Genomic DNA, 54,861 nt, shown 5'->3' with positions numbered 1-54,861 from the left:
CCCGCCAAGGCGCACACGGCAGCCATGGGCCGCCGCGAAAGCAAGGTCTATGAAGACATCATCAACGGCGGCCGCACGGCTTTCCTGACGGCGCCGGAAGTGCAGGGCCTGCTCGAAGGTGGCGTGCCGATCGTCAAGGACGGCCACGTGATCGGCGCCGTTGGCGTGAGCGGCGTGAAGTCGAACGAAGACGCACAGATCGCCAAGGCTGGCATTGCGGCTCTCGGCCTCTGATTTTTCTTCCGCGCAAAGCAAAACGCCGACTTCGAGGTCGGCGTTTTTATTTGGGCTGCTTCAGCGTGAAAAAAAGCTTGGCTAGTCGGCGAACCGTTGGCTAGCAAAAAACGACCCTTCGGAGATGAATCTCCTTGAGTCGCCCCACGATGAAACTTGCGCGAAGGGGCGGGCTGGGTGACTTACTTGGTCAGGATCAGCTTGCCGAGTTTGGTGGCTTGAAGCCGGTAGAGGGAACCGTTGTGCATGATGCCCACAGTCTTGCTTCCTTTCAGAAGCTCCGTGCTCTCGAGCATCGGCACCGGACGCGTTGCCTGGATGGACGCATGGCCGCCACCCGATTGGTCGAGCGAAGGATGGTTCAGGACAGAGAAGGCATTCGGTGTGGCTGGCATCTGGAGTTCCCTTATCGAAGCGATGAGTGAATGATAATGATTCGCAACAAGAAGTCAATCATCACGATCAACTTTTTTTCCTTGTGCTTTTTCAGATCACTTCGCGTCGGGTTCCGTGACGAAGCCGATCTTGCGTACGCCGGCTTCGCGGGCTTCTGACATCGCCTTGGCCACGCGCTCGTAGCGAACGGCCTTGTCGCCGCGGATGTGCAGCTCGGGTTGCGGTTCCTTGGCCGCTTCGGCGGCGAGACGGCCTGGGAGTTCGCTGTCGTCGATCTTCTGCTCGTTCCAGTAGTAGGAACCATCAGCCGTGACGCTGAACAGGATGTTCTGCGGCTTGGGCTGCTCCGGCTCGCTCGAGGCGCGCGGGAGGTCGATGTTGACCGCGTGCTTCATCACCGGCACGGTGATGATGAAGATGATGAGCAGCACCAGCATGACGTCGACCAGCGGCGTCATGTTGATTTCGTTCATCACCTCATCGGGTTCGTCTTGTGTTCCGAAGGCCATGATGCTCAGCCCTTCTTGAGCGGAACCACGATGGCATCGCCGGCGCCGCTCTGGACGCGAGCGCCGGTCACGAAGTAGGCGTGCAGGTCGTGGGCGAAGGCGTTGAGCTTGGTCAGCACGAACTTGTTGCCGCGCACCAGGGCGTTGTAGCCCAGCACCGCGGGAATGGCGACGGCCAGGCCGAGCGCCGTCATGATCAGCGCTTCACCGATCGGGCCCGCCACCTTGTCGATGGTGGCCTGGCCGGCGGAGCCGATGCTCATGAGCGCGTGATAGATGCCCCAGACGGTACCGAACAGGCCGATGAACGGCGCGGTGGAACCGACCGAAGCCAGGATCGCGAGGCCGGTCTGCAGGCGGGCGGTGAAGGCGTCGATGCCGTTGCGCAGCGCGCGCGTGATCCAGTCACTCACGTCGAGCGCATCGTGCAGATGGGCCTTGGTGTTGCGGTGGTGGGCTGCAGCTTCGCGGCCTTCGAGGGCGAGCGCCCGGAACGGGTTGCTGTCGTCCTGACCCAGCTTGTTCAGTGCGGTGGCGAAGTCTTCGCTGTGCCAGAAGTCCTGCGAGTGCTTGGCGAGGCGCTTGTAGCGGATGACGTCGAGCGCCTTGACGATGATGACGATCCACGACGCGAGCGACATGCCGATCAGCAGCACCGCCACGGCCTTGGTGACGAAGTCGCCCTGATTCCAGACGTTCATCAAGCCAAATTGGGAATCCATTACTAATGCTCCAAAAAATTACTGGGAAAGAACAAACCTGATGGGGGCTCTCAACAGGTAGACGGTGGCCTCGTTGGCCCCTGGCTGCTTGATTGGCGTGACCTGCGACTGCATCACTGCATCTCGCGCCGCCTGGTCGAGCCGGTCGTATCCGCTCGACTTGAAGATTTCCGCGCGCTTTGGAATGCCGGAGCTGTTGAAGTACACGGACACGATGACCGTGCCGGTTTCGCCCAGGCGCCGGCTCATGGCCGGAAAAACAATGCGCGGCTCGCGGATGTACTGCGTTTGCCCTTCGCTGATCTCGATCAGCTTGGGAGCGGGAGGCGCGGCGGGCGGTGGAGCGGGCGGTTCCGGTGGCGCTGGCGGTGCAATAGGCGCTGGCGGCGGGGGCGGCTCGACGCTGCCCACGGGGGCATTGGGGGCGGGGACCGGCTTGGGCTCCCTGATCGCCTGGGGCCGCGGCGGAGGCGGGGTCTTGGCGGCCTTGGGTTGCGGTGTGGGCGGCGGGGGAGGCGGTGGCGGAGGAGCAGGCTTGGGCGGCTCCAGCAGCTGGCTGATGATCTCGACGGGAATCACCACTTCGGCGGCGCGCCGCAGCAGCCCGCTTTGAAGCGCCCAGAGTGCAGCTGCGTGAAACAGGATGACGCCACCGGCAATGACGACATTGCGCGAAAGGCCGAGGACGGAAGGAGGGGGGGCGAAGCGGTCAGACACGATCAACCATTCGAATGCGGGCACCACGGAAGGTGCCCCGATTGCAGCAAAACCGCTACGAAGACGCCAGTGGCGCTACTTGCGAAAGATCCACCAGACCGAACCCGCTACCAGGATCAGGCTGCCGCCGAGTGCCGAGACGAGTTCCATGCTTTGCTTTCCTTGATGGAGTTGGCAAGCTGGATCGCCCTCGGGCCCGATTCGCAATTCAAGGCGGCGACCGGGTGGGAGGCGCTGCACTGCGCGACGATATCGCGCGCACAGCTTTCACATTGACCACACTGGGTGGCTACGCCAAGTTCGAATTGCACTTCGTCGAAAGTCATGCCGGCCCGCACGTGACGTGCGATTTCTCGGTCGGAGACTCGGCGGCAGACACAAACGATCATGGCGGTGAAAGCGGCAGTTGGCTGGCTGTTGGATGTGGACGATTATAAATAAGAATCCATCGCATTCACAATAACTATGTGTTACCGATTCATGCAACACCCGGGCCGCTGAAGTCAGACTTCCGACCAGAGCCGCAAGAGGTTGTGGTAATGCCCGGTCAGGGCCACCGTTTCCTCGCATTCGCCCAGGCGGGCGCGCAGCCTCTGGATGTTCTGGTCCAGCTCGAAAAGCATGGAGCGTTGCTGATCGCTGCGCACCATGCTCTGGAGCCAGAAAAACGAGCAGATTCGCGCTCCCTGCGTCACGGGGTGTACGCGGTGAAGGCTGCTTGCGGGGTAAAGGATGAGATCACCGGCTGGCAGCTTCACCTCGTGCGAGCCGTAGGTGTCGATCACCTCCAGCTCGCCGCCCTCGTAGTCCTCCGGGTCGCATAGGAAAAGCGTGCACGACAGGTCGGTGCGCAGTTGCTGGCCGCTGCCGGGCAGGGCGCGCACCGCGCCATCGACATGAGCGCCATAGTGCTCGCCTCCCTCGTAGCGGTTGAACAGGGGCGGCACGAAGCGCGACGGAAGCGCGGCCGAGAAGAAAAGCGCATGCCGGGCCAGCGCCGCCAGCACGATCTTGCCCAGCTCCAGCCCGATCGGCGAATGCTCCGGCAACTGGCGGTTGCGCTTGACCTGCGCGCCCTGGGCGCCGACCGTCTCCCGGCCGTCGGTCCATTGCGTGGCGTCTAGCGCGGAACGCATCTCGCGTACCTGGTCGGGGCTCAGCACCTCGGGCACATGCAGCATCATTTTTCAGGAACTCCGCAATGAGAAAAGCCCCGGCGCGGGCCGGGGCTCGAGTGTCGCACTGCACCGGATGAGGCCGGAGCGTGGAGGAGGACCGTCAGAACGCGAAGTTCGCGGTGATCTTGGCCGAGCGCGGCGTGCCCGGCGTGTAGCGGTAGCCGCTCTTGTTGATGGCTGCCACGTAGTCCTTGTTGAACAGGTTGTACACGTTCAGCTGGATGTCGATGTTCTTGTTGATGCGATAGGACGCCATCGCATCGAACACCCAGTACGAGTCGACGTACGCTGGAGTGCCCACCGCGCCGTCGGTGCCGCGCTGCAGCTTGCCGTTGTAGCGGGCGCCGCCGCCGAGCGTCAGGCCGAACGGGAGCTGGTAGGTGGTCCAGAGCGTGAAGGCCTTCTTCGGCGTGTAGGCGAGGGCGGTCGAGCCGTCTGCCAGCACCGAGGGGCCGCTCAGCACGCGGGTGTTCATGGTGGTGAAGCCCGAGCTCACGCCCCAGTTGTCGGTCAGCGCGCCCGACACGCCGAGCTCGATGCCTTGCACGCGCTTCTTGCCGGTCTGGAAGTACTGCTGCGTGACCGAGTCCTGAACGACTTCGTTGCTCACGTCGGTGCGATACAGCGCCGCCGTCAGGGCCACGCGCTTGTTCATCACGTCCCACTTGGTGCCGACCTCGTAGGTCTTGGCCTTCTGCGGCAGGAAGTCGGTACGCGCTGCGCTGCTGCCGGTGCCGCCGGCGGCCAGCTGGAAGTTGGCGCCGCCCGGCGGCTGCGCGGCGGTGCCGTAGGCCGCGTAGACGCTGCTGTTCTCGGTCGGCTTGTAGACCAGGCCGATCTTGCCGGAGAGCAGGTTGTCCGACAGCTTCAGGTTGGTCGGCGTGATCGTCGAGGTCTGCGGGCCGTTGCCGGTGCGCGCTAGCGTCAGCGCGGTGGCGTTGTAGGTGGTCGAGTAGTGGTCGTAGCGCAGGCCGGCGGTCAGCTGCCATTGCTCGTTGAACTTCAGCGTGTCGAAGGCGTAGAGGCCGATGGTGTCGGTGCTGCCGTCCGAGCCAGTGCCGTTCGCGATGCGGTTGTAGCCGCTCACGTAGGGGTTCGGGTTGTAGAGGTTGGCGGCGGGCCACGAGCCGGCGGCGGCCAGCGTGGTGCCCACGCTCGCGAAGCCCGGCGCGTAGAAGTTGTTCGCGGTCTGCTTTTCGCGGATGAATTCGAGGCCGCCGTTGAACGAGTGGCCGATGCTGCCCGTGTTGAACTTGGCCGACACGCTCGTCTGGTTGGTGAAGATCGTGTTTTCCTGGTCCTTGTTGGTGGGCAGGTTGCGCGTGATCGTCCAGCTTGCCGGGATCGTCGGGATCACGGTGTTCAGGAAGCCGGCCGTCACGGCGGGCAGGGTGCCGGCGCCGTTCGTCGACGTCAGGCCGCCGCCCATGAACGACGTCAGCATGTAATCCTGCGAGGTCTTGCCGTAGCGGGTGGTGTTGCGGATGGTGATGTCGGGCGTCAGGTCGTGCTCGATGCGCGCGGTGAACATGTCGGCGGTCACGTTGTCGAAGTCCGAGCTGGTGCCGTAGAAGTTGCTCGAATCGGCGCGCGCGGCGGCGTTCAGGTAGGTGCGACGCGCCAGGCCGCGGGTGATTGCGGTGGCGTCCGGCGTGGTGTAGCCCGGCAGGCCGATGGTGGGCACGCCGCCATCTGGAATGTTGTTCTGCTTGACGTGCAGGTAGTCGAGGAAGATGCGCGTCGGGCTGTTCAGGCCGAGGGCGAGAGAGGGCGCGATCGCCCAGCGCTTGTTCTTGACGAAATCGCGGCCGGCCACGCCGCCGTCTTCGCTCACCGCATTCAGGCGGAAGGCCGCGCCGATGCCGTTGGCGCTGCTCAGCGACTTGTTCCAGTCGACGCTGCCACGTTTGAAGCTGGCGCTGCCGAAGCTCAGGGAGCCCAGGAAGCTGTCTTCGAGCTTGGGCTTCTTGGTGACGAGGTTGATGTAGCCGGTGGGCGAGGTGCGGCCCACGTCGGTACCCGAGGGACCCTTCACGACTTCGACCTGGTCGATGTTGAACACGTCGCGCGACACCGAGCCCAGGTCGCGGATGCCGTCGACGAAGATCGCGCTCGAGCTGTCGAAGCCGCGCATGAAGACGGCGTCGCCCGTGTTGGTGTTGCCGTTCTCCCCGAGGAAGAAGGTACCCACGCCGGGGGTGTTGCGCAGCGCTTCGGTGAGTGTGGTCGCGCCCTGGTCGCGAATGATCTGTTCCTTGATGACCTGGACGGTCTGGGGCGTGTTCATCAGCGGGGCCGTGAACTTGGGGTTCGACGAGTTGTCGGCCTTGTAGTCGGCGGCGGTGGTGGAGTCCTGCACGCGGACTTCAGGCAGTGCCCCGCGCGCCTGGGACTGGGCAAGAGCGCCTGGTGCCGCAATGGCCATCAGCGTGGCGGCGGCAGCGCCTGAGAAGTGTGGAACGGCGCGCGCAACGGTGTGCTTGCGGCTCTTGATGTAGGCCATGAAGGTTTTCTCCGAAAGGGGGGCGGACGGCAGGACTCGACTGGCGATGTCCTGACGGTCTGCGTTCCTTGGAGAAACGAGGGGACTGGCTGGGTGAGTCGATTCACGAAGCGTCGTAAATCGCTGCAAATGATATTGGTTCTCAATATCAAAATTGACCGGTGAGCCGAATTAATCCAAAAGTTGTGCTCGATTTGTTGCTGTCACGCAACTGACGCAATGGCCGCGCCTCAGTAGACATCGCGGCGATAACGCCCGCCGATCGTCAGCTCGTCGATCAGCGCATCGCCGGCAATCTGCCGCAATGCCGCGTCCACGCCCGATGCCATGCCCTGCAGGCTTCCGCAGACGTAGACGGCCGCGCCGCCGCGCAGCCATTGCAGCAGGGTGTCGGCCGACTGCAGCAACCTGTGCTGGACGTAGAAGCGCTCGGCCTGATCGCGCGAGAACACCATGTCGAGCCGTTGCAGCACGCCGCCGGCCTGCCATGCTTCGATTTCTTCTCGATAGAGGAAGTCGTGGGCGGCCTGGCGCTCGCCGAACACCAGCCAGTTGTCGTGCCTGCCCATGGCTGCACGAGCCCGCAGATGCGCACGCAGGCCCGCGATTCCGGTGCCGTTCCCGATGAGGATCAAGGGGCGGGCTTCGTTGCCGTCCAGCCGGAAGCCCCGATGTGGCCGCAGGCGCAGGGCTACCGTGTCGCCGATGCTGAGGGTGGAGGTGAGCAAGCCCGATGCCGCTCCGAGCGTGCCGTCCGGATGCTGTTCCTGCCGCACGAGCAACTGCAGTTCGCCGTCGGCGTATACGGAGGCGATGGAGTAGTCGCGCGGGCGCGCCGGATCGCTTGCAACGGCTACCTGTGCGAGGTCGCCCGAAGCCCAATTCGGCATCGCGCCGGCCTGCGGCACCAGGCCCAGATGGAAGACCGGTCCGCCAGCGCTACCCGGATTGAGGCGTGTGCGCTCGACGAGCCGCCATTGGGTGAAGCCATCGATTGCGGCATCGGCGATGCCGGGTTCCGGCATCTCGCCCCACTGCCCCTGCCATGCAGCCAGCGCGGCCGGGTCGCTGTTGTCGACCTCGATGCGATCGAACTCGCGCCTGGCGCCCGCTGCCTGCAGCCATTCGTCGAGCGTGCGGCCAAAGCCGCAGAAGTTGGCGTACTGCCGGTCGCCCAGTGCGAGCACGGCGTAGCTCAATGAAGGCAATGCTGGCGGTGAATTCGTCATCAGCCGTTCGACGAACACGCTGGCGCCATCGGGCGCATCGCCCTCGCCGTAGGTGCTTGCGATGAATAGCGCGCGGCGCGCAGTGGCCAGCGTCGAGGTGTCCAGCGCGTTCAGTTCCATCACGCGCGCAGGCGTGCTCGCGGCGCTCAACTGCCGAGCAGTCTGCCAGGCGATTGCTTCGGCCTGGCCGGTCTGGCTGGCGAACAGCACGAGCACCGGAGGCTCGTCACCCCCTCCCGAAAGCGCCACGGCATCGCGTGCGGCTGCGGCTTTTCGCCTGTGCTCGCGCAGGTAGATCGACGCGCAAAGCAACGCATATGCCGCCAGGGTGGAGCCTGCGCCCAGCGCGCGCCAGCCGAAGTCGTTCATGTCCTGCCCGGTGAGGGCCAGGCGGGTGTCGCCCTTGCGGCAGGCAGTGGATCTCCATGGCTCACGAACAGCGCGGCAATGCCGTGCTGCTGCGCAAAGTCGAATCCTTCGTCCGGGCCCAGCACCGTCAGCACGGTGGCCAGCGCGTCGGCCTGCATGCATTCCGCGTGCAGCGCGGTGACGCTGGCCAGTGCATGCGCGACTGGTTCGCCCGTGCGCGGATCGATGGTGTGCGACCAGCGACGCCCCCCGTGCGAACGCCGGTGCCACCGGTCGCCCGATGTGGCGATGGCCATGTCGGCAAGCGCTACGCGTCGCGCCCCGGACGGATCACCATCGACGAGCACTTGCCAGGTTTGCCCGCCGGGGCGCTTGCCGATGCCTCGCAGTTCCCCACCGATCTCTAGAAGTGCGTCGGCAATGCCCAACTCGCGCAAGGCCTCGATGCCGTGATCGACCGCGAAGCCCTTGGCAATGCCTGACAGATCCAGCGTGACGCCACCTGGCTGCAGCAGCGAGCCATCGGCAGCATCGAAAGCCAGTCGCGACCAACCGACGCGTTCCTTTGCCTCGGCCAGAACACTCGCGGCAGGCAGGCCGCTTTCTTCCCCTGCATCGGGACCGAAGCCCCAGCAGGAGACCAGCGGGCCGACGGTCGGATCGATCGCGCCGCCGCTGGCCGTCGCCCACTCGAAGGCGCACCGCATCACCGTCGCGAACTCCGCAGGTAGCGCATGGCGCGACCCGGCCTGAGCCCGGTTGAACCGGCTGATGTCCGAGTCGGGCTCCCAGTGGCTCATCTGCGCGATCACACGGTTGAGCGCCGCCTCGACAGCTGCTCGCACTTCCGCGAGCGGCAGCATGCGCGGGTTGTCGAAGCGCAGCGACCAGGTCGTGCCCATGGTCTGCCCGCCCAGCTGCTGCAAGGTCGCGGGATCGGCGGGGCGAGGTACGGCCGCGTTGGCGTAGCCGCCAGCGCGCCAGGTGCTGAACGAAATGCCCAAGGTGGCGTTCTGCGTCAGGGCATCACTTCAAGGGTGGCCGCGTAGTTCAGGCGGCGTTCCTTGGCTTGCGGCACCGTGGTCTTGTTGTCCTTGGTGCTGGCGTCGAGCCAGTACATGCCGGCGGCCGGCCAGGTGACGCTGAACTGGCCCTTGTCGTCGGTCTTGAGCTTGATTTCCTCGAGCTTGTCGCGGTACTGGGTGTTGCCCGCCGTCACCGTCACTTCGAGTCCCTTTGCGGGCTGGCCGTCGAGGTTCAGCGTGAAGATGGCCTTCTCACCCTTGACCAGGTCGGTCGGGCTGCCGGTGGAGATGAGCTCCAGACCCTGGCCGACAGGCTTGAGCGCGGAAGGCTTGCCGACGGTCACGAAGGTCTCGATGCGGCCGAGCGATTGGGTGATCGTCACTTCCTGCGCGTCGGCCGGAATCTCCTTGCCGATGGTTTCGGCGGTGCCGCGCGCACGCTTGGCCTGGCCCGTGGCCTTGTCCTTCCAGCTCGCGAAGGCGCCGGCGTTGATCACGGCGATGCGGTAGGTGCCCGCCTGCGCAACGCTCACGTCGAACACGTTGCGCAGCTTGAGCTTGGCTTCGGTCTCGGGTTTGATGGTGCTGCCGTCGGGCGCGGTGATCTGCAGGCCGTCGAGCCGCAGCGGCGCGTGGTTCGCCACGAACAGGTCGTTCGACACCGCGGCATCGACGGTCACGGTGTCGGCCTTGGAGAACACGGTGGAGGAGGGCAGCAGCCAGGCGTTGTGCGCCTGTGCGAGCGATGCGGCGGCAGTGAGGGCGATGGCGAGAGAGGCTGCGCGCAAGTTGAAATGGGTCATGGCAGTTCCTTGATGTGACGGGCTGGCGAAAGACGAGGGCTGTGCGTTGTCGCTCAGGGCTTGAGTTCGAGCTTGATCTCGCCAAGCTCTTCCTTGCCCGTGGCGGTCGGCTGCGCCGCGGCCGTCGGAGGCCACTGGAAGGGAATGCTCACGACTTCGCGACCGCCGACTTCACGCGCGGCCTCGACCACGAGCTTGTAGGCGCCCGGTGCGAGCTTGGGCATGGGTGCCGTGCCTTCGGTGAAGCTCAGCTGGTGCTTGCCGGCGGGCTTGGTCGCGCCCGTCACTCCGTCAACCGGTACGGAGAGCTCGCGGCCGCCGCGGCGCCACCACTGGCGCATGTCCTTCAGCCACTTCGTGCCTTCGCCCTCGGGGTTGTTGGTCTTGACGCGCACGTCGTACCAGACGGCCAGCGTGCCGGCGACGGTGTTGTCGGCGCGCTCGATCCAGGTCGCCACATAGGGGCGGTGGTACTCGGAGACATTCAGCCGGGGAATCTCGATGTTGACAGCCAGTCCCGACGCGAAGGCCGGAGCCGCGAACAGCGCCGAGATGGCCAGCGGCGCGAGTGAGTAGCGAACGTGCACGGGAAACCTCTTTCCTGGATCTGGATTGATTGATGAACGGAATCAGTGAATGAACAGCAGCGCGAGCAGCACCGGCACGACAAGCCCCATGCCGACCATCGGCCAGGTGAACGGCCGGTTGCCCGCATGCATCTTGAGAATGAAGAGGCCTGTGATCGCGAAGACCAGTGCGGCGCCCGCGAAGATGTCGATGAACCAGCTCCAAGCGGCGCCTGTGTTGCGGCCCTTGTGGAGGTCGTTGAAGTAGGAGAGCCAGCCGCGGTCGGTGCGCTCGTATTCGATTTCGCCGTCGGCCAGGCTCAGGCGCAGCCAGGCATCGCCGCCGGGGCGGGGGAGCGACAGGTAGATCTCGTCGTCGGACCACTCGGCTTCGCGGCCTGCGGTGGAGATGTCCCAGTGCTTCTGCACCCAGGCCTGGAATTCAGGGGGCAGGGGGGCTTTCCCCTTGAGAGCCTTGGCGGCGGGCAGCTGCTTTTCGAGCTGTGCACGAAGGGCTTCGTCGATGGAGCCGCTCAGCTTCGTGACGGTCGGCTTGGCCTCGATCTGCCCTGCATGATTGAGGGTGAAGCCCGTGACGCTGAACAGGATCATGCCGATGAGGCAGATCGCCGAGCTCACCCAATGCCATTCGTGCAGGGTCTTGAGCCAGTAGGCACGGCGGCGGTTGTCGGGGCGGGTGGCAGTCATCGAAGGCGCGGATTTTATCTGCGCAAATGAGAATGACTGTTATTCGTGGGCGGTTAAGTTACGTAAAGCAATAAAAAACGGGATCGAAGTCCCGTTGATCGAAGAGGGGCAGAGGCCCGCCTTATTCGAGTTCGCCCATCTGCGACTGCAGGTAGTTCTGCAGGCCGACCCTGTCGATCAGGTCGATCTGGGTTTCGAGGAAGTCGATGTGCTCTTCGGTGTCGTCCAGGATCTCCTGGAGCAGGTCGCGCGAGACATAGTCACGCACCGATTCGCAATGCGCGATGCCGTCCTTGATGGTGGCCTGAGCGCCGGTCTCGGCGCCGAGGTCGCAGCGAAGCAACTCGGGCACGTCTTCGCCGATGTTCAGCTTGCCCAGGTCCTGCAGGTTCGGCAGGCCGTCGAGCATGAAGATGCGGTCCATCAGCTTGTCGGCGTGCTTCATTTCGCCGATCGATTCCTCGTATTCCTTCTTGGCCAGCTTGTCCAGGCCCCAGTGCTTGAGCATCCGGTAGTGCAGGAAATACTGGTTGATCGCAGTCAGCTCGTTCTTGAGCTGCGCCTGCAGGTGTTCGATGACTTTGGGGTCGCCCTTCATGATTTTTCCTTGTTCTGAAAGCGGTGATTGTCAGAGGCGAAAAGGCGCGTTTGCAAGCAAACCCATGCTGCGCCGGTCTGCATGCGTGTGATGGTGATACACGTTCGTATTGCGGCTGCGAAAGGGCGCCCGAAGCTCATCGTGAACATAGCGAGTTGCAATACTTTTGATAGATATCAACTATTAAATTTGATGGATTGGTAGTTATACTGATGGCTCGCCCTTTTCATCAGCCACCACAAGGAATCACCAATGTCCCTGATCAACACCGAAATCATTCCCTTCAAGGCCACCGCGTATCACAACGGCAAGTTCGTGCCCGTCAGCAACGAGAACTTCAAGGGCAAGTGGTCGGTCGTGGTGTTCTACCCGGCAGACTTTACGTTCGTGTGTCCCACCGAACTCGGCGACCTGGCCGATCACTACGCCGAATTCCAGAAGCTCGGCGTCGAGATCTACGGCGTGTCGACCGACACCCATTTCACCCACAAGGCATGGCATGACACCTCGGACACCATCGGCAAGGTCAAGTACCCGCTGATCGGCGACCCGAGCCAGCAACTGGCCCGTGCCTTCCAGGTGCTGATCGAAGAAGGCGAAGACGCCGGCCTGGCCTATCGCGGCACCTTCGTGATCGACCCCGAAGGCAAGATCAAGACCATCGAAGTGCACGACAACGGTATCGGCCGCGACGCCGCCGAACTGCTGCGCCGCGTGAAGGCTGCCCAGTACGTGGCTGCCCACCCCGGTGAAGTCTGCCCCGCCAAGTGGACCGAAGGCGCCGAAACGCTGAAGCCCTCGTTCGACCTCGTCGGCAAGATCTAAGCGCCTCCCGCGCGAAAGCCCGGGCGCTCACGAGGCCCCGGGCTTTTTTTTCCCCAGTTGATAGTTTCCAGTTATCGAAAGAGAGTCCCTCATGCTCGACGCAAGCACCAAAGCCCAATTGAAGAGTTACCTCGAGCGCGCCACCCAGCCGATCGAGATCGTCGCCTCGCTCGACGACAGCAAGGCCTCGGGCGAGATGCTGTCGCTGCTGAAGGACGTTGCCGAATCGTCCCCGCTGGTCAGGCTGACCGAAAGCCGCGACGACAACCACCGCAAGCCCTCGTTCTCGGTCAACCGCCCGAGCGAAAACCACGGCCCGCGCTTTGCCGGCCTGCCGATGGGCCATGAATTCACGTCGCTGATCCTCGCGTTGCTGCAGATCGGCGGCTATCCCCCGAAGGTCGAGCAGGCCGTGCTCGACCAGATCAAGGCGCTCGACGGCGACTTCGAGTTCGAGATCTACGTCTCGCTCACCTGCCACAACTGCCCCGACGTGGTCCAGGCGCTGAACCTGATGGCGGTGCAGAACCCGCGCATCCGCACCACGATGATCGAAGGCGGCACCTTCCAGGACGAAGTGAAGGAACGCCAGATCATGGCCGTGCCGACCGTGTTCCTCAACGGCACCGAGTTCGGCCAGGGCCGCATGAGCCTGGAGGAAATCCTCGCCAAGATCGACACCAGTGGCGTCGAGCGCGAAGCGAAGAAGATCGCCGGCAAGGACCCCTTCGACGTGCTGATCGTCGGCGGCGGCCCCGCCGGCGCGGCAGCCGCCGTGTACGCGGCGCGCAAGGGCATCCGCACCGGCGTGGCCTCCGAGCGTTTCGGCGGCCAGGTGCTCGACACCATGGGCATCGAGAACTTCATCTCGATCAAGGAAACCGAAGGACCGAAGTTCGCCCACGCGCTCGAGGAGCATGTGCGCGACTACGAGGTCGACATCATGAATCTGCAGCGCGCGAAGGCGCTCGTGCCCGGCAGCGATCTCATCGAGGTGAAGCTCGAGAGCGGCGCGTCGCTCAAGAGCAAGTCGGTCATCATTTCGACCGGCGCGCGCTGGCGCAACATCAACGTGCCCGGCGAACACGAGTTCAAGAACAAGGGCGTGGCCTACTGCCCGCACTGCGACGGCCCGCTGTTCAAGGGCAAGCGCGTGGCGGTGATCGGCGGCGGCAACTCGGGCGTCGAAGCGGCGATCGACCTCGCCGGCATCGTCGGCCACGTCACGCTGATCGAGTTCGATACGCAACTGCGCGCCGACGCCGTGTTGCAGCGCAAGCTCCGGAGCCTGAAGAACGTCGACGTGTTCACCAACGCGCAGACCACCGAGATCACCGGCGACCAGAAGGTCAACGGCCTGATCTACAAGGACCGCGCGACGGGCGAGTCGAAGAAGGTCGAGCTCGAAGGCGTGTTCATCCAGATCGGCCTGGTGCCCAACACCGACTGGCTCAAGGGCACGGTCGAGCTGTCGAAGCACGGCGAGATCATCGTCGACGCACGCGGCCAGACCTCCGTGCCGGGCGTGTTCGCGGCGGGCGATGCGACGACGGTGCCGTTCAAGCAGATCATCATCGCGGCCGGCGACGGCGCGAAGGCGGCACTCGGTGCGTTCGACCACCTGATCCGCACATCGGCCCCTGCATGAGTAAGCCTTAAGTTGTTTCAATGAGAACTGTTCTCATACAATAAAAGGCTCGAGCCGAGACTTTTGTTTCGGCCCCTCATTGCCAGCCAGGTCACCGCGCGCAGCCACCTGCGCCCGAAGGTCCAGCAAGCAGTTTCTTAACTGTTTCTGGACCTTTTTTCGTGGCCGCCAAAACCAACCTCCGTCCTTCCCATCGCCTTGCCCTCCTGCCTTGCCTGATCGCCTCCGGGCTCAGCCTTTCGGCGCCCTCGTGGGCCCAGCAGCGTCTGGCGGCGCTCAACGAGGTGGTTGTGAGCGGTTCGCGCTCCGAGCAGGCCAGGGACGACCTGCCGGTGAGCACCGAGGTCATCGGCCGCGACGACATCGAGTCGAAGCAGATCACCGACATCCGCGACGCGGTGCGCGACCTGCCCAACGTGTCGGTCAAGCGTGCGCCCGCGCGCTTCGGCCTCGCGCAGGGCAACACCGGCCGCGACGGCAACGCGGGCTTCAACATCCGCGGCCTCGACGGCAACCGCGTGCTGCTGCTGACCGACGGCATCCGCACGCCGCGCAGCTACGTCTTCAGCGCCAACGCATTCGGGCGCGACTACTTCGACATCAGCCTCGTCGAGCGCATCGAGATCATCAAGGGCCCGGCCTCCGCGCTCTACGGCTCCGACGGCCTCGCGGGGCTGGTGAACTTCATCACGCGCGACCCCTCGTCCTACCTGCGGGACGGCAAGAGCTTCGGCGGCAGCGCCAGCATCGGCTACAGCGGCGACGACAACGGCACGCACGGCGGCGTCACGCTCGCGGGCAAGGCCAACGACACGCTGCAGTGGCTCATCTCGGCCAACATGGGCCGTTCCAGCGCGCTGGAGAACATGGGCACCAACAACGCCGCCAACGTCGACCGCACCACGCCCAATCCGCAGCGCGACCGCAACAAGGCGCTGCTCGCCAAGGTCATCCTCACGCCGAACGCCGACCAGCGCCACGCGTTCACCTTCGAGCACGTCGACAAGACCAGCCGCTACGACCTGCTCTCGGGCGTCGCCAAGCCGCCTTACGCCTCCACGTCGGTCGTCGGCCTCAACGCGAAGAACGACCTGCAGCGCGACCGCTTCACCTACGACGGCCGCCTGCGCCTGAACTCCGCCGTGGCCGACAACCTGCTCGCCGTGGTGAGCTACCAGAAGGCGAAGTCGCGCGAGTTCATCTACGAGGACCGCTTCACCGCCGCCGACCGCACGCGCGACGTCACCTACGACGAGAGCACCTGGCAGTTCGGCCTGCAGGCCGACAAGACCATCCGCATGGGCGACTGGGCGCAGAAGATCACCTACGGCTTCGACTACACCCGCACCAACGTCGAGAACCTGCAGACCGGCCTGGTGCCACCGGCCGGCGAGAGCTATCCGCTCAAGCGCTTCCCCGACACGCGCGAGACCTCGTCCGCGTTCTACGTGCAGGACGAATTCGTTCACGACCGCTGGAGCATCACGCCCGGCATCCGCTTCGATCGCTTCTCGCTCGATGCGAAGCAGGCCGGCTTCAACGCGCAGGCCGTTTCGCTTTCAGGCTCGGCCGTGTCGCCGAAGCTGGGTGTGCTGTTCCGGGCCACGCCGCAGTGGAGCGTGTACGGCAACTACGCCTCGGGCTTCAAGGCGCCCAACGCGTTCCAGGTCAACAACTTCTTCGAGAACGTGATCTCGGGCTACAGGACGATTCCCAACCCGAACCTCAAGCCCGAGAAGAGCCAGAACATCGAGCTCGGCCTGCGCGGGCGCACCGGCATCCTGAGCTTCGACGTGGCCGCCTTCACCGGCGACTACAAGGACCTGATCGAGAACGATCGCCAGGTTGGCGGCGTGTTCGGCTCGCGCACCAACCCGGCGACCTTCCAGTCGGTCAACATCGGGCGCGCGCGCATCAGCGGCTTCGAGATCAAGGGCGAACTCGACTTCACCAGCAACGGCAGCGGCTTCTCCGTGCCCTTTGCCTACGGGCAGGCGCGCGGCCGCGACCGCACCAACGACCGGCCGCTGAATTCCATCGACCCGAGCAAGGCCAGCGTCGGCATCAAGTACCAGACGCCGGTGTGGAGCGTACGCCTCGATGCCGTGAACCACGCGCGCAAGAAGTGGTCCGACATCGACCGCACCGAGGTCACGACCGGCACCCAGTTCCAGACGCCCGCTGCCACCACTTTCGACGTGAGCGCCCAGTGGCGCATCCGCAAGGATCTTCGCCTGAACGCATCGATCACCAACCTCACCAACAAGCGCTACTGGATGTGGAGCGATGTGCGCGGCCTGGCCTCCACGTCGAGCATCCGCGACGCCTACACGCAGCCGGGGCGCAGCTTCAACGTGTCGCTGGTGGCGGACTTCTGATCGCCCCCATCGCCATCCCCGAACAAGGAAAGGAAACCCGATGATGAATGCCGTAGACATCCGAGACCGTTTCGCCGCACTGCGCGCCAAGGGCATGCGCCACAAGGACGCCGCCGCGGCCATGGCCCTGTCTGAAGGTGCGGCCGTGGCCGCGCACGCCGGCACGCACGACAAGGCCCTGCGCGCCACGCGTCTGCGCGGGCCGTGGGTCGAGCTGCTGCAGGCGCTGGAGCTTTGCGGCCCCTTGCTGGCGCTCACGCGCAACGAGACCACGGTACACGAGAAGACCGGTGTCTACGAGAAGGTGTCGGGCAGCGAGGCGATGGGGCTTGCCCTGGGCGAGGCCATCGACCTGCGGCTCTTCTTCAGCCGCTGGCATGCAGGCTTCGCGGTGAGCGAGGCGGCCGCCAACGCGGGTGTGCCGCCGTCGCTGAGCCTGCAGTTCTTCGACGCGCAGGGCGTGGCCGTTCACAAGATCTTCGTACGCGACGCGACCGACCGCGACGCGTTCCTGTCGGTCGTCGATAGCTTCACGGCGCCCGACGAGCCCGTTGTGTTCGTCGCCCCGGAGGACAAGGCTGCGCCACAGGACGACAGCGCCATCGACGTCGGTGGCCTGTCCGACTCGTGGCGCGGCATGCAGGACACGCACGAGTTCTTCGGCCTGCTGAAGAAGTTCGGTGTCGAGCGTCAGCAGAGCTTTCGCCTGACCGAAGGCGAGTTCACGCAGCGGGCCGAGACGGGCGCCGTCCGCGGCCTGCTGCACGAGGCCTCGTTCGACGGCACGCCGATCATGGTGTTCGTCGGCAGCCCCGGCTGCATCCAGATCCATACCGGCCCCGTGGCGCGCATCGAACCGATGGAGATGAAGAACCCCGACGAGAACGCCCCGCCGATCCGCTGGCTCAACGTGCTCGATCCCGGCTTCAACCTGCACCTGCGCGAAGACCGCATCGCCAGCGTCTGGATCGTCGAGAAGCCGACCAGCGACGGCGTCGTGACCTCGGTCGAGGCCTTCGACCAGCAAGGCGAACTGATGGCGATGTTCTTCGGCGCGCGCAAGCCCGGCGTGCCGGAACGCGAGGAGTGGCGGCGCATCGTGCGCGAACTGCCGCGCCTTCAGGCCGAGGGGCAGGCCTGATGACTGTCTTCTTCAACGAAATATCTCGCCGTCTTCCGCAGCGCCGCGACGTGCTGCGCCTGCTTGGCGCTTCGTCGCTCGGCGCCGCCGCGCTGCCGCTGTTCGCGCAGGACGCGAAGCTGCCGAAGCTCGTGACCGTCAGCGGCGCGATCACCGAGGTCGTGTACCTGCTGGGTGCCGAGGCGCAACTCGTCGGCACCGATACCACCAGCCTGTATCCGGCGGCCGCACGTGTCACGCCGAAGGTCGGCTACATGCGCCAGCTGTCGGCCGAGGGGCTGCTGTCGCTCAAGCCCGACGCGATCATCGCCACCAACGAATCGGGTCCGGCCGTGGTGCTCGACCAGGTCCGCAGCGCGGGCGTGAAGGTCGAGATCATCGAGGCCGACCACAGCTGGGGCGAGGTGCAGCGCAAGGTGCAGGCCGTCGGCCGTGCCGCGGCGCGCGAGGCGCAGGCGCGCGAACTGCAGGTGAAGCTCGATGCCGAATGGGGCCAGGTGCAGCAGCGCGTGGCCGCCGCCGCCGGGAAGGGGCGCAAGCCGCGCGTGCTATTCGTGCTCTCGCACAGCGCCAGCCCGCAGGTTTCGGGCGAGAAGACCGCCGCGCATTCGGTGATCGGCTTCGCCGGTGGCGTCAATGCGCTCGGCGGCTTCCAGGGCTACAGGCCGATGACGGCCGAGGCCATGGCCAGCGCCGCGCCGGACATCATTCTCACCAGCACGCAGAGCATCGAGGCCCACGGCGGCGTCGACCGGTTCTGGCAGCGGCCCGAGCTGGCGCTTACGCCGGCGTTCAAGAAGCGCAGTCTGATCACGCAGGACGCGCTGCTCCTGCTGGGCTTTGGCCCGCGCATGCCGTCGGCCGTAGCCGAGCTGCACGAGAAATTCCTGGCTGCGCTGGCATGACGCAGCGCTTCACGGCCCGGGCCGTGCTGGGCGGCAGCTTGATGCTGCTCGTCGTGGCCTTCTTGGTGGGCGCGGTGTCGGGGGCTTATGCCATCAGCCTGCCGCAGCTCTGGAATGTGCTGGCGACGCTGGGGCAGGGTGCCGACAAGTCGCCCGAGCATCTCGTGTTCCTCAACATCCGCCTGCCGCGTCTCGTACTCGGCGTGGCCGCCGGCGCGGGGCTCGGCATGGCGGGCACCCTGATGCAGGGGCTGTTCCGCAATCCGCTGGCCGATCCGGGGCTGGTGGGCATCAGCAGCGGCGCGGCGCTGGCGGCGGGTGTGACGATCATCCTCGGCGCGTGGCTGTGGCCCGTGCTGCCGCGCACGCTCGGCAGCTGGACGCTGGTGCTCATGGCTTTCGGCGGCGGGCTGTCGGTGACATTGCTGATCTACGGGCTGTCACGCAGCGAGGGCGGCACCCGAATGGCGCTGATGCTGCTGGCGGGCATCGCGGTCAACGCGCTGGCGGGAGCGGGGCTCGGCTTTCTCAGCGTGATGGCGACCGACGAGCAATTGCGCAGCCTGCAGTTCTGGCTGCTGGGCAGCTTGGGTGGGGCGCGCTGGAGCGCCGTGCTGCTGGTTGCCGTGGCGGTGCTGCTTTCATGCGTGGCGGCGCGCTCGCTGGCCGAGCCGCTGAATGCCATCGCGCTGGGCGAGGCGCAGGCGGCGCTGCTCGGCGTGGACGTCGAGCGCACCAAGCGCCGGGCCATCGTCGTCACGGCGGTGGCGGTGGGGGCGGTGACGGCGACGACCGGGATCATCGGCTTCATCGGCCTGATCGCACCGCACTGGGTGCGCATGGTGGCGGGGCCCGATCACCGCGTGGTGCTGCCGGCGTCGGCACTGCTCGGCGCGGCGCTGGTGCTGGCGGCCGACACGGTGGCGCGCACGGCGATGGCGCCGGCTGAACTGCCGCTCGGCGTGCTCACGGCGTTCATCGGCGTGCCGATGTTCCTGTGGATGCTGCGACGCTTCAGGGGGCGCATATGACAGCGGTGCAACGCGATCCGATGGCTTTGTGCTGTACCGGCGTCGAGGTCCGGCTCGACGCGAAGACGCTGCTCGCCGACGCCTCGGTTCATCTTTCGCCGGGCCGGGTGACGGCCATCCTCGGGCCGAACGGCGCGGGCAAGTCGACGCTGCTGTCGGTGCTGGCAGGCCAGCGTGCGCCGACGCAAGGCAGCGTGACGCTCGACGGGCGGCCGCTCGCGGACCACGGCATGCAGGCACTGGCGCTGCGCCGTGCCCTGATGCCGCAGGAAAGCGCTGTCGCCTTCGACTTCACCGCGCAGGAGATCGTGGCGCTGGGGCGTTATCCGCACCGCCGCGCGCCGGTCCACGACGAGGACGCGATCGTCGACGAAGCGATGGCGCTGACCGACGTGTCGGTGCTGGCGCCGCGCATCCTCAACACCCTGTCGGGCGGCGAGAAGGCGCGGGCCCACATGGCGCGGGCGCTGGCCCAGCTGTGGCACCCGAGGCCCGATGGTGCGACCCGTTGGCTGCTGCTCGACGAGCCCACCGCGGCGCTCGACCTTGCGCATCAGCACTCGGCGATGCGCCTGCTGCGCGCCTGGGCCGGGCGCGGCGTGGGTGTGGTTGCCGTGCTGCACGACCTGAACCTGGCGCGGCGCTATGCCGACGAGGTGGTGGTGCTTGGGGGCGCCTCGGGCGGCTTGACGCAGGGGGCGACGGCCGAGGTGCTCCAGCCGGCGCTGATCGAGGCAGTCTGGGGCACGCCGTGCCAGCCCGTCACGAGTGCGGACGGCACGGTTCAGTACCTTTTCGGCTAGGCCGGCCGGTTGCTGTTTGCTATCCAAAAAGTAGCAATTTCAGTAAACCAGCCGCTCCGGCCGCAGCTCCTGCAGGATCGTGGTGGCGATTTCCTCGATCGACTTGGTGGTGGTCGAGAGCCAGCGGATGCCGGCGCGCCGCATCATCGCCTCGGCCTCGGCCACCTCGTGGCGGCAGTTCTCGATGCTGGCGTAGCGCGAGTTCGGCCGGCGCTCGTTGCGGATCTCGCTGAGCCGTTCGGGCTGGATGGTCAGACCGAAGATCTTCTTGCGATGCGGGATCAGGGCCGGCGGCAGCTGCCGGCGGTCGAAATCTTCGGGAATCAGCGGGTAGTTGGCGGCCTTCAGGCCGTGCTGCATCGCCAGGTAGAGCGAGGTCGGCGTCTTGCCGCTGCGGCTCACGCCCACGAGGATCACGTCGGCGCCCTCCAGGTCGCGATTGCTCTGGCCGTCGTCGTGCTGCAGGCTGAAGTCGATCGCGGCGATGCGATCGTTGTATTCCTTGCTCTTGCTGACGTCGCTGAAGCGGCCGATGCGGTGATTCGACTTCACGGCCAGCTCGATTTCCAGCGGCCGCACGAAGGTGCCGAACATGTCCAGCAGCATGCCCTTGCAGCCGGTTTCGATCACTTCCAGAACATCCATGTTGGCCAGCGTGGTGAAAACGATGGGTCGGACACCTTCGATTTCGGCAGTGTGGTTTATCTGCCTCACGGCCTGGTGCGCCTTGTCTACCGTGTCGGTGAAGGGCAGCCGGACGTGGCGCGGCTTCATCTCGAACTGGGCCAGAACGGCGTTGCCGAAGGTCTCGGCGGTGATGCCGGTGCCGTCGGAAATAAAGAAAACAGTGCGTGAGTGCATGGTCATGCGGCCTTGTCCTGCGGCGCGGACAACCTTGCCCCGCCTACAATCAGGGCCATTATCGGGAATCCGCTTCCCAACCCCAATTCTCTCCATGCACATCGCGCCCGCACCCAAAGCAACGACAACGATCGTGCCGCGCCTTTTGCATGCGGCACCGGTTTCAACTTCTGGAGCTTTCCCATGTCTGCACTTTTCGACGCGACCGCCCTGGTCGTACCGTTTGAAAACCTGAGAATGACCGACGTCGAGGCGGTTGGCGGCAAGAACGCCAGCCTCGGCGAAATGATCTCGCAGCTGCCGCAGGGCGTGCGGGTGCCCACCGGTTTCGCGACCACGGCCCACGCATTCCGCCAGTTCCTGGCCCATGACGGCCTGGCCGACAAGATCAGCAAGCGGCTCGCCGCGCTGGACGTCGAGGACGTCCGCGCACTGGCCGCCGCCGGCGCGGAAATCCGCGGCATGGTCGAGGCCCAGCCGTTCCCGGCCGACCTGCAGAAAGCCATCACCGAAGCCTTCGCGACGCTGAGCGCGGGCAACCCGGCCGCATCGTTCGCGGTGCGCTCCTCGGCCACCGCCGAAGACCTGCCCGACGCCTCCTTCGCTGGCCAGCAGGAAACCTTCCTGAACGTGGTTGGCATCGACGACGTGCTGCACAAGATGAAGGAGGTGTTCGCCTCCCTCTACAACGACCGCGCCATCAGCTACCGCGTGCACAAGGGCTTCGAGCACGACGTGGTCGCGCTGTCGGCCGGCGTACAGCGCATGGTGCGCTCCGATCTCGGCGCCGCCGGCGTGATGTTCACCATCGACACCGAGTCGGGCTTCGAGGACGTGGTGTTCATCACCTCCAGCTATGGCCTGGGCGAGACGGTGGTGCAGGGCGCAGTGAACCCCGACGAGTTCTACGTGCACAAGCCGACCCTGAGAGCCGGCAAGAAGGCCGTCATCCGCCGCAACCTCGGCTCCAAGCTGATCCAGATGGAATTCGCCACGCCCGAGGAAAAGAAGGCGACCGGCAAGCTGGTGAAGACCACCGACGTCAAGGCCGAGCAGCGCAACCGCTACTCGCTGACCGATGCGGACGTCGAGCAGCTCGCCAAGTACGCGCTGGTGATCGAGGAGCACTACGGCCGCCCGATGGACATCGAGTGGGGCAAGGACGGCACCGACGGCCAGCTCTACATCCTGCAGGCCCGCCCCGAGACCGTGAAGAGCCAGCAGCAGGGCAAGGCCGAGCAGCGCTACAAGCTGCTGGGCAAGGGGGCAGTGCTGGCCGAAGGCCGCGCCATCGGCCAGAAGATCGGCACCGGCCCCGTGCGGCTCGTGCACAGCATCAGCGAAATGGACCAGGTGCAGGCCGGAGACGTGCTCGTCACCGACATGACCGACCCCAACTGGGAACCGGTGATGAAGCGCGCCGCCGCCATCGTCACCAATCGCGGCGGGCGTACCTGCCACGCGGCCATCATCGCGCGCGAGCTGGGCATTCCGGCCGTGGTCGGCTGCGGCGACGCCACCGACCTGCTGAAGGACGGCACGCTGGTCACGGTGAGCTGCGCCGAGGGCGACACAGGCTTCATCTACGACGGCTTGCTCGAGACCGAAGTGACCGAAGTGCAGCGCGGCGTGATGCCCGAGATCGACATCCAGCTGATGATGAACGTGGGCAATCCCCAGCTCGCCTTCGACTTCGCGCAGCTGCCGAACCACGGCGTGGGCTTGGCGCGGCTCGAGTTCATCATCAACAACAACATCGGCGTGCATCCGAAGGCGATCCTCGACTACCCGAACGTCGACAACGACCTGAAGAAGGCCGTCGAGTCGGTGGCCCGCGGCCACGCCTCGCCGCGCGCGTTCTACGTCGACAAGGTGGCGGAGGGCATTGCGACCATTGCCGCCGCCTTCTGGCCCAAGAAGGTCATCGTGCGCCTGTCGGACTTCAAGTCGAACGAGTACCGCAAGCTGATCGGCGGCAGCCGCTACGAGCCGGAAGAAGAAAACCCGATGCTGGGCTTCCGCGGCGCGGCGCGCTACCTGAGCGCCGATTTCGGCGAGGCCTTCGCCATGGAATGCGAGGCGCTCAAGCGCGTTCGCAACGACATGGGCCTGACCAACGTGCAGATCATGGTGCCCTTCGTGCGCACCCTGGGCCAGGCCGAGCGCGTGACCGGCCTGCTCGCCGAGCACGGCCTGAAGCGCGGCGAGAACGAACTCAAGCTGATCATGATGTGCGAGGTGCCGAGCAACGCCGTGCTGGCCGACGAGTTCCTGCAGTACTTCGACGGCTTCTCGATCGGCTCGAACGACCTGACCCAGCTCACCCTGGGCCTGGACCGCGACTCGGGCCTCGAACTGCTGGCCGCCGACTTCGACGAGCGCGATCCGGCCGTCAAGGCGTTGCTGAGCCGCGCCATCAAGGCCTGCAAGTCGCAGGGCAAGTACGTCGGCATCTGCGGCCAGGGCCCCAGCGACCACCCCGACTTCGCGCTGTGGCTGGCGGAGCAGGGGATCGAGTCGATCTCGCTGAATCCCGACAGCGTGATCGACACCTGGCAGCAGCTCGCCAAGCGCTGAGCCGGGCGAAGGCCGAAGCTCCTGAATTGCGGAAATCCCCATGGGGGGATTCCCGCGACTCGGGAGTGTGATTTGAAACAAATTGCGTATTTGATGCCAGACTGGCAGGACTCACGGGCGTATCCCGGAAGGGAAGACCACCATGATCCTCGTCAAGACAGAAGCAGGGCACCAGGCGCTGAAGGATCGTTCGATCCCGCTGTCGCCGCGCCAGCGCTCGGCGTTCATCCTGTTCGACGGCAAGCGGTCGGTCGATGACGTGCTGGCTGCCGGCATGGGCATCGTCCGCGAAGACATCGACCAGATGGTCGGGCTGGGCGTGCTGGAGCCGGCGGCGGGAAGCGCGGCGCCTTCCAAAGAGGTTGCGGCGCCTGCCCAGGGCTCTTCTGGCCGCAGCAGGCAGCAGCGCTACAAGGATGCCTATCCCATTGCGACCCAGCTGACTGGTGGCTTGGGCCTGAAGGGCTTCAGGCTCAACCTGCAGGTCGAGGCCGCGACGGGCTACGAAGACCTGCTGGCGCTGGCGCCGAAGATCCGCGCGGCAGTCGGCGACGAGAAGGCTGCGGCGCTCGACAAGGCCCTGAACGACTGAGCATCTTGCCGGAGTGCGGCCGACAGGGCTATAATCACCGGCTTTGCCTTGCCACACTGCGCCCGACGCTGCAGGTGGCTTTTCCTCTTCCTCGGAAGAATCCACAAGGAGTGCCATGCGTCACTACGAAATCATTTTGCTGATCCACCCGGATCAGAGCGAACAAGTTCCGGCCATGCTGGAGCGCTACAAGGGCCTGATCACGGCCGGCGGCGGCAAGGTCCACCGCGTCGAAGACTGGGGCCGCCGTCAGCTGGCTTACCAGATCAACAAGCTCAGCAAGGCCCACTACCTGTGCGTCAACATCGAAGCTGAACAGACCGTGATGGGCGAACTCGAACACGCGTTCAAGTTCAACGACGCCGTTCTGCGTCACCTGACCGTCCAGAAGAAGAAGGCCGAAACCGGTCCTTCGTCGATGATGAAGACGGTCGAGCGCGAAGAGGCCCGCAAGGCCCAGCAGGCCGAGTACGCCGCCAACAACAACTGATGGCGTGACTGCCGCCGCTGCGGCAACCGGGGTCAACCAGCTTCTGCTGACCGCCTCCGTTGCCGAACTCGGAACCCTGCGATTCACGCCAGCCGGCTTGCCAGCCATCGATCTGAAGCTCGAACATGAGTCGACGCTCCAGGAGGCAGGAAAGCCCAGGCAGGTGAAGACGGCCCTCAAGGCCGTTGCCTTCGGCGCCATCGCCGAACGGCTCGCAAGGCAGTCGATGGGAAGTCTCTGGCGTTTTCAGGGATTCCTCGCGACACCGGGCAACGGCAAGCATCCGGTCCTGCACATCCAGGATTTTCAGCAAGATTAATTTTCGACAAGAGGTCCCGAAATGGCCACGTTCAAGAAATTCAACAAAGACAAGCGCCCGAAGCGCAACACCCAGTCGCTGCTGTTCAAGCGCAAGCGCTTCTGCCGCTTCACTGTCGCTGGCGTCGAGGAAATCGACTACAAGGACATCGACACGCTGCGTGACTTCATCAGCGAAAACGGCAAGATCATCCCCGCCCGCCTGACCGGCACGCGCGCGATCTACCAGCGCCAGCTGAACACCGCCATCAAGCGCGCCCGCTTCCTGGCCATGGTGCCGTACAGCGACCAGCACCGCGTCTAAGGAGTCCCGACCATGCAAATCATTCTTCTGGACAAGGTTGTCAACGTCGGTGCCCTGGGCGATATCGTCAAGGTCAAGGACGGCTACGCTCGCAACTTCCTGATCCCGACGGGTCTGGCCCGTCGCGCCACCGCCGCCAACAAGGCCGAATTCGAAGCCAAGCGCGCCGAACTCGAAAAGGCTGCTGCCGCCAAGCTGGCCGAATCGCAAGCTCAAGGCGAAAAGCTTGGTGGCACGACCATCAAGCTGACGCAAAAGGCTGGCGTCGACGGCCGTCTGTTCGGCTCGGTCACCAACGGCGACATCGCCGAAGAGCTGGGCAAGCAAGGCTACAAGGTTGTCAAGTCGCAGGTTCGCCTGCCCAACGGCCCGATCAAGGTCGTCGGCGACAGCACCGTGAGCGTTGCCCTGCACACCGACGTGGTGGTCGACATCACCGTGACGGTCTACGGCGAAACCGCCTGATTGTCCACAGCGCCTCGTGCGCTGCACAAAAGCCGCCTTCGGGCGGCTTTTCTTTTTCCGCGCCGAGGTTGTCCCGTCTTTTCCAGCCGATTGCACTGGAAGATCACCGTTTATTCACAACCTTGTCCACACTCGCATCGACCTGCGCGGCTTAGCATGCAGGGTTGCAAGGGAAGTCCATGTCCGCCGTTTTCTCCTATGCCGACAATGACCCGTCGGCCGATCGCCAAGTCGCTCAGCTGCGCATTCCGCCTCACTCCATCGAGGCCGAATCGAGCGTGCTCGGCGGCCTGCTGCTCGACAACGGCGCCTGGGACCGCATGGGCGACCTGCTGGTCGACGGCGACTTCTACCGCCATGAGCACAAGCTGATCTACGCGGCCATCGGCGGGCTGATCAACGCCAGCAAGCCGGCCGACGTGATCACCGTCTACGAGCAGCTGCAGAACCTCGGCAAGGCCGACGAGATCGGCGGACTGGTCTACCTGAACTCGCTCGCGCAGTACGTGCCCAGTGCGAGCAACATCCGCCGCTACGCCGAGATCGTGCGCGAGCGCTCGATCCTGCGCAAGCTGGTCACCGCCAGCGACGAGATCGCGACCAACGCCTTCAACCCGCAAGGCAAGGCGGTCGACAAGATCCTCGACGAAGCCGAGCAGAAGATCTTCAACATCGGCGAAGAAGGCACGCGGATGAAGCAGGGCTTCCAGAGCATGGATGCCCTGGTGGTCGACCTGCTCGACCGCGTGACGGAAATGGCCGAGAACCCGAACGACATCACGGGCGTTCGCACCGGCTTCAATGACTTCGACAAGATGACCTCCGGCCTGCAGCCGGGCGACATGATCGTGCTGGCCGCGCGCCCCTCGATGGGCAAGACCTCGCTCGCGATCAACATCGCCGAGCACGTGGCGCTCGACGAGGGCCTGCCCGTGGCCGTGTTCTCCATGGAAATGGGCGCCGCCCAGCTGGCGGTGCGTATCGTGGGCTCCATCGGCCGCATCGACCAGGGGCATCTGCGCACCGGCAAGCTCACCGACGAAGAGTGGCCGCGCCTGACCGAAGCCATCGAGAAGCTGCGCACCGTGTCGCTGCACATCGACGAGACGCCGGGCCTCTCGACCAGCGAACTGCGCGCCAACGCGCGCCGACTGGCGCGCCAGTACGGCCGGCTGGGCCTGATCGTGGTCGACTACCTGCAGCTCATGTCGACCAGCAGCTCGGGCGACGAGAACCGCGCCACGGCCGTGGGCGAAATCTCGCGCGGCCTGAAGATGCTGGCCAAGGAGCTGAAGTGCCCGGTGATCGCGCTGTCGCAGCTCAGCCGCGGCGTGGAGAGCCGCACCGACAAGCGCCCCATGATGAGCGACTTGCGCGAATCCGGCGCCATCGAGCAGGACGCGGACATCATCATGTTCATCTACCGCGACGACTACTACAACAAGGAGTCGAAGGAGCCGGGCGTGGCCGAGGTGATCATCAGCAAGCACCGTAACGGCCCGACCGGCACCGTCAAGCTCGGTTTCCTGAAGCCGCTCACCAAGTTCGAAAACCTGGTCGGCTACAGCAACAACGACGAGTACTGACGGGGCGCCTGGCCGTCGTCAGCCGGAGCTGTTGCCGCTGCCTTCGTTGGTCCAGGGCGGCAGGGCATGCGGCTTTTGCGGCATGACCTTGCCTTGCACCGCTTCGGCCTGGACCTGCCGCAGCAGGTCGGCCAATGTCTTTCCCGGCTCGTCGCGGAAGCGTTCCGGCAGAACCTCGATCGCGTCCATGCGATCCAGGCGGAAGCCCCGGAAATCGTTGCGCAGTTCGCACCAGGTCGAGAGCGTCCAGACCTTGCCCCAGTAGAAGCAGCCGAGCGGTCGTACGGTGCGCTCGCTGGCATCGCCCGACACGTCGCGGTAGTGCAGCCGCAGCTTGCTGTGCGACTGGGTCGCTTCGCGCAAGGTCTGCAGCCGTGCGCGCAGGGCGTCGTCCAGGCCCAGCCCCGGCGCGTAGAGCGCAAGCGCCTCGGCCGAGACCCGTGCCGCCGACGGCAGCACAGACAGGATCTTGCCCAGCCCGGTCTCGATGTCGCGTGCCAGTGCCGGATCGACCCAGCTCTGTGCGAGCCGCGCTGCAGCCACCAGCGCCGAAGCCTCGTCCTGCGTGAACATCAACGGCGGCAGCTCGAAGCCGGCGCCCAGCCGGTAGCCCACGCCGGCCTCGCCCTCGATGGGCACGCCCTGGTGCTGGAGATCGGCCACGTCGCGGTACACGGTGCGCTCCGACACTTCGAGGCGCTGCGCCAGGAACGCGGCCGTGGTCAGCCGGCGCCCCCGGATGAGCTGCACGAGCTGGAACAGGCGGTCGGCGCGGCGCATCAGCGGATTCCGGTGAGCTTCTTCGCGAAGTCTTCGACGAAGTAGCGCTTGCCGCGCTGCGCGACCGTGTGGCCTTCGGCCTCGAGCCTCGACATCTGCGCCTCGACGCCCCCGGGATACTTTGCGTTGAGCTCGCCGCCGATCTTGAGGGTGCGCCACCAGGGTGTGCAGCTCTCTGCGTCGGACGCCTCCTCGGCGGCATGCGCGACCATGTGCGCGAAGATCGCCGTGGTCACGGTGCAGCCGATGGTTGCCTGGTGGCGCAGCGCGATCTCCTCGCCGATGCCCATCACCGTCGCGAGCCGGCCTTCCGGGATGCTGCGCATCGCGGCTTCCACTTCCTGCGGCGACGGCGTGGCGATGGTTCCCTCGCCGTGCCGGGGGCGCATGGCGGCGGGAATCTCCTTGACGTTCGGCAGGTGAGGGTAGCTGGCCAGGCGGTCGCGCCAGCTCTTCTTGAGGCTCATGAAACTCCGATGTGGATCGCCACCTTGTCAGGTCCTTCGTAGGCTTCGAAATCGCTGCGGTAGCTGCGTGCGATTTCCGGGTGCGCCTCGAAATACTGCCAGATGCGCTGCCAGGTGGCGATCACCATCTGCGGCATCTCGCCCTGGCCGGTGAAGACGAGGTAGTCTCCGGCCTCGATGGCGAGGCTGCCGGCTTCGCCCGAGACGGCGACGCCCGCCGTCACGTCGAAGGCGCCGTGGGCGTCCGATTCGTAGGCCGAATAGGCGCCGAAGATGCGCTCGTCGCCGGTGCGGCCGGGTGTCGATTCAGCGATCTTTTCGCCGAAGAATCGGCCCCACAGCGCCCCGAGGCGGGCTGTTGCGGGATTCATCTCCTCGCGGTTGGTGGTGCGGACGGTGAGGCCTGCGATGCGAAAGGCTGCCTGATGCTGGCGAACGGGTTCCATGTGCTTTCTCCTCAGAGCAATAGTGTTTTTAGATCGGCCTTCATGGCCTGGGCGATCAGCTTCATGTCGGCGTCGCTGACATCGAACATGCCGAAGCGGAATTTGTAACCCCATTGCTTGGGGTTCTCGATGAAAACGAGGCGCTCGATCAGCGGTGCAATCGGCGCCTCGTGCGAGGCTGCATAGATCACGTCGCGCCGCCATGGCACGAAGCCGTTGCCCATGTCGAACTCGTACGGCTCGCCGGGCTGCACGATGCCGATCGACACGAAGCTCTGCAGCTTGTCCGTGCCCCCGAACACCGTGGCTGGCGAGTAGTACGCCACGCGGTCGCCCGCCGAGAGCCGCTTGAGCGGCGCATGCTTGCCATGGCCGACCTGCAGGAAGCCGAGCGGCCGATGGTCGCGGCCGCGCCGCGCATGCTCGGCGCTGGCCACGGCGATCCAGTTGCGCTGTGCCACGGCGGATCACTCCTGCGCGTGCAGGCCGACTTCGTTGCCCTCGGTGTCGCGCAGGCGGGCGATGAAGCCCAGGCCGGGCGGCAGGGCGGACTTGGGTGCCACGATCTGCCCGCCGGCGGCTTCGATGCGCGCGAGCACGGCGTCGATGCTCGGGTTGCAGTCGAGGTAGATGCGGATGCCCGTGCCGGCGCGCGCGCTGGCATTGGCGCCGGCCTGCAGCGCGCCGCCGGTGGCGGGCTTGTCGTGCGGGAATACGGCCAGCGTCTCGCCGCCGAAGTTCTCGCGGCGCAGCTTGCGGGCCAGCACGGTCTCGTAGAAGGCCTGGGCGCGGTCCATGTCGGCGACCGGGATCTCGAACCAGCTGATGGCGTTTTGCATTCGGGACTCTCTCTTTCTTTCGTTGCGTTGGAAGGAGCCCCGATGGTGCGAGCGGCCTACTGACAGCGTCTTGTCAGTAGCCTGTCACCACGGATGAAAAAAGCCCGCGCTGCTCTTGGAGCATGCGCGGGCTCGCGTGGGGCCTTGCCCCGTGGATCAGAGCACGTCGCTCGCGAAGTCGGCCAGCCGCGAACGTTCGCCGCGCGCCAGCGTGATGTGGCCGCCGTGCGGCCAGCCCTTGAACTTGTCGACCGCGAAGGTCAGGCCCGAGGAGCCTTCCGTCAGGTACGGCGTGTCGATCTGCGCGAGGTTGCCCATGCAGATGATCTTCGTGCCGGGGCCGGCGCGGGTGATCAGCGTCTTCATCTGCTTGGGCGTGAGGTTCTGCGCCTCGTCGATGATCACGTACTTGTTGAGGAAGGTACGCCCGCGCATGAAGTTCATGCTCTTGACCTTGATGCGGCTGCGGATCAGCTCGTTGGTGGCCGCGCGGCCCCATTCGCCGGCACCGCCGCCGTCGCCCTTGGCCAGGAACTCGAGGTTGTCGTCGAGCGCGCCCATCCAGGGGCCCATCTTTTCCTCTTCGGTGCCGGGCAGGAAGCCGATGTCCTCGCCCACGCTCACGGTGGCGCGAGTCATGATGATCTCGGTATAGCGACGGTCGTCCAGCACCTGCGTGAGGCCGGAGGCCAGCGCCATCAGGGTCTTGCCGGTGCCGGCGGTGCCGGTCAGCGTGACGAAGTCGATCTCCGGGTCCATCAGCAGGTTCATCGCGAAGTTCTGCTCGCGGTTGCGCGTGTTCACGCCCCAGACCGCGTTCTTGCCCGAGCTGTAGTCCTTGAGCGTCTTGAGCACAGCGGTCTTGTCGCGGATCTCGGTGACGCGGGCGTACATGCTCGGCTCGCCGGGTGCCTCGAAGTACACGAACTGGTTGATGAAGAGGTTGGGCACCAGCGGGCCGCTGATCCGGTAGAAGGTGCTGCTGCCGCTCTGCCAGCTTTCGACGGTCTTGCTCTGGCGGGTCCAGAAGTCGGCCGGCAGCGCCAGCGAGCCGGCGTACAGCAGGTCGCCGTCTTCCAGCGTCTTGTCGTTCTGGTAGTCGTCGGCGGCCAGGCCCAGGGCGCGCGCCTTGACGCGCATGTTGATGTCCTTCGACACCAGCACCACTTCCTGCTTCGGCCGACCCGGGCGGTCCTTGGCGTATTCGTCGCGCAGCGCGTGCACCACGCCGAGGATCTGGTTGTCGGCCTTGCCCTGGGGCAGGCTGATCGGCAGCGAATAGTCGAGGGGTGCGGTCTGGAAGAACAGCCGGCCGCCGGCCTCGCGATGGCCGGTGGTGTCGAGCTTCAGGCCCTTGTCGATGTCGGCGTCCTGGGCGGCGGCCAGCGCGTCGAGCGTACGGCTGGTCTGGCGGCCGTTGCGCGCGACTTCGGTGGTGCCCTTCTTGTGGCCGTCGAGCTCCTCCAGCACGATCATCGGCAGGAAGATGTCGTGCTCCTCGAAGCGGAACAGGCACATGGGGTCGTGCAGCAGCACGTTCGTGTCGAGTACGAACAGCTTGGCCGGGCCCGTGGACTTGCTGCGCTTGGGGCGTGCCGGCGGCTGGGGTGTTGCGACGGGAGCGGGGGAGGGCGTGACGGTCGGCGCCTTCGTCTCGACCTGCACGAGCGCCTGCGGCTGGGGAGTGCTCACCGGCGCGGGTGCGGGTGGGGTCTTGGATCTGGCCTTGCGCGCGGGGCGCACGGCTTCGCCGCCGCCGGCGCCTTCGGTGCCAAGGCTGTCGAACAGTTCCAGCGGCTGCGGACTGCGCGCCACGGCTTCGTCAGCGCGCGAATCACCGGAACGGCGCGAACCCCGGTGCGAGGACCGGGCGGGCGCATCGAGTGCGTCCGGAGAGAGCAATGCAGCGCGTTTCGTGGGGGCGGGGGGCAGTGGCATGTGTCAGATCGCTCGCAGAAAGTGGGAACCAGAAAACGAAAAAGCCGCCTGAAGACCAAGGCGGCTTTGTTCGGAGGATGCGGTCGTGGAGCTCAACGGCATGAAGCCATTATGCACACCGCCGATGACGCGCCAGGGGCTCTTTACGCTCCGCGTTGGGCATTTCCCACGCAGGAGCGCAAAAGCGCACGGCCGGCTTGCCGGGCGACGATCAGGCGGCCTTCTTGAGTGCCTTGACGGCCTTGAGCACGTCGTCGACATGGCCGGGAACCTTGAGCCCGCGCCATTCGGCCTTCAGGATGCCGTCGGCACCGATCAGGAAGGTGCTGCGTTCGATGCCCTTGACCTTCTTGCCGTACATGATCTTGTTCTTGACCACGCCGAACATGTGGCACATCTTTTCTTCGGTGTCGGCGATGAGCTCGAAGGGCAGCTCGAGCTTGGCCTTGAATTCGTCGTGCGACTTCATGTTGTCGCGGGACACGCCGAACACCGTGGCGCCGGCTTTTTCGAAGTCCTTGTAGCGGTCGCGGAACTGCATGGCTTCGGTGGTGCAACCCGGAGTGTTATCTTTCGGGTAAAAATACATGACCAGCACGTGGCCGAGGTGCGAGGTATTCGAGACCTTGATGCCGCCCGTGGCGTTGGCGTCGAATTCAGGAATGGGTTTGTTGACAACGATCGCCATGAAACTTGTTTTCTCCGTTAGATTCCGCTCCCGAGCCCTCTCGCCCCGTTTCGGACAGGGCTTGCTCTAAAGAGTGGAGGATTGGTCGTTGCTAACTTTGGGGTAGCTGGCCTGTTCGCAACCCGGTATTTTACCCCGAAAACACCCCTCTCAGCCACCCGCGGGGCTCTCCACCAGCAGGGCCGCGATCACGTGCCGGCCTTCTCCGGCCAGGATGTTGTAGGTCCGGCAGGCTGCCGCGGTGTCCATGGTTTCGACGCCGGTACGCTGGGCCATCAGCGGCTTCAGCCAGGCGGGCTGGGGGAAGCGGATGCGGTTTCCGCTGCCGAAAATGATCAATTCGGCGCCCAGGGCCGCCAGTTGCGCGAAATGTTCGGGGCCGAGCTGGTCGAAGCTCGAGCAATTCCATTCGAAGCGCTCGCCGCGTGAGCCAACCACCACGCTGCCTTCGACTTTTTCGTTGTTGATGGCCACCCAGCCGGGGCCGTGTGCGGTGAGAGACTGAGCGTCGGATTTGTCGGGCTGGAGCTTCATCTGGGCACTGGGAACTGTGGTCAAATTATAGGTTTTCCCTAGTGCCACGGGGCTCGCAAGGGCCTTTGATTCCGCGTAAGCAAACTCCAACCCCGCGCCCGGGAGGGCCCTTTGAAGCAGCTCAAGAAATCGGCCAAGCTGGCCAACGTTCTCTATGACATCCGCGGTCCCATCATGGATGCCGCCAAGCAGATGGAAGAGGACGGCCAGAAAATCATCAAGCTCAACATCGGCAATCTGGCCGTGTTCGGCTTCGATGCTCCCGAGGAAATCCAGCAGGACATGATCCGCAACCTGCCCACCTCGGCCGGCTATTCGGACAGCAAGGGCGTCTTCGCGGCACGCAAGGCGGTGATGCATGAGACGCAGAAGCAGGGCATCGCGGGCGTCACCCTCGACGACATCTACCTCGGCAACGGCGCCAGCGAGCTGATCGCCATGTCCACGAACGCGCTGCTCAACGACGGCGACGAGCTGCTGCTTCCGGCCCCCGACTATCCGCTGTGGACCGCCTCCACGAGCCTGTCTGGCGGTACGCCGGTGCACTACCTGTGCGACGAGGCCAATGGCTGGATGCCCAACCTCGACGACATCCGCGCCAAGATCACGCCGCGCACCAAGGGCATCGTGGTCATCAACCCGAACAACCCGACCGGCGCGCTGTATTCCGACCAGCTGCTCAAGAGCATCGTGGAGATCGCGCGCGAGCACGGCCTCGTGATCTTCGCCGACGAGGTCTACGACAAGGTGCTGTACGACGGCGTCAGGCACACAGCCATCGCCAGCCTGTCGACCGACGTGCTCACGCTCACCTTCAATTCGCTGTCCAAGAGCTACCGCTCGTGCGGCTATCGCGCCGGCTGGCTGGTGGTGTCGGGCGACAAGCGCAGCGCGCAGGACTACATCGAGGGCCTGAACATGCTCTCGAACATGCGCCTGTGCGCCAACGTGCCGGGCCAGTGGGCCATTCAGACGGCGCTCGGCGGCTACCAGAGCATCAACGACCTCGTGTGCGATGGCGGCCGCCTGCGCCGCCAGCGCGACCTAGCCTACGAGCTGATCACTGCCATCCCGGGCGTGAGCTGCGTCAAGCCGAGCGCCGCGCTCTACATGTTCCCCAAGCTCGACCCGGAGGTCTATCCGATCGAGGACGACCGCCAGTTCTTCCTCGAGCTGCTCAAGGAAACCCGCGTGATGCTGGTGCAGGGCACCGGCTTCAACTGGGCCACGCCGGACCACTTCCGCATCGTGTTCCTGCCCCACGAGGACGACCTGCGCGAGGCCATCAACCGCATCGCGAGGTTCCTGGAGCAGTACCGCTTGCGACGCAAGCAGCGAGCATGACGCCTGCCCGCATCACTGCCGCCGCGGCGCTGTCGTTCGCCGCGTTCTCCGCAGGCGCCGCCGGCAAGGAGTCCGTTTCGTTCTCGCACAACGACTGGGAGCTGGCCTGCGACAACACCCGCACCTGCCGCGCAGCCGGCTACCAGGTGGAGAGCGGGAGCGCCCTGGAGCCGGTGTCGATGCTCATCACCCGCAACGCGGGCCCCGGCACCCCCATCGAAATCGACTTGCAGACTGGCGGCCAGGCGGATGCCAAGGGCTCGATGCGCTTCAAGGTCGGAAAGGCCACCTTGTCCGGTCTCAAGGACAGTGCCGTCAGCCTCGACCAGGCGCAGATCCGCACCGTGCTGCCCGAACTGCTCAAGGGGGACGACGCCACGCTCACGGACAGCGGCGGACACAAGTGGGTTCTTTCGCTTGCCGGCCTCAACGCCGTGCTGCTGAAGATGGACGAGGCCCAGGGCCGCGTCGGTACGCCCGGCGCGCTGGTGCGCCGCGGCAACAAGCCCGAATCCTCCGTGCCGCCGCCGGTGCCGGCACCCGTCGTGAACGTGGTCGTGCCGCCCAAGGCGCGCACCGGCGACGACGCCCTGGCCGCGCGCATCTTCCCTTCCCTGAAGCTGGACAGCGTCAAGGAAGCCTGCAACAACCACGACGACTTCAACGCCAAGTCGCTGAACGTCTCGCGCCTGACCGACCGCAAGGTGCTGCTGTCCTTCGGCTGCGGCATGGGCGCCTACAACTACTCCAGCCTGCTCTGGATCGCAAACGACAAGCCGCCCTATGCGCCCGTCGCCATCGAGGCGAACGGCGACTTCGACGGGAAGGACGCCAGCGTCACGTCCTCCATGAAGGGCCGCGGCATCGGCGACTGCTGGTCGAGCGAGACCTGGAGCTTCAACGGCAAGGACTTCGTGCGTACCGGCGCCTCGGGCGACGGCATGTGCCGAGGCTTTGCCGGCGGCGCCTGGAGCCTGCCGCGCTACGTCAGCCGCGTCGTGCTCTCCGAGCCGTCCGCCACCCCATCCAAACCATGAACGCCATGAGTGCGACTCTCCCAATGAAATCCATCCAAGTAGGCCTGCTAGGCGCAGGCACGGTCGGCAGCGGCACCTTCAAGGTGCTCCAGCGCAACCAGGAAGAAATCAAGCGCCGCGCCGGCCGCGGCATCGAGATCACCATGGTTGCAGACCTCGACACCGCCCGCGCCCGCGAAGTGGCCGGCGAGGGCGTGAAGGTGGTGAGCGATGCGCGCGAAGTCATCGCCAACCCCGAGATCGACATCGTCATCGAGCTGATCGGCGGCTACGGCATCGCGAAGCAGCTCGTGCTCGAGGCCATCGCGGCCGGCAAGCACGTGGTCACGGCCAACAAGGCGCTGCTCGCGGTGCACGGCACCGAGATCTTCGCGGCCGCGCACGCCAGGGGCGTGATGGTGGCCTTCGAGGCAGCGGTGGCCGGCGGCATCCCCATCATCAAGGCGCTGCGCGAAGGCCTCACGGCCAACAGCATCCAGTGGCTGGCCGGCATCATCAACGGCACCACCAACTTCATCCTGTCCGAGATGCGCGACAAGGGCCTGGACTTCGCGACCGTGCTCAAGGAAGCGCAGCGCCTGGGCTACGCCGAGGCCGACCCGACCTTCGACATCGAGGGCGTGGACGCGGGCCACAAGGTCACGCTGATGAGTGCCATCGCCTTCGGCATCCCGGTGCAGTTCGACAAGGCCCACATCGAGGGCATCACCAAGCTCGCCGCGCAGGACATCAGGTACGCCGAGCAGCTGGGCTACCGCATCAAGCTGCTGGGCGTGACCAAGCGCACCGCCAAGGGCATCGAGCTGCGCGTGCATCCCTCGCTCGTGCCGTCGAAGCGCCTGCTGGCCAACGTCGAAGGCGCGATGAACGCGGTGGTAGTGCACGGCGACGCCGTGGGCACCACGCTCTACTACGGCAAGGGCGCCGGCAGCGAGCCGACGGCCAGTGCCGTGATCGCCGACCTGGTCGACATCACCCGCCTGCACACGGCGGATGCCGCGCACCGCGTGCCGCACCTGGCCTTCCACCCCGACGCGATGAGCGACCTGAAGGTGCTGCCTATGTCGGAAGTCGTCACCAGCTACTACCTGCGTCTGCGCGTGGCCGACCAGGCCGGCGTGCTCGCCAAGGTGACGGGCCTGCTCGCCACCGCCGGCATCAGCATCGACGCCGTGCTGCAGCGCGAGGCCGATGAAGTGGGCGGCGAGGGCTCGACCCAGACCGACCTGATCATCCTCACGCACGACGCGCGCGAAGGCACCGTCAACGACGTGCTGGCCGAGCTGCAGGCGCTGCCGACCGTGCTGGAGCCGATCGTGCGCATCCGCAAGGAAGAGCTGTCCTGATCTGACTGACTGCCGCCATGGAATGCCGCCGTGCCCACGCTCATTGCCACATTCGCGCTGGTCGGGTTGCTCCGGTTCGCGCATGTGGAAATGCCGCGCTGGCACTTGGCGTTCTGGTTCGCGGTGCTGGTCACTCTTGCGCTGTTCGGCAGCCTCGGCTGGCGGCAGCTGGTTCTCAACGCCGCCGGCAGCTTCCTCGCGGCCTGGGCCTATTTCTCGGCGCTCGACGCAACGGACAATGTCGAGCACCGCACCTTGCACTACCTTCTTCTTTTCTTCGGCATGCTGGCGTTGATCGGCTCTCGCTTCTGGCTTGACATCCGCCACTATGGAATCGGTCTCTAGGAATATCCCGTGAACTACCTGAGCACCCGCGGCCACCCCGACCGCAAGCGCTTCTGCGAAATCCTCCTCGAAGGCCTCGCGCCCGATGGCGGCCTTTACCTGCCTGAAAAGTACCCGCAGATCGACACCGCGACGCTCGCCAGATGGCGCCAGCTGCCGTACGCCGAGCTGGCCTTCGAGATCCTGTCGCTCTACATCGACGACATTCCATCGGCCGACCTGAAGGCGATCTGCGCGAAGACCTACACCGCTGAAGTGTTCGGCACCGACGAGATCGTGCCGCTGCGCGAGCTGGAAGACGGCGTGTATCTCGAGGCCCTGTCCAACGGCCCCACGCTGGCCTTCAAGGACATGGCGATGCAGCTGCTGGGCAACCTGTTCGAGTACGAGCTGACCCGCCGCGGCGCCGAGCTCAACATCCTGGGCGCCACCAGCGGCGACACCGGCAGTGCGGCCGAGTACGCCATGCGCGGCAAGAAGGGCGTGCGCGTCTTCATGACCTCGCCCGACGGCCGCATGAGCCCGTTCCAGCAGGCGCAGATGTTCAGCCTGCAGGACGCGAACATCCACAACATCGCCATCACCGGCGTGTTCGACGACTGCCAGGACATCGTCAAGGCCGTGTCGAACGACCTGGCCTTCAAGCGCAAGTACCGGATCGGCACGGTCAACTCGATCAACTGGGCGCGGCTGCTGGCGCAGGTCGTCTACTACTTCGCCGGCTACTTCCAGGCCACCGCGAGCAACGACAAGCCCGTGAGCTTCACCGTGCCCTCGGGCAACTTCGGCAACGTCTGCGCGGGCCATGTGGCGCGATCGATGGGGCTGCCGATCCAGACGCTGGTGGTCGCCACCAACGAGAACGACGTGCTCGACGAGTTCTTCCGCACCGGCGTGTACCGCGTGCGCGGCGCTGTGGATACGCACGAGACCTCCAGCCCGTCGATGGACATCAGCAAGGCCAGCAACTTCGAGCGCTTCGTGTTCGATCTGGTCGGCCGCGACCCGGCAAAGCTGCGCAAGCTGTTCGTGGACGACCTGGGCCTGAACGGCAGCTTCGACCTGAGCTCCGACCCTGCATTCGCACAGGCCGCCGGGCGCTTCGGCTTCCGCAGCGGCCGCAGCACGCACGCCGACCGCCTGGCCACCATCCGCGACACCGACAAGCGCTTCGCCACGCTGGTCGATCCGCACACGGCCGACGGCCTCAAGGCCGCTCGCGAACAGCTCACCCCCGGCGTGCCGATGGTGGTGCTCGAAACCGCGCTGCCGATCAAGTTCGCCGCCACGCTGGTCGAAGCGCTTGGCGAAGAGCCCGCGCGCCCGAAGAAGTTCGAAGGCATCGAGGCGCTGCCCAAGCGCGTCGTCAAGCTGCCGGCCGACGCGGAAGCCGTGAAGGCTTTCATCGCAGAAAACTGTGACTGACCGTAGCGGCTTTTCGGCATGAAGGTCGTCGGTTTCGCCGGCTATTCGGGCGCGGGCAAGACCACGCTGCTCGAGCGCCTCATTCCTGCGCTCAAGCGGCTCGGCCAGCGCGTGTCGGTGGTCAAGCATGCGCACCACAAGTTCGACATCGACCATCCCGGCAAGGACACGTACCGCCATCGCGAGGCAGGCGCCTTCGAGGTGGTCGTGGCGTCCGACAAGCGGCTGGCCGTGATGCGCGAATTCGAAGTTCCCGTCGAACTCAGCGTGCACCAGCTGCTGGCCGAGGTGCACCCGGCGGCCGACTGGGTGCTGGTCGAGGGCTTCCGGCACAGCGACGTACTCAAGATCGAGATCTGGCGTGAGCCGGAAGCAGGCGAGCCTTTGCGGCCTGTGCTGTATCCGGAGGATCCCTTCGTCACCGCCGTGGCCACTGACGCACCGGACAGCTTGCCGTCGCCCACCGGGCGGCCGCTGTTCGACCTCAACGACGCCGAGGCCATTGCGAAGTGGTTGATCGACAGCGGCGACCGCTTCGAATACAACCCCGATCACCATGGCTGATTCACCCGTTCCCTTCGCCGCCTCTTCCTCGCGCCCGCCGTTGATGCCTCTGGACGAGGCGATCGCGGTGCTGCTTGCGAAGGCCTCGCCGAAGCTGCCCACCGAAAGCGTCGGCACCTTCGAGGCCGACGGCCGCGTTCTCGCGCAGGACCTGGTTTCCGGGCTGACCGTGCCGCCGCGCGACAACAGCGCGATGGACGGATATGCCGTGCGAGTGGCCGACTGCGCCGCGCCAGGCGCCGAGCTGAAGGTGGCGCAGCGCATTCCCGCCGGCACCGTCGGCACGCCGCTCTCGGCCGGCACCGCGGCGCGAATCTTCACCGGCGCGCAGATTCCCGAGGGCGCCGACGCCGTCGTGATGCAGGAAGACACCGCCGCCACCCCGCAGGAAGGCGGCCTGGGTTCGGTGCGCATCGCCATCGTCCCGGCAGCCGGCCAGTGGATTCGCCGCGCGGGCGAAGACGTGGCTTCCGGCGACGTCGTGCTCAAGAGGGGCGAGCGCCTGACGCCCGCCGCGCTGGGCCTCGCGGCCAGCGTGGGTTTCGACCGCCTGCAGGTCGCGCGCAAGCCGCGCGTGGCGATGCTCTCCACCGGCGACGAACTGGTGATGCCCGGCGAGGTCACGCCCGACGCGATGAAGCCCGGCGCCATCTACAACTCCAACCGCTTCTTCATGCGGGCCCTGTTGCACAGGCTGGGCTGCGAGGTGAACGACCTGGGCATCGTGCCGGACAACCGCGAGGCCACCATCGTGGCGCTGCGCGACGCTGCCGAGGTCAGCGACCTGATCATCACGACCGGCGGCGTTTCCGTCGGCGAGGAAGACCACATCCGCGCGGCGCTGCAGTCGCTCGGCGAGCTGCAGCTCTGGTCGCTGTCGATGAAGCCCGGCAAGCCCTTCGCCTATGGCTCCATCGCGCGCAGCAACGGGCAGGGCGCATGCCATGTGACGGGGCTGCCCGGCAACCCGGTGTCGAGCTTCCTCACCTTCCTGATGCTGGTGCGGCCCTTCCTGTTGACGTTGCAGGGTGCGACGCGCGTGGCACCTGAAGCGGTGAAGATGCGCGCCGATTTCGACTGGCCGCGTGCCGACAAGCGCCGCGAGTTCCTGCGCGCCCGTCGAAATACCGCGGGCGGGCTCGACCTGTTTGGCAACCAGAGCTCGGGCGTGCTCACGTCGATGGTCTGGGGCGACGGCGTGGTCGACAACCCGGCGGGCCACACGATCAAGTCGGGCGACACCGTCGATTTCATTCCCTTCGCATCGCTGCTGGGCTGAACCGCATGAAAGTCCAGGTCCGTTATTTCGCCTCGGTGCGCGAGGCGCTTTCCAGCAGTGGCGAAACCGTCGACACGCAGGTCGAGACGCTTTCGGCCCTGCGCGACGAACTCATCGCCAGGGGTGGTGCCTTCGCCACCGCGCTTGCACGCGGCAAGGCGGTGCGCATGGCGCTCGATCACGTCATGAGCGACGAAGCCGCAGCCTTGAGCGAAGGCTGCGAAGTCGCCTTCTTCCCGCCCGTCACGGGCGGTTGAGCCGCTCCTCCAGCGCCACGAGGCGCTCGCGCAGGCTGTCGGATGCGCGGGTCATTGGCGAGCGCAGTTCGTCGCGCATTTCGCCACGGTGGGCCAGCAGCGCCTTCACCGGGCCGGGATTCGGCTCGGCGAACAGCAGTTCCACAAGCGGCTGCAGCGCCTGCCATTCGGCGCGTGCCTCGGCCAGCCGGTTTTCTGCCAGCAGCTTCACCAGTTGCACGAAGCGCCGCGTCTGCACATTGCCGCTGGCCGCGATGGCGCCCACGCCGCCTTCGGCCATGGTGCCGAAGATCTGGTGGTCCTCGCCCGTCAGCACCTGCAGCCGGCCATCGGCGATCACCGCGCGCGTCTTGGCCATGTCGCCGCCGCAGTCCTTGATGCCGCGGATGCGTGGGTGCTCCGCCAGCGCCAGCAGCGTCTCGCGGGCGATGGTGACGCCCGTGCGGTAGGGAATGTCGTAGACCAGCACCGGCACCGTGCTGGCATCGGCGATGGCGTGGAACCATTCGAGCAGGCCGGCCTGCGAGGGGCGCACGTAATGCGGCGCGGCCACCAGAAGACCCGCCACCGGGCGTTCGGAGAGCTTGCGGGCCCAAGCCGTGGCCTTGCCCATGTGATAGCCGGAAACGCCCATCACGACCGGCAGGCCGCCGGCCGCGCCCAGCACTGTGTCGAGCACGGCCAGTTGCTCGGTCTCGTCGAGCGCGGCCGCCTCGCCGGTGGAGCCGCAGGGCACGAAGCCCGTCACGCCGTCGTCGGCGAGGCGCCGGACCAGCGCTGCGAGGGCGGTGTGATCCACCGCGCCATCGCGGAACGGGGTGACGAGGGCCACCCAGAAACCGGAAAAGTCGGGGGTGTTGGGGCTTGGTTGTTGTTGAGGCACGCGGGCTTCCTTTCAGGAATCGACCGATGGAAAGAACCATCGTCCGATGCGCGCGCAACCCAGTAGGGGCCAAAGCCTTTTGCAGGTTCCGTCGCTCATCCGACGACGGAACCTCGGCTCCGGTCAGACGAGCTTTGGTTTTTTGGCTTTGCTGCTGCTGCCTTGGCCTGCGCGGCGGCCTTCGGGGTGCGAAGGCACCGGGAAGAGCGTGGGCGTGGGAAGGCAGGGCATCGCCACAGTCTATCGCGATGACACAATTCGGACATGAGCCTTGCGCGTGTTTCGATCCAGACGAACGATTTCGACCTCTCCCGGGAGGTCGCCGCGTTGCGCGACGGCGACAGCCGTGTGGGCGCTGTCTGCAGCTTCGTGGGCACGGTACGCGATCGCAACGACGGCAGCAGCGTCGCGTCGATGGAACTGGAGCACTACCCCGGCATGACCGAGAAGGCCATCGAGGCCATGATCGACGAGGCCCACCAGCGCTTCGACATCCTGGGCGCGCGCGTGATCCATCGTGTCGGACTGCTGCAGCCGACCGACCAGATCATGATGGTGGCGGTGGTCTCGGCCCATCGCGGCCAGAGCTTCGAGGCCTGCGAGTTCCTGATGGACTACCTCAAGACCCAGGCGCCCTTCTGGAAGAAGGAGCAGACGCCCGAGGGCGCCCGCTGGGTCGATGCGCGCGTGGCCGACGACGCGGCGCTGGCGCGCTGGGGCATCAGCGCCCCGAATGCTTAAAGAGGCTTGAAGCCGCTGGCCTGGATGATCTTTTCCCAGGTCTGCGTGTAGGTGCGCACGCGGCCCGCGAACTGGCCCTGTGGCTCGTAGCCGACCGTCAGCCCCATCGTCGTGAGCTTCTGCTTCACGTCGGGCATGGCCAGCACCTTCTGAAGCGCGTCGCCGTACTTGTCGATGATCGGCTGCGGCGTGCCCACCGGCGCGAAGATGCCGTAGTAGGGTAGGTCCTCCAGGTTCGAGAAACCCAGCTCGGTGAAGGTCGGCACGTTCGGGATCACCGCCTGGCGCTTGGCACCGATGGAGGCCACGATGCGCACCTTGCCCGCCTTGTGGTTCTCGATGAAGTCCGGCACCGAGGCGATGCCCGCGGTGATCTGGTTGCCCAGCATGTCGGCCGTCATGGGCGCGCTGCCGCGGTAGGGCGCGGGCTGGACGTCGATCTTGTACTTGTCCGAGATCATCTTCACCAGGAACTCCGGAATCGATGCCGGCGCCGGGATGCCGATGGTTTCCTTGCCGCCCTTCTGCGTGCGGACCCACTTCACGTACTCATCGATGCTCTTGGCCGGCGTGCCGCCCGATACCGCCAGCACGTTTGCGAAGGTGGCGAAGCCGGCCACGGGCACGAAGTCGGTGGCGGGGTTGAAGCCCGGGTTCTTCACCACCTGCGGCAGGATCGAGATGGTGTGGTCGTGCGACAGGAACAGCGTGTGGCCGTCGGCCGGGGAAGACTTCAGCACCGTCGCGGCGATCTGCCCACCCGCGCCGGCGCGGTTCTCGACCACCACGGGCACGCCCAGCACGTCCTTGAGTTTTTCGCCCAGCGTGCGTGCAATGGCGTCGCTTCCGGCACCGGCGGGGAAGCCCACCAGCAGGCGGATCGGCGTGCCGCTCTGGGCGTGGGCCGGTGCCAGCGCGGCACCCGACAGACCCAGCGCCAGCAGCATTTGCACCCCGAGCGACACGACATTGCGCCTTGAAAAGGACATGATGGACTCCAAAAACAGCAGAAGTGAAAAGTAAAAGAAAAAAGCCCCCAAGCGGTTTTGCACTTGAAGGGACGGCCGACGGCCCTATTTTGAATGCAGGAATCAAGCCATGCGACAAGACAAACTCACCACCAAATTTCAGGAAGCACTGGGCGACGCGCAGTCGCTCGCGCTGGGCAACGACAACGCCTACATCGAGCCGGCTCACTTGCTGGCCGCGATGCTGCGTCAGGACGACGGTCCGCGCGCCCTGCTGGAGCGTGCCGGCGTCAACGTGCCTGGCCTGCTCGCCGCAGCCGAAGCCGTCATCAAGAAGCTGCCGCAGGTGCAGGGCCACGACATCGTGCAGGTCGGCCCCGAGCTCGGCAAGCTGCTGCAGGCCACCGAGAAGGAGGCCATCAAGCGCAATGACCAGTTCATCGCCGGCGAGCTCTTCCTGCTGGCGCTGGCCGACAGCAAGGCCGACATCGGCAGGATCGCCAAGGAAAACGGCCTGAGCCGCAAGTCGCTCGAGGCCGCCATCGACGCCGTGCGCGGCGGGCAGGGCGTGAACAGCGCCGACGCCGAAGGCCAGCGCGAAGCCCTCAAGAAATACACCCTCGACCTCACAGAGCGCGCCCGGCTGGGCAAGCTCGACCCGGTCATCGGCCGCGACGAGGAAATCCGCCGCGCCATCCAGGTGCTGCAACGCCGCACCAAGAACAACCCCGTGCTCATCGGCGAACCCGGCGTGGGCAAGACCGCCATCGTCGAAGGCCTGGCGCAGCGCATCGTTTCGGGCGAGGTGCCCGACTCGCTCAAGGGCAAGCGTGTGCTGTCGCTCGACATGGCCGCGCTGCTGGCGGGCGCCAAGTTCCGGGGCGAGTTCGAGGAGCGCCTGAAGACCGTGCTCAACGAACTCGCGAAGGACGAAGGCCAGACCATCGTCTTCATCGACGAGCTGCACACCATGGTGGGCGCCGGCAAGGCCGAGGGCGCCATGGACGCGGGCAACATGCTCAAGCCGGCGCTCGCGCGCGGCGAGCTGCACTGCGTGGGTGCCACCACGCTCGACGAGTACCGCAAGTACATCGAAAAAGACGCCGCGCTGGAGCGCCGCTTCCAGAAGATCATCGTGGGCGAGCCCAGCGTGGAGGCCACCATTGCCATCCTGCGCGGCCTGCAGGAGAAGTACGAAGTGCACCACGGCGTGCAGATCACCGACCCGGCCATCGTGGCCGCGGCCGAGCTGAGTGATCGCTACATCACCGACCGCTTCCTGCCCGACAAGGCCATCGACCTGATCGACGAGGCCGCGGCCAAGATCAAGATCGAAATGGACTCCAAGCCCGAGGTCATGGACCGCCTCGACCGCCGCCTCATTCAGCTGCAGATCGAACGCGAAGCCGTGCGCCGCGAGAAGGACGAGGCCTCGCAGAAGCGCCTCGGCCTGATCGAGGACGAGATCGAGAAGCTGCAGAAGGAGATCGCCGACTACGACGAGATCTGGCAGGCCGAGAAAGCCCAGGCCCAGGGCAGCGCGCAGGTGCGCGAGGACGTGGACAAGATCAAGTTCCAGATCGAGGAGTGGAAGCGCAAGGGCGACTTCAACAAGGTCGCCGAGCTCCAATACGGCCAGCTGCCGGCGCTCGAGAAGCGCCTGAAGGAAGCCGAGGCGAATGAGGCCACCAAGGGCAAGTCCAGCGCGCCCACGCTGCTGCGCACGCAGGTCGGTTCGGAAGAAATCGCCGAGGTCGTGGCGCGCGCCACCGGCATTCCGGTCGCCAAGCTGATGCAGGGCGAGCGCGACAAGCTGCTCGTGATGGAAGACAAGCTGCACGAGCGTGTGGTCGGCCAGGACGAGGCCATCGGCGCGGTCGCCAATGCGATCCGCCGCTCGCGCTCGGGCCTGTCCGATCCGAACCGCCCGACCGGTTCGTTCCTGTTCCTCGGCCCCACGGGCGTGGGCAAGACCGAGCTGTGCAAGGCGCTCGCGGGCTTCCTGTTCGACAGCGAAGACCACCTGATCCGCATCGACATGAGCGAGTTCATGGAGAAGCACTCGGTCGCCCGCCTGATCGGCGCGCCGCCGGGCTACGTGGGCTACGAGGAGGGCGGCTATCTCACGGAAGCCGTGCGCCGCAAGCCCTACAGCGTGGTGCTGCTCGACGAAGTCGAGAAGGCCCACCCCGACGTGTTCAACGTGCTGCTGCAGGTGCTCGACGATGGCCGCCTTACCGACGGCCAGGGCCGCACCGTGGACTTCAAGAACACCGTGATCGTGATGACGAGCAACATCGGCTCGCCCATCATCCAGTCCATGGTGGGCAAGCCCTCGGAAGAGATCAAGGAAGCGGTGTGGGACGAGCTGAAGAACTACTTCCGCCCCGAGTTCCTGAACCGCATCGACGAGACGGTCGTGTTCCACGCGCTCGACGCGAAGAACATCGAATCGATCGCCGCGATCCAGCTGAAGGTGCTGCAGGCGCGGCTCGCGAAGATGGACCTGGGGCTGGAGGTTTCGCAGGCGGCGCTGGCGGAGATCGCCAAGGTCGGCTTCGATCCGGTGTTCGGCGCGCGTCCGCTGAAGCGCGCGATCCAGCAGCGCATCGAAAACCCGCTGTCGAAGCTGCTGCTCGACGGAAGCTTCGGGCCGAAGGACACGATCGAGGTCACGACCGACCCGATCCAGTCGCCCGGCCAGTTCGCCTTCCGCAAGGCGGGGGAACCAACGGCTGTCGCTTCGGCCTAAAGTCGGATGATGAACTTCGTAATACGCGTCATTCTTCTGCTCCTGGGGCTGGTTTTCGCGGCCAGCCTGGCTGTTGCGGTCATGCTGCTGGCGGCCGTGTGGGGTGTTCGCTACGCCTGGGGGCGGCTCACGGGCAAGCCCGTGACCCCCTGGGTCATGCGCTTCAACCCCCGCTCGGGCTTCGACAAATTTCGCAATGCGGCACAACCGGCTGAACCGACTGCCGCCGACGTTGCCAACGCCCGGGCACGTGGCGAATCGGTGGAGCGCCCTGTGCGCATCCGCGGCAGCGTCAGCGACGTGACCGACGTTTCGCCGAAATCGGTTTCCCCGCGCGGCTGAGCGCCGCAGGTATTTCGGGCGCGACAGCCGGTCGCGCCGTTCGCCGTCAGAATCGTCCTCCTGGAGCCGTGGCCTTCCGGCCGCGGCTTTCTGCTTTCATCCAGGAGAGACATTCCATGACTTCGCGCGACATCTTCGTGGTCGGCACCGCCCGCACCGCCATCGGCACCTTCGGCGGCTCGCTGAAGGACGTGCCCAACACCCAGCTAGCCACCACTGCCGTCAAGGCCGCCATCGAGCGCAGCGGCGTCGCCGCCGATGCCATCGGCCACGTGGTCATGGGCAACGTGATTCCCACCGACGTGAAGGACGCGTACCTGAGCCGCGTGGCCGCCATCGATGCGGGCTGCCCGATCGAGACGCCGGCCTTCAACGTCAACCGCCTCTGCGGCTCGGGCCTGCAGGCCATCGTGTCGGCAGCGCAGGCCATCGCATTGGGCGACTGTGACATCGCCATCGGCGGCGGCTCGGAGTCGATGAGCCGCGGCCCGTATTTCGACACTTCTGCACGCTATGGCGCGCGCATGGGCGACGCGCTGCTGGTCGACTACATGCTGGGCATCCTCCACGACCCGTGGGAGAAGATCCATATGGGCATCACCGCCGAGAACGTGGCCGCGCGCTACGGCATCACGCGCGATCAGATGGACGAGCTGGCAGTGGGCAGCCAGCAGCGCGCGGCGGCTGCCATCGCGGCGGGCCGCTTCAAGGAGCAGATCGTTCCGGTCGAGGTGAAGACGCGCAAGGGCGTCGTGCTCTTCGACACTGACGAGCACGTGCGCGCCGACACCACCGTCGAGACGCTGTCGAAGATGAAGCCCGCGTTCAAGAAGGACGGCCTCGTTACCGCCGGCAACGCCTCGGGCATCAACGACGGCGCGGCTGCCGTGGTGCTGGCCAGCGGCGAGAGCGTCAAGGCGCGGGGCCTGAAGCCACTGGCGCGCCTTGTCGGCTATGCGCACGCCGGCGTCGAGCCCGCGTACATGGGCATCGGCCCGGTGCCCGCCACGCGCAAGGTGCTGGAGCGCACCGGTCTGAAGGTCAGCGACTTCGACGTGATCGAGTCGAACGAAGCCTTCGCGGCGCAGGCCTGCGCGGTCATCAAGGAGCTGGGCTTCGATCCGGCCAAGGTGAATCCGAACGGCTCGGGCATCTCGCTGGGCCATCCGGTGGGCGCGACCGGCGCGATCATCACGACGAAGGCGATCGCCGAGCTGCAGCGCACGGGCGGCCGCTATGCGCTGGTCACGATGTGCATCGGCGGCGGGCAGGGCATCGCAGCCGTCTTCGAACGAGTCTGAGCGCATGCTTCGTCCGAGCGTCCTGATCGACCCCGACGAGGTCGACTTCAGCGCCATCCGGGCGCAGGGCGCGGGCGGGCAGAACGTCAACAAGGTGTCGAGCGCGGTGCACCTGCGCTACGACATCCACGCGAGCTCGCTGCCGGCCGATGTGAAAGAGCGGCTGCTCGCGCTGCGCGACAGCCGCATCACGCAGGAAGGCGTGTTCGTGCTCAAGGCGCAGCAGCACCGCACCCAGGAGATGAACCGCGCCGATGCGCTCGCGCGCCTGCAGGCGGTGATCGACAGCGTCGCCACGCCGCCGCGCGTGCGGCGCGCCACCAAACCCACCTACGGTTCGAAGCAGCGCCGGCTTGAAGGCAAGAACCAGCGCTCGCAGATCAAGAGCTTGCGCGGGCCGGTGCGGGATTGATCGTGCCAGCGCCGCCGCGCAGCCGGCGGATCTGCAGGCCGACGCCGATCAGGTAGAGCACGAGCAGTACCCCGGTGATCGCCTTGAGCTCCGGCGCATCCGCGTTCGGCAACAGCGGGGCGCCGAGCGGCAGGCGCGTCAGCGTTTCGGTGAAGGCCGGAATCCAGTGGAACAGGAAGCTCGCCGAGAACGCGATGGCCTCGACGTAGCGCGCCCACTTGCCGAAGAGAACGCCCCGTCCGGCGAGCGCGCCCACGGCCAACGCCAGCAGCGTGATGACGCCCAGCGCATGCGGCTTGCCGAAGCCGCCGTGCTGGAAGATGCCGAAGCCCGTGAGGCACGTGAGCACGGTGGTCCACACGAAGAGCCGGCCGAGCCCGGTGCGCATCGTGATTTCCTTGTAGCGGAACAGGGCCAGAAGCCCCGCGACGACGGCGACCAGGCTGATCGCGGTGTGAACGGTACCCAGGGACGTGAGTCCCAGCCATCCTGTCGGTGCCATGCGGACCTCCTCGTGATCGTGGTGCAGCATTCTGGCGCTTTGTCCTGAATTTGCCGAATCTGGGCGAAATTGAGTGCAAAAGGCCCTGCTTTACGGGTCTGAAACACGTCCCAAGCACAATCGGGCTCATGAGAAGAATTCTCTTTTCGCACGCGAGGCTGGTCGCCGCGCTCCTTCTGGCACCCACCGCCGCGCTGCTGGGTGGTTGCGACCCCGGAGTGGCCGGGCAGGTGCAAAGCACCGCACCAGCGCCCGAACTCAAGTGGGAAGAGCTCATTCCCAAGAGCTGGGATCCGACGAAGCGCTACCGCAACATCAGCCTCGAAGCCCTGCGAGACAACGATCCGCGCGCGATCCAGATGCTCGACGAAATGCGTGCCGTCTGGGACAACGCGCCGGTCAACGTGGCGCTCGACGGCAAGGCTGCCAAGCTGGCGGGCTTCGTCGTGCCGCTGGACAACACGCAGGACGGCATCCGCGAGTTCCTGCTGGTGCCGTACTTCGGCGCCTGCATCCACACGCCGCCGCCGCCCGCCAACCAGATCGTGCACGTGGTCGCGGCATCGGCCGTGAAGGGCCTGCATGCGATGGACACGGTGTACGTCAGCGGCATGCTGAAGGCCGCGCGCTATTCGTCGGTGGACATGGGCGTGAGCGGCTACGAGATCCAGTCGGCCGCGGTCGAGCGCTTCGTGCCGAAGCAGCCGCAATGACCGTGCTCAGCCCATGCGCTGGGACAAAAAATCCAGGAACGACGTGATGCGCGCCGACAGCTGCGTGTTGCGGTAGTACACGGCATTCACCGGCTGGCGCACGTCCGCCGTCTCCTTCGCCAGCACCTGCACCAGCGCGCCGCTGGCGCGGTCGGCACCCGTCATGAAGTCCGACAGGCAGACGATGCCCACGCCGGCCAGCGCCAGCTGGCGCAGCGTTTCACCGCTCGATGCCACCAGCGTGGGCGCGATGTTCCATTCGTCGCCATGCACGCCGCGCAGGGGCCAGCGGTTCAGCGATTCGGGTTGCGTGAAGCCCAGCAGCGAATGTTCTGCAAGGTCGGCCACCTTGCGCGGCTTGCCGTGTGCCTCGAGGTACGCAGGGCTCGCGAGCACGCGCAGCCGGTGCGTGGCGAGCGGGCGCGCATGCAGCGTGGAGTCGCGCAGCGGGCCGATGCGGATCGCGATGTCGGTGCGGCGCTCCAGCAGGTCGATGGGCAGGTCGTCGGTGTCGAGCTCCAGGCTGATTTGCGGATAGAGCCTGCGGAACTCCGGCACCAGCGGCACGATGGCGTGCAGCATGAAAGGCGAGGCCGCGTTCACGCGCAGCCGTCCGGCCGGCTGCTGGCGGCGCGCGGCCATCTGCTCTTCGGCGTCGTCGATGGCATCGAGGATCGCGCGCGTGCGCTGCAGGAAGGCTGCGCCTTCTTCCGTGAGCTCGAGCCGCCGCGTGGTGCGGCGAAGCAGCGTGGTGTCGAGCTTCTGTTCGAGCCGGCTCAGCGCGCGGCTGATGCCCGAGACGGTCTGTGCGAGCTGCTCCGACGCGGCCGTGATCGAGCCCGTGTCCACCACCGTGCGGAACGCGACGAGTTCTTCGATGGTGGTCTTCATGGGCGCTGGCGCGTCAGGCGGCGGTTTCCTGCTCCGAAGTCACCTCGACGCGCGGCATCAGTGCCGCGAGCGCCTCGCCGTCGGTGCGGTAGCTGAAGAGCATCGGCCCCGGCGCCAGCAGGCCGGCGCTTTCCAGCACCTGCATCGCGGGCAGCTTCATTCCGCTCAGATGGAGGCGGATGCCCTTGGATTCCATCATCCGGCGGATCGAGCCGAACACCTCGGCGCCGGTGATGTCGATGCGGTTGATGGGCTGCGCGAACAGGCACACGTCGGTGAGCCCGGGTTGCTCGGCCAGCGCCACCGTGAGCGCGCGTTCGAGCGTGGAGGCGGAGGCGAAGTCGAGCTCGGCATCCATGCGCAGCGCGTAGAGATTCGGCGCCAGCGGCGGCAGCTTCCACAGGTGGCGGTCGCGCAGGCTGCCGTCGGGGTGCAGGCCCACCTCGATGATGCGCGGGTGCAGGTGGCGGTACATGTAGTGCGCCAGGGCGGCCAGCAGCCCGCCGAGCACGCCCCAATAGATGCTGGGCGCGGTCGCGATGGTCAGCACGAAGGTGCCGAAGGCGATGCCCGCCTCGATGCGCGAAATGCGCCACAGCGCGGTGAAGCTCGCCGGCTTCACCAGCCCGAGGATGGCCGTGACCACCACCGCAGCCAGCACCGCCTGTGGCACGTGATAAAGCAGCGGCATCAGCCACAGCAGCGCGCCTGCGACGACGACCACGCTGAAGAGCGTCGCCCAGCCGGTCTGCGCACCCGCGTACAGCGTGATGGCCGAGCGCGAGAACGACGAGCTTGTGGGAAACGCGCCCGTGAAGCCCGACGCCAGCTTGGCCAGGCCCTGGCCGATCAGGTCCTGGTTTTCGTTCCACAGCGTGCCGGCGCGCGCGTTGTCGACCTTGGCGCTCGACGCGGTTTCCAGGAAGCTCACCAGCGTGATCATCAGCGCCGGCAGCACCAGCGCGCTGAAGGTGCTCACCGGCAGCAGGCCTGGCCAGTAGAACGAGGGCAGGCCCGAAGGCAGGCTGCCCACCACCGCGCCGCCGCGCAGCGCGTAGTCGACGAGCCAGCTGATGGCGGCAGCGCCGGCCACCAGCGCCATCGTGGTCGGAAAGCGCGGCAGCATGCGCTTGCCCAGCCACAGCACCGCGATGCTGCCGAGCCCGAATGCGACGGCCACGAGGTCGGGCAGCGGACCGCCCTGCAGCACCTGCGGAATGGTCCGCCCCGTGAAGCCCAGCAGCGCGGGCAACTGCGAGATGGCGATCAGCACCGCCGCACCCTGCGTGAAGCCGATGAGCACCGGCGAATTCACCAGCCGCAGCAGCCAGCCGAAGCGCCCCGCGCCCAGCACGATCTGGATCGTGCCCGACATCAGCGTGAGCCACACCGCCATCGCCACCCACTCGGCGCTGCCCGCCACCGCCAACGGCGCGAGCGAGGCGCCGACCAAGAGGCTGGTGAGCGCGGTAGGCCCGACCGACAGCCGCTGCGACGAGCTGAACATCACGGCGATCAGCGCCGGGAACAGCGCCGCGTACACGCCAGTGACCAGTGGCATGCCCGCCAGTGCGGCATACGCCACGCCTTGCGGAATGACCATCAGCGCGACTGTGATGCCGGCCATCGCCTCGTTGCGCAGCAGCGCTGCGGAAGGGCGCGGCCAGGCCAGGCAGGGAACCCAGCGGGACAGGCGCTGGCGCAGGGAAGGAGAGGGGGCAGCCGGGGTCATGGGTTCTTGCTGGCGCACTGGGGAAAACTGAAGGCACATGCGCGGTGCGCCGCGCGGGAGCGATGCGGAATGCGGAGCGGGGTCAGATCAGCGAAGTGGCGTTTTTCAGGACGTAGTCGCAGGCCTTTTCCTTGACCTTCGACGACAGGCCCTTGAAGTTCAGCGACTTGCCGTCGCCGCCCTGCAGCAGGCCCTTGGCACCGCTGGCGAAGCCGGTCTCCTGCTTCTTCTGCCCGGTGATCTTGGCGAGCAGCTTGTCCTTCACCGAGGCCGCATCGCCGCCCAGGTAGTTGTTCTTCACGCAGTACTGCAGCACGCCGGCAGCGTTGCCCATGGTGCTGGAGCCGATGGCGGGCATCTTGAAGCCCAGGCTGCTGCCGAGGTTGCCGAGCGCGGATCCGCCGGCGCCGCCTTGCGAGTTGGCGGTGGCCGCCTCGCCGGCTTTTTCCTTCAGTTGATCGAGCAGGTCGTTGGCTTGCGCCGAGGCGCCTGCGGCGAGCAGTGCCAGGGCGATGAGGGTGGAACGGGCGTGCATGGTGTCCTCCTGTCGGTAAGCGTGATGGAAAGCGGCCATCAGCATAACGGAGACGCCGGAGCGAAGCCCCGGGTGCACGCGAGCCTGCTTACTTCGAACGTGGCGGGCGCTTTTCGAGCAAGGGTGCGCTGGTGCCTTGCACGCCGACCAGGCCGAGCACCGTCACCAGCGAGTTCTGCGCGCCCTTCCAGCCGTCGGTCACGTCGATCCACTCGCTGAGCGCGTGGAAGCCGCCGGTCTTGCCGCCGCCGCCGATGATGATGGCCGGGATGCCCAGCGACATCGGCACGTTGGCGTCGGTGCTCGCGCCTGTCAGCAGGGTCTTGTGGCCGAAGGCGGCGTTCGAGCGCGTGGCGGCCTCGACGATCACCGTGTCCGACTGCGTGCGGCCGCCTGGACGGTCGCCGATGAGCTTGGTGCTCACGCTCAGCGTGTTGACGTTCCAGCGCTTGTTCTCCTCGACCACGGCTTCGTCGATGGCCGCCAGGATCTTCTTCTCGGTCTCGAGCAGCGGCGCCATCTCGTCGGAGCGGATGTCGACCGCCATGCGCGCATCGGGCGCAATGGTGTTGACCGAGGTGCCGCCACCGACCGTGCCGACGGTGAAGGTCGTCTTCGGGAAGCTCGGCGTGCGGATGTCGGCGATCTTTGCGATGGCGCGGCCCATGCCGTGGATGGCGCTTGGCACCTGGCCGAAGGCGCCGTAGCTGTGGCCGCCCGGGCCCTTGAAGGTCACTTCGTAGCGGTGGCTGCCCGTGCCCAGCATCAGCACCGAGCCGTCCGGCGCGGGCTCCAGGCCGACCATGCCGTCGATGTCGAGGTTGTCGCGGAAGATGGCCTTGATGCCGCGCAGGTTGCCGAGCTCTTCTTCGCCGACATTGCCGACGATCAGCAGATCGCCCACCGTCTGGATCTTGTTGTCGTTCAGCACCTTGAGCCACGACAGCAGCACCGACAGGCCGCGCGTGTCGTCCGAGATGCCGGGTGCGTAGAGCTTGCCGTCGCGCTCCTTCACCTTCACGTCGGTGCCGGCGGGGAACACGGTGTCGAGATGCGCCGAGATCAGCAGCTTCGGGCCGTTGCCCGTGCCCTTGCGCAGGCCGACCACGTTGCCTTCTGCGTCGATCTTCGCGTCCGAGAGGCCCAGCGCCTTCATGCGGGCGAGAAAGGCCTCGGCGCGCTTCTGTTCCTTGAAGGGCGGGGCTTCGATCTCGGTGAGCATCTTCAGGTCTTCGACCGAGCGCTCGTGGTCGGCCTTTACCGCATCCAGCAGCTTCTGGATGGCGGGCGAGGCCATCAGCTGTGTGTAGGCCTTGTCCACCTCGGGCCGCACCTGCGTGGGCGTGGCGGCGACGGAGCCGCCCTGGGCGTGCGCGAGGCCGGCGGCAGCGGAGGCCAGGGCGAGGACGAGAGGGGCGAGGCGAAGCGACACGGGGCGAGGCATGGTGCGGGATGTCCTTGTAGAGGTGAGGCCGGGCAGGGAAGAGCAGCGATGTCAATGCCGCGTCTTCAGCAATTCTTACGGCTGTGTTAGGCGGACGCTCTGGTTTAATCTTCGGCGTCGTCAGTTTTTCTAACGAGGCCCGCCATGCGCCGCCACATTCCCAGTACCCGCGCGCTGCTGATCTTCGACGCGGTGGCCCGCCACCACGGTGTCGGCAAGGCCGCGGAGGAGCTGTGCCTCACGCACAGCGCGGTGAGCCAGCAACTGCGGCTGCTGGAAGAGCAGATCGGCGTGCGGCTGGTGCAGCGCACGGCGCGCGGCACCGAGCTCACCGAGGCCGGCAAGCGCTATCACGGGCAGATTTCCGGTGACCTGCTGCGGCTGCAGAACCACACGCTGGAAGCCATGGCGCAGCGCACCGACGGCCTGCGCCTGCTGGTGGGGGCCGTGCCGGTGCTGGCCGAGGGCTGGCTCACGCCGCGGCTGCCCGAGTTCATTTCCCGGCACCCGGGCTGCAGCCTGCACCTGCAGGTGTTTCCGACGCATCTCTACATGGAGGACATGCCCTTCGATGTGGGCGTGCAGTACGACGACGCCGTGTGGCCGGGCGCGAACGCACTGCAGTTGATGGGTGAATCGTGCGTCGCGGTGTGCTCCCCCGGGGCGAAAGGGCGGCCGGCCATGGCGCGCGGCGACTTCCGCGCGGCGCCGCTGCTGCAACTGCGCACGCGCATGGGCGCGTGGGAAGAGTGGTTCGGGCAGGCCGCGCATCTGCGCGCACCGGAGAACCTGGTGGCCGGGCATCGCTTCGACCTGTTCTCCTCGCTGGTCGCGGCGGTGCGCGCCGACCTGGGCGTGGGGCTGGTGCCGGAATA

The 54,861-nt window shown here is 66.2% G+C and carries 59 protein-coding genes (1 of these 59 only partly in view); 30 read left to right on the top strand and 29 right to left on the bottom strand.

Features of this window, described 5'->3' with window-relative positions; all coding sequences use genetic code 11:
- Positions 1 to 234, top strand: partial view of a heme-binding protein gene (locus tag EJO71_RS26315; RefSeq protein WP_081268676.1) — the 3' portion only. Its footprint begins 174 nt before the window's first position; 234 of the gene's 408 nt are visible here — the last part of the coding sequence; its start codon lies off the left edge, out of view; the stop codon is at positions 232 to 234.
- Between the two features lie 182 nt (positions 235 to 416).
- Here the strand turns inward: EJO71_RS26315 and EJO71_RS26310 are convergent, their stop codons facing one another.
- From EJO71_RS26310 to bfr, 13 genes are all read right to left on the bottom strand, one after another.
- The gene (locus EJO71_RS26310; RefSeq protein ID WP_019655899.1) at positions 417 to 629 is read right to left on the bottom strand and encodes a hemin uptake protein HemP; all 213 of its coding nucleotides are present in this window, start codon (positions 627 to 629) and stop codon (positions 417 to 419) included.
- A 96-nt stretch (positions 630 to 725) separates the two neighbouring features.
- Positions 726 to 1,139, bottom strand: coding sequence for a biopolymer transporter ExbD (locus tag EJO71_RS26305; RefSeq protein ID WP_116268647.1), 414 nt, complete (start codon positions 1,137 to 1,139; stop codon positions 726 to 728).
- Positions 1,140 to 1,144: 5 nt separating this feature from the next.
- On the bottom strand, positions 1,145 to 1,861 hold the full coding sequence (locus tag EJO71_RS26300; protein ID WP_125951606.1) for a MotA/TolQ/ExbB proton channel family protein: 717 nt from the start codon (positions 1,859 to 1,861) through the stop codon (positions 1,145 to 1,147).
- 18 nt (positions 1,862 to 1,879) lie between these two features.
- Entirely contained in the window at positions 1,880 to 2,584 is a 705-nt protein-coding gene (locus tag EJO71_RS26295; RefSeq protein ID WP_125951775.1) for an energy transducer TonB, read from the bottom strand.
- A gap of 110 nt (positions 2,585 to 2,694) precedes the next feature.
- Complete coding sequence (locus EJO71_RS26290; protein WP_125951605.1) at positions 2,695 to 2,967, bottom strand: (2Fe-2S)-binding protein; 273 nt, start codon at positions 2,965 to 2,967, stop codon at positions 2,695 to 2,697.
- A gap of 114 nt (positions 2,968 to 3,081) precedes the next feature.
- Entirely contained in the window at positions 3,082 to 3,762 is a 681-nt protein-coding gene (locus EJO71_RS26285; protein WP_125951604.1) for a Fe2+-dependent dioxygenase, read from the bottom strand.
- 94 nt (positions 3,763 to 3,856) lie between these two features.
- Positions 3,857 to 6,259 (bottom strand): catecholate siderophore receptor Fiu, encoded by a 2,403-nt coding sequence (locus tag EJO71_RS26280; RefSeq protein ID WP_125951603.1) that lies wholly within the window; start codon positions 6,257 to 6,259, stop codon positions 3,857 to 3,859.
- Positions 6,260 to 6,489: 230 nt separating this feature from the next.
- Positions 6,490 to 7,857, bottom strand: a complete 1,368-nt coding sequence (locus EJO71_RS26275) for a sulfite reductase subunit alpha (RefSeq protein WP_125951602.1) — start codon at positions 7,855 to 7,857, stop codon at positions 6,490 to 6,492.
- Positions 7,854 to 8,861 (bottom strand): FAD:protein FMN transferase, encoded by a 1,008-nt coding sequence (locus EJO71_RS26270; protein ID WP_125951601.1) that lies wholly within the window; start codon positions 8,859 to 8,861, stop codon positions 7,854 to 7,856. The genes EJO71_RS26275 and EJO71_RS26270 overlap by 4 nt, the downstream gene beginning before the upstream one ends.
- Positions 8,862 to 8,875: 14 nt before the next feature.
- On the bottom strand, positions 8,876 to 9,685 hold the full coding sequence (locus tag EJO71_RS26265; protein WP_125951600.1) for a DUF4198 domain-containing protein: 810 nt from the start codon (positions 9,683 to 9,685) through the stop codon (positions 8,876 to 8,878).
- Between the two features lie 53 nt (positions 9,686 to 9,738).
- Positions 9,739 to 10,272: a DUF2271 domain-containing protein gene (locus EJO71_RS26260; RefSeq protein WP_125951599.1), complete on the bottom strand. Its 534-nt coding sequence runs from the start codon at positions 10,270 to 10,272 to the stop codon at positions 9,739 to 9,741.
- Between the two features lie 42 nt (positions 10,273 to 10,314).
- Positions 10,315 to 10,959 carry a PepSY-associated TM helix domain-containing protein gene (locus EJO71_RS26255; protein WP_125951598.1) on the bottom strand — a complete coding sequence of 215 codons (645 nt, stop codon included), beginning with the start codon at positions 10,957 to 10,959 and terminating at the stop codon, positions 10,315 to 10,317.
- Positions 10,960 to 11,080: 121 nt separating this feature from the next.
- Positions 11,081 to 11,557, bottom strand: a complete 477-nt coding sequence (bfr, locus tag EJO71_RS26250; RefSeq protein WP_056583098.1) for a bacterioferritin — start codon at positions 11,555 to 11,557, stop codon at positions 11,081 to 11,083.
- A gap of 252 nt (positions 11,558 to 11,809) precedes the next feature.
- Here bfr and ahpC point away from each other — a divergent pair, with 252 nt between their 5' ends.
- From ahpC to EJO71_RS26215, 7 genes are all read left to right on the top strand, one after another.
- Entirely contained in the window at positions 11,810 to 12,382 is a 573-nt protein-coding gene (gene ahpC / locus EJO71_RS26245) for an alkyl hydroperoxide reductase subunit C (RefSeq protein ID WP_093203355.1), read from the top strand.
- A 91-nt stretch (positions 12,383 to 12,473) separates the two neighbouring features.
- Positions 12,474 to 14,030 (top strand): alkyl hydroperoxide reductase subunit F, encoded by a 1,557-nt coding sequence (gene ahpF, locus EJO71_RS26240; protein WP_125951597.1) that lies wholly within the window; start codon positions 12,474 to 12,476, stop codon positions 14,028 to 14,030.
- Between the two features lie 161 nt (positions 14,031 to 14,191).
- Positions 14,192 to 16,408 (top strand): TonB-dependent hemoglobin/transferrin/lactoferrin family receptor, encoded by a 2,217-nt coding sequence (locus tag EJO71_RS26235; RefSeq protein ID WP_125951596.1) that lies wholly within the window; start codon positions 14,192 to 14,194, stop codon positions 16,406 to 16,408.
- A 43-nt stretch (positions 16,409 to 16,451) separates the two neighbouring features.
- On the top strand, positions 16,452 to 17,549 hold the full coding sequence (locus EJO71_RS26230; protein WP_125951774.1) for a ChuX/HutX family heme-like substrate-binding protein: 1,098 nt from the start codon (positions 16,452 to 16,454) through the stop codon (positions 17,547 to 17,549).
- Complete coding sequence (locus EJO71_RS26225) at positions 17,549 to 18,454, top strand: ABC transporter substrate-binding protein (RefSeq protein WP_125951595.1); 906 nt, start codon at positions 17,549 to 17,551, stop codon at positions 18,452 to 18,454. Before EJO71_RS26230 ends, EJO71_RS26225 begins: the two co-directional genes overlap by 1 nt.
- Positions 18,451 to 19,485, top strand: coding sequence for an iron ABC transporter permease (locus EJO71_RS26220; RefSeq protein ID WP_125951594.1), 1,035 nt, complete (start codon positions 18,451 to 18,453; stop codon positions 19,483 to 19,485). Before EJO71_RS26225 ends, EJO71_RS26220 begins: the two co-directional genes overlap by 4 nt.
- A 20-nt stretch (positions 19,486 to 19,505) precedes the next feature.
- On the top strand, positions 19,506 to 20,288 hold the full coding sequence (locus tag EJO71_RS26215) for a heme ABC transporter ATP-binding protein (protein ID WP_240651521.1): 783 nt from the start codon (positions 19,506 to 19,508) through the stop codon (positions 20,286 to 20,288).
- A gap of 39 nt (positions 20,289 to 20,327) precedes the next feature.
- Here the strand turns inward: EJO71_RS26215 and EJO71_RS26210 are convergent, their stop codons facing one another.
- Positions 20,328 to 21,149 carry a pyruvate, water dikinase regulatory protein gene (locus EJO71_RS26210; protein ID WP_125951773.1) on the bottom strand — a complete coding sequence of 274 codons (822 nt, stop codon included), beginning with the start codon at positions 21,147 to 21,149 and terminating at the stop codon, positions 20,328 to 20,330.
- A 183-nt stretch (positions 21,150 to 21,332) separates the two neighbouring features.
- On the opposite strand from EJO71_RS26210, the gene ppsA reads away from it, so the two are divergent.
- From ppsA to dnaB, 7 genes are all read left to right on the top strand, one after another.
- Positions 21,333 to 23,726 carry a phosphoenolpyruvate synthase gene (gene ppsA / locus EJO71_RS26205; RefSeq protein ID WP_125951592.1) on the top strand — a complete coding sequence of 798 codons (2,394 nt, stop codon included), beginning with the start codon at positions 21,333 to 21,335 and terminating at the stop codon, positions 23,724 to 23,726.
- 142 nt (positions 23,727 to 23,868) lie between these two features.
- Positions 23,869 to 24,318, top strand: coding sequence for a hypothetical protein (locus tag EJO71_RS26200; protein WP_125951591.1), 450 nt, complete (start codon positions 23,869 to 23,871; stop codon positions 24,316 to 24,318).
- A 115-nt stretch (positions 24,319 to 24,433) separates the two neighbouring features.
- Positions 24,434 to 24,808 (top strand): 30S ribosomal protein S6, encoded by a 375-nt coding sequence (gene rpsF / locus EJO71_RS26195; RefSeq protein WP_125951590.1) that lies wholly within the window; start codon positions 24,434 to 24,436, stop codon positions 24,806 to 24,808.
- Between the two features lie 4 nt (positions 24,809 to 24,812).
- Positions 24,813 to 25,127, top strand: a complete 315-nt coding sequence (gene priB, locus EJO71_RS26190; RefSeq protein WP_093203337.1) for a primosomal replication protein N — start codon at positions 24,813 to 24,815, stop codon at positions 25,125 to 25,127.
- Positions 25,128 to 25,148: 21 nt separating this feature from the next.
- Entirely contained in the window at positions 25,149 to 25,430 is a 282-nt protein-coding gene (gene rpsR / locus EJO71_RS26185; RefSeq protein WP_007830781.1) for a 30S ribosomal protein S18, read from the top strand.
- A gap of 12 nt (positions 25,431 to 25,442) precedes the next feature.
- Positions 25,443 to 25,895, top strand: coding sequence for a 50S ribosomal protein L9 (gene rplI, locus EJO71_RS26180; RefSeq protein ID WP_081270469.1), 453 nt, complete (start codon positions 25,443 to 25,445; stop codon positions 25,893 to 25,895).
- 179 nt (positions 25,896 to 26,074) lie between these two features.
- Positions 26,075 to 27,481, top strand: a complete 1,407-nt coding sequence (gene dnaB / locus EJO71_RS26175) for a replicative DNA helicase (RefSeq protein ID WP_125951589.1) — start codon at positions 26,075 to 26,077, stop codon at positions 27,479 to 27,481.
- Positions 27,482 to 27,499: 18 nt separating this feature from the next.
- On the opposite strand, the gene EJO71_RS26170 is transcribed toward dnaB, so the two are convergent.
- From EJO71_RS26170 to EJO71_RS26135, 8 genes are all read right to left on the bottom strand, one after another.
- Positions 27,500 to 28,261, bottom strand: a complete 762-nt coding sequence (locus EJO71_RS26170) for a YafY family protein (protein ID WP_125951588.1) — start codon at positions 28,259 to 28,261, stop codon at positions 27,500 to 27,502.
- Complete coding sequence (locus EJO71_RS26165) at positions 28,261 to 28,728, bottom strand: MGMT family protein (RefSeq protein WP_125951587.1); 468 nt, start codon at positions 28,726 to 28,728, stop codon at positions 28,261 to 28,263. The genes EJO71_RS26170 and EJO71_RS26165 overlap by 1 nt, the downstream gene beginning before the upstream one ends.
- Complete coding sequence (locus tag EJO71_RS26160; protein WP_125951586.1) at positions 28,725 to 29,174, bottom strand: GyrI-like domain-containing protein; 450 nt, start codon at positions 29,172 to 29,174, stop codon at positions 28,725 to 28,727. The genes EJO71_RS26165 and EJO71_RS26160 overlap by 4 nt, the downstream gene beginning before the upstream one ends.
- An 11-nt stretch (positions 29,175 to 29,185) precedes the next feature.
- Entirely contained in the window at positions 29,186 to 29,635 is a 450-nt protein-coding gene (locus EJO71_RS26155) for an EVE domain-containing protein (protein ID WP_125951585.1), read from the bottom strand.
- A gap of 6 nt (positions 29,636 to 29,641) precedes the next feature.
- The gene (locus EJO71_RS26150; RefSeq protein WP_125951584.1) at positions 29,642 to 30,013 is read right to left on the bottom strand and encodes a VOC family protein; all 372 of its coding nucleotides are present in this window, start codon (positions 30,011 to 30,013) and stop codon (positions 29,642 to 29,644) included.
- Between the two features lie 156 nt (positions 30,014 to 30,169).
- Positions 30,170 to 31,951 (bottom strand): PhoH family protein, encoded by a 1,782-nt coding sequence (locus tag EJO71_RS26145; RefSeq protein WP_125951583.1) that lies wholly within the window; start codon positions 31,949 to 31,951, stop codon positions 30,170 to 30,172.
- A 211-nt stretch (positions 31,952 to 32,162) separates the two neighbouring features.
- On the bottom strand, positions 32,163 to 32,639 hold the full coding sequence (locus EJO71_RS26140) for a peroxiredoxin (RefSeq protein ID WP_019655927.1): 477 nt from the start codon (positions 32,637 to 32,639) through the stop codon (positions 32,163 to 32,165).
- Between the two features lie 150 nt (positions 32,640 to 32,789).
- Positions 32,790 to 33,173, bottom strand: coding sequence for an Mth938-like domain-containing protein (locus tag EJO71_RS26135; RefSeq protein ID WP_125951582.1), 384 nt, complete (start codon positions 33,171 to 33,173; stop codon positions 32,790 to 32,792).
- Positions 33,174 to 33,284: 111 nt separating this feature from the next.
- Between EJO71_RS26135 and EJO71_RS26130 the strand changes: the two genes are divergently transcribed.
- From EJO71_RS26130 to EJO71_RS26095, 8 genes are read left to right on the top strand one after another with little or no spacing between them, the layout of a single operon-like run.
- On the top strand, positions 33,285 to 34,517 hold the full coding sequence (locus EJO71_RS26130) for a pyridoxal phosphate-dependent aminotransferase (RefSeq protein WP_125951581.1): 1,233 nt from the start codon (positions 33,285 to 33,287) through the stop codon (positions 34,515 to 34,517).
- Complete coding sequence (locus EJO71_RS26125) at positions 34,514 to 35,554, top strand: DUF1176 domain-containing protein (RefSeq protein ID WP_125951580.1); 1,041 nt, start codon at positions 34,514 to 34,516, stop codon at positions 35,552 to 35,554. Before EJO71_RS26130 ends, EJO71_RS26125 begins: the two co-directional genes overlap by 4 nt.
- A gap of 23 nt (positions 35,555 to 35,577) precedes the next feature.
- Positions 35,578 to 36,900, top strand: a complete 1,323-nt coding sequence (locus EJO71_RS26120; RefSeq protein WP_125951579.1) for a homoserine dehydrogenase — start codon at positions 35,578 to 35,580, stop codon at positions 36,898 to 36,900.
- A gap of 30 nt (positions 36,901 to 36,930) precedes the next feature.
- On the top strand, positions 36,931 to 37,245 hold the full coding sequence (locus tag EJO71_RS26115) for a response regulator (RefSeq protein WP_125951578.1): 315 nt from the start codon (positions 36,931 to 36,933) through the stop codon (positions 37,243 to 37,245).
- A gap of 9 nt (positions 37,246 to 37,254) precedes the next feature.
- Positions 37,255 to 38,670, top strand: coding sequence for a threonine synthase (thrC, locus tag EJO71_RS26110; RefSeq protein ID WP_125951577.1), 1,416 nt, complete (start codon positions 37,255 to 37,257; stop codon positions 38,668 to 38,670).
- Positions 38,671 to 38,688: 18 nt separating this feature from the next.
- The gene (mobB, locus tag EJO71_RS26105; protein ID WP_125951576.1) at positions 38,689 to 39,234 is read left to right on the top strand and encodes a molybdopterin-guanine dinucleotide biosynthesis protein B; all 546 of its coding nucleotides are present in this window, start codon (positions 38,689 to 38,691) and stop codon (positions 39,232 to 39,234) included.
- Entirely contained in the window at positions 39,227 to 40,513 is a 1,287-nt protein-coding gene (gene glp / locus EJO71_RS26100) for a gephyrin-like molybdotransferase Glp (RefSeq protein WP_125951575.1), read from the top strand. The genes mobB and glp overlap by 8 nt, the downstream gene beginning before the upstream one ends.
- Positions 40,514 to 40,518: 5 nt before the next feature.
- Positions 40,519 to 40,770 (top strand): MoaD/ThiS family protein, encoded by a 252-nt coding sequence (locus EJO71_RS26095; protein ID WP_125951574.1) that lies wholly within the window; start codon positions 40,519 to 40,521, stop codon positions 40,768 to 40,770.
- Here the strand turns inward: EJO71_RS26095 and dapA are convergent.
- A complete protein-coding gene (gene dapA / locus EJO71_RS26090) occupies positions 40,757 to 41,653 on the bottom strand; it encodes a 4-hydroxy-tetrahydrodipicolinate synthase (RefSeq protein ID WP_125951573.1) in 897 nt (298 codons plus the stop codon). The two genes, EJO71_RS26095 and dapA, sit on opposite strands and share 14 nt — an antisense overlap.
- 264 nt (positions 41,654 to 41,917) lie before the next feature.
- On the opposite strand from dapA, the gene EJO71_RS26085 reads away from it, so the two are divergent.
- Entirely contained in the window at positions 41,918 to 42,394 is a 477-nt protein-coding gene (locus EJO71_RS26085) for a molybdenum cofactor biosynthesis protein MoaE (protein WP_125951572.1), read from the top strand.
- On the opposite strand, the gene EJO71_RS26080 is transcribed toward EJO71_RS26085, so the two are convergent.
- Positions 42,391 to 43,383: a Bug family tripartite tricarboxylate transporter substrate binding protein gene (locus EJO71_RS26080; RefSeq protein WP_125951571.1), complete on the bottom strand. Its 993-nt coding sequence runs from the start codon at positions 43,381 to 43,383 to the stop codon at positions 42,391 to 42,393. The genes EJO71_RS26085 and EJO71_RS26080 overlap by 4 nt on opposite strands.
- Positions 43,384 to 43,492: 109 nt before the next feature.
- On the opposite strand from EJO71_RS26080, the gene clpB reads away from it, so the two are divergent.
- The 4 genes from clpB (at position 43,493) to arfB (ending at position 48,169) form a co-directional block, all read left to right on the top strand.
- A complete protein-coding gene (gene clpB, locus EJO71_RS26075) occupies positions 43,493 to 46,114 on the top strand; it encodes an ATP-dependent chaperone ClpB (protein WP_125951570.1) in 2,622 nt (873 codons plus the stop codon).
- Between the two features lie 6 nt (positions 46,115 to 46,120).
- A complete protein-coding gene (locus EJO71_RS26070; RefSeq protein ID WP_125951569.1) occupies positions 46,121 to 46,456 on the top strand; it encodes a hypothetical protein in 336 nt (111 codons plus the stop codon).
- A gap of 116 nt (positions 46,457 to 46,572) precedes the next feature.
- Positions 46,573 to 47,757 carry an acetyl-CoA C-acyltransferase family protein gene (locus EJO71_RS26065; protein ID WP_125951568.1) on the top strand — a complete coding sequence of 395 codons (1,185 nt, stop codon included), beginning with the start codon at positions 46,573 to 46,575 and terminating at the stop codon, positions 47,755 to 47,757.
- Between the two features lie 4 nt (positions 47,758 to 47,761).
- Positions 47,762 to 48,169 (top strand): alternative ribosome rescue aminoacyl-tRNA hydrolase ArfB, encoded by a 408-nt coding sequence (gene arfB / locus EJO71_RS26060; RefSeq protein WP_125951567.1) that lies wholly within the window; start codon positions 47,762 to 47,764, stop codon positions 48,167 to 48,169.
- On the opposite strand, the gene EJO71_RS26055 is transcribed toward arfB, so the two are convergent.
- Positions 48,138 to 48,671: a hypothetical protein gene (locus EJO71_RS26055; RefSeq protein ID WP_125951566.1), complete on the bottom strand. Its 534-nt coding sequence runs from the start codon at positions 48,669 to 48,671 to the stop codon at positions 48,138 to 48,140. The two genes, arfB and EJO71_RS26055, sit on opposite strands and share 32 nt — an antisense overlap.
- Before the next feature lie 128 nt (positions 48,672 to 48,799).
- On the opposite strand from EJO71_RS26055, the gene EJO71_RS26050 reads away from it, so the two are divergent.
- Positions 48,800 to 49,384, top strand: coding sequence for a DUF3299 domain-containing protein (locus EJO71_RS26050; protein WP_125951565.1), 585 nt, complete (start codon positions 48,800 to 48,802; stop codon positions 49,382 to 49,384).
- A 6-nt stretch (positions 49,385 to 49,390) separates the two neighbouring features.
- Here the strand turns inward: EJO71_RS26050 and EJO71_RS26045 are convergent, their stop codons facing one another.
- The 4 genes from EJO71_RS26045 to EJO71_RS26030 form a co-directional block, all read right to left on the bottom strand.
- The gene (locus tag EJO71_RS26045) at positions 49,391 to 50,275 is read right to left on the bottom strand and encodes a LysR substrate-binding domain-containing protein (RefSeq protein ID WP_125951564.1); all 885 of its coding nucleotides are present in this window, start codon (positions 50,273 to 50,275) and stop codon (positions 49,391 to 49,393) included.
- Between the two features lie 13 nt (positions 50,276 to 50,288).
- A complete protein-coding gene (locus tag EJO71_RS26040; RefSeq protein ID WP_125951563.1) occupies positions 50,289 to 52,007 on the bottom strand; it encodes a SulP family inorganic anion transporter in 1,719 nt (572 codons plus the stop codon).
- An 82-nt stretch (positions 52,008 to 52,089) separates the two neighbouring features.
- On the bottom strand, positions 52,090 to 52,542 hold the full coding sequence (locus EJO71_RS26035; RefSeq protein ID WP_125951562.1) for a DUF2501 domain-containing protein: 453 nt from the start codon (positions 52,540 to 52,542) through the stop codon (positions 52,090 to 52,092).
- Positions 52,543 to 52,630: 88 nt separating this feature from the next.
- Positions 52,631 to 53,986, bottom strand: a complete 1,356-nt coding sequence (locus EJO71_RS26030) for a M20/M25/M40 family metallo-hydrolase (RefSeq protein ID WP_125951561.1) — start codon at positions 53,984 to 53,986, stop codon at positions 52,631 to 52,633.
- Positions 53,987 to 54,130: 144 nt separating this feature from the next.
- Here EJO71_RS26030 and EJO71_RS26025 point away from each other — a divergent pair.
- Positions 54,131 to 54,861: LysR family transcriptional regulator (locus EJO71_RS26025; protein ID WP_125951560.1), on the top strand; the 731-nt coding region annotated here is incomplete at its 3' end.

The organism is Variovorax sp. 679, assembly GCF_003952185.1.
GTDB lineage: Bacteria > Pseudomonadota > Gammaproteobacteria > Burkholderiales > Burkholderiaceae_C > Variovorax.
This window is presented reverse-complemented; position numbering and strand designations above follow the sequence as displayed.

What these genes read in the sequence shown, in the direction of transcription:
- glp (WP_125951575.1), top strand. Translation starts at nt 39,227, where the DNA reads ATGGCTGATTCACCCGTTCCCTTCGCCGCCTCTTCCTCGCGCCCGCCG.
- EJO71_RS26215 (WP_240651521.1), top strand. Translation starts at nt 19,506, where the DNA reads ATGGCTTTGTGCTGTACCGGCGTCGAGGTCCGGCTCGACGCGAAGACG.
- EJO71_RS26285 (WP_125951604.1), bottom strand. Translation starts at nt 3,762, where the DNA reads ATGATGCTGCATGTGCCCGAGGTGCTGAGCCCCGACCAGGTACGCGAG.
- EJO71_RS26225 (WP_125951595.1), top strand. Translation starts at nt 17,549, where the DNA reads ATGACTGTCTTCTTCAACGAAATATCTCGCCGTCTTCCGCAGCGCCGC.
- ahpC (WP_093203355.1), top strand. Translation starts at nt 11,810, where the DNA reads ATGTCCCTGATCAACACCGAAATCATTCCCTTCAAGGCCACCGCGTAT.
- EJO71_RS26290 (WP_125951605.1), bottom strand. Translation starts at nt 2,967, where the DNA reads ATGATCGTTTGTGTCTGCCGCCGAGTCTCCGACCGAGAAATCGCACGT.
- EJO71_RS26255 (WP_125951598.1), bottom strand. Translation starts at nt 10,959, where the DNA reads ATGACTGCCACCCGCCCCGACAACCGCCGCCGTGCCTACTGGCTCAAG.
- rpsF (WP_125951590.1), top strand. Translation starts at nt 24,434, where the DNA reads ATGCGTCACTACGAAATCATTTTGCTGATCCACCCGGATCAGAGCGAA.
- arfB (WP_125951567.1), top strand. Translation starts at nt 47,762, where the DNA reads ATGCTTCGTCCGAGCGTCCTGATCGACCCCGACGAGGTCGACTTCAGC.
- dnaB (WP_125951589.1), top strand. Translation starts at nt 26,075, where the DNA reads ATGTCCGCCGTTTTCTCCTATGCCGACAATGACCCGTCGGCCGATCGC.
- EJO71_RS26220 (WP_125951594.1), top strand. Translation starts at nt 18,451, where the DNA reads ATGACGCAGCGCTTCACGGCCCGGGCCGTGCTGGGCGGCAGCTTGATG.
- EJO71_RS26080 (WP_125951571.1), bottom strand. Translation starts at nt 43,383, where the DNA reads ATGTCCTTTTCAAGGCGCAATGTCGTGTCGCTCGGGGTGCAAATGCTG.
- EJO71_RS26135 (WP_125951582.1), bottom strand. Translation starts at nt 33,173, where the DNA reads ATGAAGCTCCAGCCCGACAAATCCGACGCTCAGTCTCTCACCGCACAC.
- EJO71_RS26310 (WP_019655899.1), bottom strand. Translation starts at nt 629, where the DNA reads ATGCCAGCCACACCGAATGCCTTCTCTGTCCTGAACCATCCTTCGCTC.
- rplI (WP_081270469.1), top strand. Translation starts at nt 25,443, where the DNA reads ATGCAAATCATTCTTCTGGACAAGGTTGTCAACGTCGGTGCCCTGGGC.
- EJO71_RS26085 (WP_125951572.1), top strand. Translation starts at nt 41,918, where the DNA reads ATGAGCCTTGCGCGTGTTTCGATCCAGACGAACGATTTCGACCTCTCC.
- EJO71_RS26305 (WP_116268647.1), bottom strand. Translation starts at nt 1,139, where the DNA reads ATGGCCTTCGGAACACAAGACGAACCCGATGAGGTGATGAACGAAATC.
- EJO71_RS26040 (WP_125951563.1), bottom strand. Translation starts at nt 52,007, where the DNA reads ATGACCCCGGCTGCCCCCTCTCCTTCCCTGCGCCAGCGCCTGTCCCGC.
- EJO71_RS26160 (WP_125951586.1), bottom strand. Translation starts at nt 29,174, where the DNA reads ATGGAACCCGTTCGCCAGCATCAGGCAGCCTTTCGCATCGCAGGCCTC.
- ahpF (WP_125951597.1), top strand. Translation starts at nt 12,474, where the DNA reads ATGCTCGACGCAAGCACCAAAGCCCAATTGAAGAGTTACCTCGAGCGC.
- EJO71_RS26275 (WP_125951602.1), bottom strand. Translation starts at nt 7,857, where the DNA reads ATGAACGACTTCGGCTGGCGCGCGCTGGGCGCAGGCTCCACCCTGGCG.
- ppsA (WP_125951592.1), top strand. Translation starts at nt 21,333, where the DNA reads ATGTCTGCACTTTTCGACGCGACCGCCCTGGTCGTACCGTTTGAAAAC.
- EJO71_RS26125 (WP_125951580.1), top strand. Translation starts at nt 34,514, where the DNA reads ATGACGCCTGCCCGCATCACTGCCGCCGCGGCGCTGTCGTTCGCCGCG.
- EJO71_RS26050 (WP_125951565.1), top strand. Translation starts at nt 48,800, where the DNA reads ATGAGAAGAATTCTCTTTTCGCACGCGAGGCTGGTCGCCGCGCTCCTT.
- EJO71_RS26150 (WP_125951584.1), bottom strand. Translation starts at nt 30,013, where the DNA reads ATGCAAAACGCCATCAGCTGGTTCGAGATCCCGGTCGCCGACATGGAC.
- EJO71_RS26045 (WP_125951564.1), bottom strand. Translation starts at nt 50,275, where the DNA reads ATGAAGACCACCATCGAAGAACTCGTCGCGTTCCGCACGGTGGTGGAC.
- EJO71_RS26145 (WP_125951583.1), bottom strand. Translation starts at nt 31,951, where the DNA reads ATGCCACTGCCCCCCGCCCCCACGAAACGCGCTGCATTGCTCTCTCCG.
- EJO71_RS26200 (WP_125951591.1), top strand. Translation starts at nt 23,869, where the DNA reads ATGATCCTCGTCAAGACAGAAGCAGGGCACCAGGCGCTGAAGGATCGT.
- rpsR (WP_007830781.1), top strand. Translation starts at nt 25,149, where the DNA reads ATGGCCACGTTCAAGAAATTCAACAAAGACAAGCGCCCGAAGCGCAAC.
- EJO71_RS26120 (WP_125951579.1), top strand. Translation starts at nt 35,578, where the DNA reads ATGAAATCCATCCAAGTAGGCCTGCTAGGCGCAGGCACGGTCGGCAGC.
- bfr (WP_056583098.1), bottom strand. Translation starts at nt 11,557, where the DNA reads ATGAAGGGCGACCCCAAAGTCATCGAACACCTGCAGGCGCAGCTCAAG.
- EJO71_RS26210 (WP_125951773.1), bottom strand. Translation starts at nt 21,149, where the DNA reads ATGCACTCACGCACTGTTTTCTTTATTTCCGACGGCACCGGCATCACC.
- EJO71_RS26300 (WP_125951606.1), bottom strand. Translation starts at nt 1,861, where the DNA reads ATGGATTCCCAATTTGGCTTGATGAACGTCTGGAATCAGGGCGACTTC.
- EJO71_RS26055 (WP_125951566.1), bottom strand. Translation starts at nt 48,671, where the DNA reads ATGGCACCGACAGGATGGCTGGGACTCACGTCCCTGGGTACCGTTCAC.
- EJO71_RS26140 (WP_019655927.1), bottom strand. Translation starts at nt 32,639, where the DNA reads ATGGCGATCGTTGTCAACAAACCCATTCCTGAATTCGACGCCAACGCC.
- EJO71_RS26035 (WP_125951562.1), bottom strand. Translation starts at nt 52,542, where the DNA reads ATGCACGCCCGTTCCACCCTCATCGCCCTGGCACTGCTCGCCGCAGGC.
- EJO71_RS26065 (WP_125951568.1), top strand. Translation starts at nt 46,573, where the DNA reads ATGACTTCGCGCGACATCTTCGTGGTCGGCACCGCCCGCACCGCCATC.
- mobB (WP_125951576.1), top strand. Translation starts at nt 38,689, where the DNA reads ATGAAGGTCGTCGGTTTCGCCGGCTATTCGGGCGCGGGCAAGACCACG.
- clpB (WP_125951570.1), top strand. Translation starts at nt 43,493, where the DNA reads ATGCGACAAGACAAACTCACCACCAAATTTCAGGAAGCACTGGGCGAC.
- EJO71_RS26280 (WP_125951603.1), bottom strand. Translation starts at nt 6,259, where the DNA reads ATGGCCTACATCAAGAGCCGCAAGCACACCGTTGCGCGCGCCGTTCCA.
- EJO71_RS26030 (WP_125951561.1), bottom strand. Translation starts at nt 53,986, where the DNA reads ATGCCTCGCCCCGTGTCGCTTCGCCTCGCCCCTCTCGTCCTCGCCCTG.
- EJO71_RS26165 (WP_125951587.1), bottom strand. Translation starts at nt 28,728, where the DNA reads ATGAGCCTCAAGAAGAGCTGGCGCGACCGCCTGGCCAGCTACCCTCAC.
- EJO71_RS26170 (WP_125951588.1), bottom strand. Translation starts at nt 28,261, where the DNA reads ATGCGCCGCGCCGACCGCCTGTTCCAGCTCGTGCAGCTCATCCGGGGG.
- EJO71_RS26070 (WP_125951569.1), top strand. Translation starts at nt 46,121, where the DNA reads ATGATGAACTTCGTAATACGCGTCATTCTTCTGCTCCTGGGGCTGGTT.
- EJO71_RS26265 (WP_125951600.1), bottom strand. Translation starts at nt 9,685, where the DNA reads ATGACCCATTTCAACTTGCGCGCAGCCTCTCTCGCCATCGCCCTCACT.
- EJO71_RS26095 (WP_125951574.1), top strand. Translation starts at nt 40,519, where the DNA reads ATGAAAGTCCAGGTCCGTTATTTCGCCTCGGTGCGCGAGGCGCTTTCC.
- EJO71_RS26230 (WP_125951774.1), top strand. Translation starts at nt 16,452, where the DNA reads ATGAATGCCGTAGACATCCGAGACCGTTTCGCCGCACTGCGCGCCAAG.